Consider the following 57,671-nt stretch of genomic DNA (forward strand, 5'->3'; position numbering starts at 1 on the left):
AAAAATGAAATGGTATGTAATTTACACATTGCCTGTTTAGTTCTTCCATATCCGCGTTTAAACAAATTGGAAACTGGGTATATTTGAGTACCTCTGCCATATAAGCAACGAACAAAGTAAATACTATGATATAAGGAACTTTCCTTTTCTTATATTTAACATAATAAAACACAATCCCAATATATAAAAAACTTAGTGGCATCATAATTAACCAGTCAAAATCAATTTTCATTTTTGCTTTCCCCTCCCGTCTGCTATCATAACACAAAATACATCGCATAAAACATAAAAGTCATGAACGGTCGTTTTTGGGGTATGAACGGTCATTTTAACCCATATTTTCACAACACATGATATTACTTATACTGTTTTTTACCAGTTGTTTTCGTAATAGTTTCCTTTTTCCCACTCTTAGTGAATACAGCAGTGCATTTGCATCGATAAGTACCTTTTGCTGATAACTTATAACTATCTGCAAACAACAAATTTGATGCATTTTTTGTCTTTTTCCATGTTTTTACTGTTTTCCACTTTTTGGTGCTTGAAGTATATTTTTGCAAATTAAGTTCTACATCTATTTTTGATGTCGCACCTTTAGCCATTGCCCTCACTTCAACATTTGCCGTGCCACTTGAAGAAATTGAAAACGAAGGTTGCAAAATGGCAGCATTTTCACTTTGCAAAATTGGTCCAATCTCCAATGCCGGTTCACTAATCTCAGCAGCTTTTGCTTGCATATTTACTGCAAATAATGCACTCATTCCCAGCAAACATACCATTCTTTTTGTGTCTCTTTTGATTTTCGTAATCATAAAAAATCCTCCTTATATATCGTTATACTAATAATAACGATACAAAAGGAGGAAATCTGACAAAAAATTTTAATTTTTTTATTTCTGGTACAAACTATTTGCCATTTTCAATAATTCTGCCTTATAATTTCCTTTCTTAATAAGTAGAATCATATAGTTATATTCCTTATCATCCCACATAATCCATTCTTCATTTCCTTTTATATAATAATATGCCTCATAGCCCATAACACTTGTTTTAATTTTTTGCTCATATTCAGAATCTGTGTAAATTTGGTCTCCTTCCCTAACTTTACCACGGCTATACTGTAATGTATTCTCTTTTTCATCTCTCCATTCATCATAAAGTGCATTTCCCGACGAAAGTTCATCATGGGAATAATACCGAAATCCCTTCGGCACAAATGTAGGTTTCTCATGAATGACGTCCGGCAGGCTCTCCTTCGTTTTTTCATCCTGATTCTGACCAACATACTCCCTTACTTCCAATTTGTCCTTTGAATCATACGAAAGCAGATATTTCCATGCATTAAAACCAAACACCTTCGCACTGACTTGATTAGCAGCAGCTAAGGAAAGAATCACAATCACTACGGCTGCCGCTTTACGGACGGTATACGCCAGACGCAGATGGCTGCCAAAATATTTTTCGCTCCAATTTAAACGTTTCCATCGTTTCATGAATTTTTTTGAAAATTCATGATTATAATCTTCGTCTTGCGATGGATGAAATGAATTCATCTCCTGATATACACAGGTCGTCAAAAATTTCTTGATACTCTCCTCATTCATTACCGAGCCACTCCTTTCGAATGATTGCAATGCCTCTTGCAATTCTCTTAGACACCGTATTCTGCTTGATATTAAGAAGTTCAGCAATCTCACTTACCCCTAATTCGTTGACATAACGAAGAATCAGAACCTCCGCATACAGTTTTGGAATCTTATGAAACACTTCCATCATCTCGCTTTCGCCATAACCTCTTTCGTGCTTACAAAAAAACGGGCTGGTTTCAAACTCATCCATCTCCTGCACCTTTTGATTTTTCTTTTGATTCTTACGATAAAGGTCAATTGCCGTCCTCTCAACTATAATAACGAGGAAACTCTTCGTTTTCTGACAATCTATTTTATCAATTTTATCTAAATTTTTTATAACCTTTTCCCACGACGTCAAACAGGCGTCTTCTGCATCCTGCGGATGATGCAAAACACGCATTGCTACGACGTACATAAGCCGGTTGTATTTTTCATATAATAACTCCAGTTTTCTTTTATCCTGCGGTGAGTCAACCGAGGCTAGAAGTATACATAACATGTCTCTACCCATTCCTTTAAAAAAGGCAACAAACCGGCGCACCCGCTGATTTATTGCCTTTTCCTGCCCATGAAGTTTCCCTCCGGTAGATTTTCTCCACCAAAAATCAACTTACATGAAATTATTTACAAAATGCTTTTACTTTTTCATAAATGCTGTCTGCATCCAAACCATATTTCTTAACAAGCTCTACTGCCGGACCAGATTCACCAAATACATCATTAACACCGATTTTGCAAACCTTTGTCGGACATTTTTCAGCTAATGCATCGCATACAGCACTTCCCAGACCACCAATAACAGAATGTTCTTCTACCGTTACCACTTTGCCGGTTTCTTTGGCTGCTGCCACGATTAACTCCTCATCCAAAGGTTTAATTGTATGAATGTTAATCACTTTGGCATCAATGCCGTCTGCGGCCAGTTTCTCTGCTGCTTCCAGACAATTGGATACCGGAAGTCCGGTTGCAACAATCGTTACATCCTTACCTTCACGAAGTACAACACCTTTGCCAAGTTCAAATTTATAATCCGGTTTATCGTTAATTACCGGCACAGCCAGACGTCCAAAACGAAGATAACATGGACCGTCATGCTCATAGGCAGCACGAACGGCTGCTTTTGCTTCTACATCATCCGATGGAACAATTACTGTCATACCGGGAATCGTACGCATCAGTGCAATATCTTCATTACACTGATGTGTCGCACCATCTTCACCTACGGAAATACCGGCATGTGTTGCGCCGATTTTCACATTCAGATGCGGATAACCAATGGAGTTACGAACCTGCTCAAATGCACGTCCTGCAGCAAACATCGCAAAAGAACTTGCAAATGGAACTTTACCTGTCGTTGCCAGTCCTGCCGCAATTCCCATCATGTTACACTCAGCGATACCACAGTCAATATGGCGTTCCGGGAAAGCCTTTTTGAAAATACCGGTCTTTGTGGCAGCCGCAAGGTCTGCATCCAGTACAACAAGGTTATCAAATTCTGCGCCAAGTTCTGCTAATGCATTACCATAACTCTCACGAGTAGCAATCTTTTTTACTTCTGACATAAAGACTCACCTGCTTTCTCTAATTCTTCCATAGCCTGTGCATACTGCTCATCATTTGGTGCAGTACCATGCCAGCTACACTGATTTTCCATGAAGGAAACGCCTTTTCCTTTAACGGTTTTTGCAATAATAGCCGTAGGCTGTCCTTTGGTCTGTTTTGCTTCATCAAAAGCTGCCTTTAAGGCATCAAAATCATGACCATCCACTCCGATTACATGGAAACCAAATGCTTTGAATTTCTCATCAATCGGATATGGTGAACATACATCATCAACTGCACCGTCAATCTGTAAGCCGTTATTATCCACGATGGCAACAAAATTATCCAGTTTTCTGTGGTTGGCAAACATTGCTGCCTCCCAAACCTGTCCTTCCTGAATTTCACCATCACCAAGAAGTGTGTAAACACGATAATCATCATTACTTAATTTAGCGGACAACGCCATTCCGACTGCTGCCGAAATTCCCTGTCCCAAAGAACCGCTCGACATATCCACACCAGGAATATGCTTTTTATCCGGATGTCCCTGTAAATAGGAACCAACGTGGCGAAGTGTCGTCAAATCCTCAACCGGGAAAAATCCACGGTTTGCCAGTGCTGCATAGTAGCCGGGAGCCGTATGTCCTTTACTAAGCACGAAACGGTCGCGGTCTGCTTTGTCCGGATTTTTAGGGTCAATATTCAATTCTTCAAAGAAAAGATAAGTAAAAATGTCTGCTGCTGACAAGGAGCCGCCCGGGTGGCCTGATTTTGCACTATGAACCCCAGTTACAATCCCCTTACGAACTTCAACAGCCATTTTCTGAAGTTCTAACTTATTCATAATCAATCTCCTTTTTATTACTCACCAAATTATTCACCAAAAACAGCAATATAATCTTTCTGGAATTTCTCAATACCGATATCAGTCAACGGATGTTTTGTCATCTGCTCAATAACACCATATGGTACCGTAGCGATATCAGCACCTGCCAATGCACAATCCGTAACATGAATTGGATTTCTTACGCTTGCTGCGATGATTTCTGTCTCGATTCCATGTACAGAAAAGATTTCAGCGATGTCACGAATCAAATCGATACCAGGCTGGGAAATATCATCCAGACGTCCTAAGAATGGAGATACATAAGCAGCTCCTGCTCTTGCTGCCAAAAGTGCCTGATTCGCACTGAAGATTAATGTAACATTACATTTAATTCCCTCCGAAGCAAGTACCTTTGTTGCTTTCAATCCTTCTACTGTCATTGGGATTTTAACTACCATGTTCTCATGAAGTTTTGCAATTTCTCTACCTTCTGCAATCATACCCTCTGCATCTACGGTTGTTGCTTTTACCTCACCACTGATTGGACCATCAACAATGGATGCGATTTCTTTCAATACATCTTCCTGACTTCTTCCGCCCTCTTTGGCAATCAGGGATGGATTCGTAGTAACACCACAAATAACCCCCATCTCATTTGCTTTTTTGATGTCCTCAATTTTCGCTGTGTCAACAAAAAATTTCATTGCGTATACCCTCCTAAAAGTAATTTTATATCATATGCCCATTATACATCTTTTGCGCATATAATCTCAACCATTTTTTATTCCTATGGACAACTTTTTTAGATTCCATAGAAATACATACCGGAAAGCGTCAGTTTCTGCACCGAATCCAGTCCGCTTCCATAGTTATACCGGCGAATCGCTTTACCGTCGGACCCCATTTCCAAATAGGTTCCTGCCGTGCCGCAAACAATCACATAATTATTTCCACACTTTTGTAACAAGCTTCCGCTTTTTGCCTCAACTGCCGTGGCCGACGCTTTTTTCTGCACCGTCTTCTTTGCCACATCCGCCTGCCACTCAACGGCAAGATACTGATTTCCTTCCTGCACTAACATCGCAGGTATTGTTTCGTTTTCCTGCGATAAAAGCATAGATTCTTTTGTATTCCAACCGGTAAATTTCTTATTATCATTTATCTTTTTCTTTGCTGTTACCTTTTTCCATGCCGCCTTTTTTCCGACAACAAAAGAAATCTTAGGTTTTGCCGCCGTAATGGCATCCAAATAAATTACCCCGGAAGGATTCTTTGCCACCACGCCAATCGAACCACTTTGCGGCACAGTTAATGAACCGGTCTGAATATCTTTCTTAAACCGGTACACAACCCGTGTTTTCCCTGTCTGGAAAGATGTTGCCAGTAAATACTCATTTTTTTTCTTCTTTCCAAGCCAGTATACTTCATTATATCCGTCGTAAGAAAAATCACGGATTTTCCCATAGCCTTTCATCTGAACGACGCCCGTCACCCTGCCAAGAGCAGATACTTTCGCCACCTTATCTTCTGAAATCTGATAAAGAATGCAATCATCCGAAGCCGTTATGCGGTGACCATGAAATGACTCTGTCGGAATCAAATCACGCAGAATTCCTTTATTATCATAAGCTGCAATCCACGGTGTCCCGGATGGAAAAACATAATACATACCGTTTGCTAACGTAGATTTGGAATAGCCATCACTTACCGTAATCTTTTGTGGTATGCCGGACGGACTGCCTGCTGTTGTGTACTGATAGTTTTTTGTCTCTCTCGTATTTCCGGTTGAATCAACTAATTCCATCACAATAAAATTCGTTTTTCCCGGAAGCAGACCTTCCACCAGAAATTCATGTTCTTTGGCTAAATTATTTTCCTGTCCGTTATTGACATAACGGATATGGTCTGAAATCGTCTCATCTTCAACCGTGATGGTATACCGTACCATACAGCGGAATGAAGTGTGAAAATAAAAATAAAAACTATTTTCCATCGTACCAAATGGATTTTTCGCTATAATCGGATTATCAAAATCCGCATCGGTGCGCTTAATCAACCGGTCTAAACGTGCTCTTGCTTCATTGGAGTTTGAAACCTGATACACGGAATTTGACTCAAAATTAAGAACATTTTTGTCTTCGCCGTCCGTTGCTAAAACCGTAGCTTTATCCGGCATGTCATACTGAAAAGCGCGATCCGTCTGATTATCACTTTGCTCTTTTGCCATACGGTTTTTAAATTCGTTTGACGGACCTCCTTCGCGTCCTTTGAGAAAAAAATACGCTCCGGCCGTCAATCCGGACAAGATAAGCAACGTCACAATAATTAATTTTCCTGCCTTTTTCATCCGTATATCTCCTTATCCAGCAATTTTTCAAACTCTTCCATCGGCATTGGTTTTGCATACAAATATCCCTGCGCCATGTCACAGCGGATGCCTCGAAGATAATCTGCCTGATTTTCTGTTTCAACCCCTTCACAGACAACGGTTTTATCCAGTTCCTGTGTCAGTTCCACCGTTTTTCTAATAATAATTTTACTCGTCTCGGAACTCTCTGTCTCATCTAAAAACGACTTGTCAATTTTAATGATGTCAACCGGTAACTCCTTCAATAAATTAAGAGAAGAATACCCCGTTCCAAAATCATCAATGGACCAGCGGATGCCAAGATTCCGAAGCTCTCCCATCATCTTCGCCAAATCTGTCAAATCATCCCTAAAAATCCGTTCCGTCAACTCTAACTCAATATAACGAGGCGGCGTATCATATTTTTTCAAAATGTCCGCCACTCGCTTCACATAATCTTTTTCCTGTAATAAGACACGCGACTGGTTAATCGAAATCGGCACACAATGTCTTTTTTCCTGAAGCCGTCTCTGAATCATGCGACACACTTCACTAAGGATAAAAAAGTCCAATTCAACAATAAAACCATTTTTTTCAAAAATCGGAATAAAATCATCCGGGTAAATCATTGAGCCGTCTTCCCGAATCCATCGTACTAACGCCTCGGCACCTACAATCTGTCCGGTTTCCAAATTATATTTTGGCTGTATAAATGCCTTAAACTCATGTTGAGCCATCGCATTTTTCATGCTCTGCTCAATTTTTCCTGCACGAATCAATTGCGTGTACACTCTCTCGTCATACACAGCAATATGAGAAGTCGTATTCGTCCGCAAGCTCTTTCTGGCAAGATTGGCATACTCCACCATCTTCTGAATCGGCGGATGTTCCTTGTCAATGCGGTAAACACCAATACCAAGCCGCGGATAGGCATCCGAATATTCGTTTCCGATTTCCACTACAAAACGATTGCATAACTCATTGAGCATATTGCGGAATGTAGAAAAATCCTGATAACAGGCAAGTGCTACAAAATGGTCTGCCACACTGCGGCAGCAAAGCAATATACATTTGCCCGATGCCATAATCATCTTCGCCGTATCCGCCAAAAGTTTATCCGCCTTCTGCATACCATACAAATTATTTACCCGTTCAAAATTACAAATATCCGTACAAATAAGCGCATAGTTTTTTGCTTTTGAAATATCTTCTAACTGTCTGGCAGCCCGCTCTTTAAATGCTCCTAATTGAAGCACACCTGTTACCGGATCCTGTATATTCTCTCCGCCTTCTTCTGAAAATTGTTTCTGCCTCTCTTTTAGTACCTGTGTGTCATCCCACAAAGCAGTCTTTCTAATCGCGGATGTATGTATTGATACAATGGAAAACTTTCCATCCTCTTTGCAAATCATCATGGAAAAACGCAAATTCGTATAATAAACATTATCCTGCACCGGCAGACGCAGTTCCAATTCTCCGGTCACCTGATAACAATTTCCGGAAACCTGACTGACATCTGCCGATATCACTTTCATAACACATTGCTTTGGTACTTTTTTTATTTCTCTCTCCAGAAGGTTTTCAAACTCCTGACGGTTGTGTGCCACAAAATTAGATTGCGAGCCAAGCCACGTTACATCCTCACCAACATACGCCAGCATGTCTGACATATTATGTCTGACATAATAAGAATAAAAATGACATAAAGCAATCTGCTTTACCTTTTCTGCATTGAGCCGTTTAATCTCTTGTTCACGACTTTCCTGTGTGGTCACAACCTCACCTCCTCTTCTTCTTTTTCTAATTACGGACGGTCCCACTTATCACAAAGTGCCTGAATCTGGTCTGTGAACTTCGCCGTATCCTTATTACTCAATCCCTCATTCTTACGAATTACCGAAATCAGACGCTGTCCTGCCGTCAATAGACGCTGGAACATATCGCCGGAACGTTTCTTCGCTGCCGCTTTCTTCTTCACAGCAACCGGAAGTGCTTCTTTTACAAACTCGCCCTGTATCAAGTCAAAAACTGTACCACTGTACGGTGCCACAGCGTTATAACCGGAATCGGTAAGTGTTCTCGCAAATTCATCGCATACCTTATCCTCTCCATGAACGACAAATACACGTTTTGGCGGTTTATCCGTAAAACTGTTAATCCATTTTAATAATCCATTTTTATCTGCATGCCCGCTGATGCCGGCAATTTTCGTAATCTCTGCTTTGACCTCAATCACTTCACCAAACAGTTTTACTTCTTTTGCCCCCTCAAGCAGTGCACGTCCTAATGTACCTCTGGTCTGATAACCAACAAACACAATCGTACTCTCCGGACGCCATAAGTTATGTTTTAAATGATGGCGGATTCGACCTGCCTCACACATACCGGATGCCGACAAAATAACTTTTGGCTGCTGGTCAAAATTAATTGCCTTACTGTCATCGCTTGTTATAGACAATTTCAAGCCCGGAAATCCAATTGGGTTAATTCCCTTTTCTACAAGTGCTTTTGCTTCTTCATCAAAACACTGCTGAACATTTTTACCGAAAATATTCGTTGCTTCCACAGCGAGCGGACTATCCACATACACTTCAAAATCCGGATGCGTCTTCACTAACTGCTGCTCCTTAATCTGACGTAAGAAATATAACATCTCCTGTGTTCTGCCGACTGCAAAGGATGGCACTACCACATTACCGCCACGGCGGAAAGTGTTTTCAATAATTGCTGCCAGCTCTCCAACATAATCCGGTGCTTCTTCCCCATGCAGTCTGTCACCGTATGTAGATTCCATAACAACATAATCTGCCGCTTTTGTATAAATCGGGTCTCTGAGAATCGGCTTATGTGTGTTTCCAAGATCTCCGGAAAAGACAACCGTTCGTTCTTCTTCGCCCTCTTTTGCAAATACTTCAATGGAAGAAGAACCAAGCAAATGTCCCACATCGGTAAATCGAATGGTAACCTCATCGCAAATCGTAACTTTTTTATCATACTCACACGGAACCAGCAGTCGAATTGCACCTAAGGCATCTTCCATCGTATACAAAGGTTCATAAATTTCACCGCCGGAACGTCTTGCTTTCCGGTTCCGCCACTCTGCCTCAAACTGCTGGATATGAGCACTGTCACGAAGCATAATCTGGCTCAAATCCACTGTCGCTTTTGTTGCGTATACCTGACCGCGGAATCCTCTGGCAAACAACATGGGAAGAAGACCCGTGTGGTCTATGTGTGCGTGTGTCAGCAAAATAAAATCAATCTCTGATGGATTTACCGGAATCTCCTGATTTTCAAACAAATCCTGCCCCTGCTCCATACCAATATCCACGCAGAATTTTTTATCTCCAACTTCCATGTAATGACAGCTTCCCGTAACTTCATGGTCAGCCCCAATAAATACTAATTTCATAATATCACCCCGTCCTTTCCGACCATCTTAATAATGTATTTATTATAAATCATTTTGCCCTTTCCGTCAACAATCCATGAACGAATCGTTAATGCTTTACGAACCCTTATTTATGCGTTAAAATACTGCTTATGGAGGTAGAAAAATGAACGAATTACAGAAACAATTATTTACCCTGCAGGACCCTTCTTATTTAGATTTTCACAGTAAACTGATTCCAACGATTGAAAAAAACAGAATCATCGGCATCCGCACCCCTGCACTGCGCTCGTTTGCCAAAGATTTTAAAGGTACTAAAGAGGCAGAAAGCTTTCTAAAAGAACTGCCCCACCATTATTATGAAGAAAACAATCTTCATATGATGTTAATTTCAGCGGAAAAAGATTATGAAACCTGTGTGTGGGAAATCAACCGTTTTCTTCCCTATATCAACAACTGGGCAACGTGTGATTTACCGGCACCCGGCGTATTCAAAAAACATAAATCGGAACTGTATGGGGAAGTTCTAAAATGGATTTCTTCAAATGACACATACACCATTCGATACGGCATCGGAATTTTGCTGCGACTATATCTGGACGCCGATTTCTCAGAGAAGCATTTGGCACTTGTTGCGAAAATCCGCTCGGAAGAATATTACGTCAATATGATGATTGCGTGGTATTTTGCCACTGCTCTTGCCAAGCAGTGGGATGCTGCCATTCCTTATTTGGAAAAGAAAAAGCTTTCTGACTGGGTTCACAAAAAAACGATTCAGAAGGCTGTAGAAAGCTACCGCATTACAAAGGAGCAGAAAGAATATTTACGAACCATGAAAAAAATGGTATACTAGTTACATCTTTAATTGTGATAAAAAATACCGGATGGAGGTTACGATTCATGAAAGAAAAAAGAATTGTTGTTGCTCTCGGACGAAATGCCTTTGGTGAGACATTTCCGGAGCAGAAAAAAAACGTAAAAAAGGCAGCTCAGGCAATTGCCGATTTAGTAGAGCAGAAATATCAGATTGTAATTACCCACAGTAACGGGCCTCAGGTCGGCATGATTCAGACCGCTATGACTGAATTTGCCCGTTTGGATAACGATAAAAATTATACCGTTGCGCCAATGTCTCTCTGCGGTGCTATGAGCGAGGGTTATATCGGATACGATTTGCAGAACGCCATTCGTACCGAATTGTTAGACCGCGGTATTTTCAAACCGGTTTCTACGATTATTACACAGGTTCGTGTGGATCCGTTTGACAAAGCATTTAACCACCCGACCAAAGTAATTGGACGTGTTATGACGCGTGAGGAAGCTGATGCCGAAGAAGAAAAGGGAAATCATGTCGTACCGGAAGGAGACGGTTTCCGCCGTATCATCGCTTCTCCAAAACCGGTTGATATTTATGAAATTGATGCAATCGAAGCACTTTTAGATGCCGGACAGATTGTCATTGCAGCCGGCGGCGGTGGAATCCCGGTTATGGAGCAGGGAACCACATTAAAAGGCGCCAGTGCCGTCATTGAAAAAGACTATACTGCCGCAAAACTTGCTGATATGGTAGATGCTTCCCATCTTATGATTCTGACTTCCAAAGAACAGATGGAAACTGCTGACGGCCAGGCAATTGGTAAAATCAGCGTAAGCGATGCTATTTCCTTAATTGATGAAAATCACTTTGATGCCATCACTACCCTGCCAAAAGTTGATGCCAGCGTATCTTTCGTTTCCTCCGGTGAGGGACGAACCGCTATTATTACAAAGCTTGAGAACGCTTATCAGGGGATTAAGGAGAGAATCGGGACGATTATTAAGTAGTTTGAATGAAACAACATTAAGTTTTTTAGTTGCCATAAAACAACAGAAACATTTGCGTTTCGTGGGCACTTTCGTTTGTTGAGCTGCGTAGCAGCAGGGGTACTGAAACTACCAGTACCGCCTGCTGACGCGCTCAAACCCACTCACCGCAAATGTTTCTGTTGTTTTATTTGTATCTAAAAATTTTATTCTCTGTTTCACTCAAATTACTTAACCCGCACCACCACCAGCTCCCCACAACTTAATAATCTCAATATTTCGATTGATAAGGACACTAAAACTTTGTGCGATTGCGTAACATGAAATGTTTGTTAGTTTTCTATTTAAGATTCCAGTAATTCAACAAAAGAACTTTGTGACTCGTGGGTTTTGAGTACGTCGGTATGAGGCACTGGTAGTTTCAGTGCCCATACCACTACGCACTCAATGAGCGGAAGCGCCCACGAGACGCAAAGTTCTTTTGTTAAATTACGGAAACTAAAATACTAACAAACATTTCATCTACTTCATATAAAAGTGCTGGTAATCTTTACAGTCTTCCCAGTCACCGCCCCACAAAAAGCCATTTCTCTTAAAGATTTTATATGCCATATCTTTTTTGTGAATCATTTTATCTTTATGCTCTCCCTTACACAAGGTTATATCACGTTCGAGATACTCGGTTGCATTTTTCGGGAAATAGCCATCCTCTCTGACATAGGGATTCATCAGCGGATTGATATCAATTGCCATACCAAGAGCGTGTTTTGACAGTTCGTCGCGCCCCTCAACCGTGCGGTAATTGAATGCCGATGTGTTATTTTCCTCCATGGACGCTTCATCGTCTCCATCAAAATCATCCACAAGGCGCACCCGCTCAATCGGATATTCCCATTTGTAAAGCTGGTAAAATGCCCGCATGACAGGATATGCAATTTTCTGATTTACCACCAGTTCACCTTCCTGAATCTGTCCCTTGAAATCATAATGGATAATTCGCACATAACGAAGCTCATCCAGCGAAATATCGGGATTTTCACGGTACGAAACTCCTATCATTTTTTCCTTTACATATTCCGGCAAAACGGCACTGTTAAAGCCCTCTTTGTAGACTTTGTAAGTTCCCACATATTTACGGGTCTGCACTAATTGATACAGATAAAATACCGCAAACAATAAAACAACAGCCTCGTAAACATGGCGAACCGAGCCAATTCCGACAAAAGTCAAAAGGAAAATAAAAATTCTTGCAAATACGGTAACCCACCAGCCAAACTGCATTCTCCGGTTGGTACTTACATTTGCCATGTCATCCGAAACATTTACCGTCACGTAAATCATGATATATTCCATCCAGATTTCAAATACAAATGCTAAGAAATATAAACTGAGGGCAGATAAAATCAAGGCTCCACCATTCACATAAAACGGAATGATGCGAAGGGCAACGGAACACCCTCCTGCCAGAATGGCTAACAGTGCACCAAACCAGAATTTTTTGTTATGCTTCACGAACATAAATGCACCAATCAGCACAAGTAAACAACCAATAACGTCAGGCAGTATGTCCACCTGTAAATTATGTCCTAAAATATTCTGCGTTACATACTGCTGTATTCTTGGGTGGATATCAATTCCATGATAAAGCCCTGTCGGCTGTATAAAATCCGGATATGAAATACCGCTGCCCACCATAAAATCAACGCCGGTAAACAACAATCCAATTGCGATTAATACGATTGCCATAGTTACGCCTCCTAACAATTCATTTACCAATTAATTCTGCTTTCTCACTATTTTGTATTCATCATCCGTCTGATAATATGGACAGGATTGATACGATGAACCTAAAAATCTTGCCATTTCATCTTCGTCCAAATTGACATCACACTCTGCATAGCCATCATCGTCATAAACGTAAAAGGCACAAAACTCACAATTCGTAACCATAACAATCTCTCCTTCTTCTCCATATGTTAACTAAAAAAAGCAAGGTACCAACGAAAATCAATTCAAAAATCTGCCACACGCCACCAAACGCTGCATTCAAAAAGTAATACGGCAGACAAAAATATGACAATACATGCGCCCACGGAATCAGCACCGACAAATTCAAAAATACCGGTGTAAACAATACGCTGATACACAAGTAAAACAACGCAAAGAGCCAAATGACACCTTCTTTTACCCGAATTGCAGATAGTAAATTACAAAACAGTACCACTATTATATCATAAATCAGTAGAGAAGCAATTTCTTTTATTGTTAAAAACGAAACTCCGCATAAAATCTCGGACAAAATTCCTGATATTGTCATCAGAACCACCGGCACCGCAATCGAAAAAAGCGACATCTCTCTGCGCCATTTTCCAGTAACTGCAAAAGGAATCTGTCTCCCACAATCTTTTCGATAAAGAGCAAGCCCACAGAATCCGGCAAGCAAAATCAAAAAAGCCACACCACCATGTAACGGTGCCAAAAGATAGTCTCCCATCTGTTTTTTTGCAAAGTTCTGCTTGTTTATTTCCATCGTAAATGTTTGCTGCTTTTCCAAATTATCCTTATATTTTTGCGAAATCTCCCCTTTTTGAATCTCATGTGATTCAAAAAGCCCGGATTGTGCGATGTAATCCTCCAGCATCTGTCTACCGTACACACGGAATACACTACTTATCACCGCCTCTCTCGCAATCAAATAAAATGCATTTCCTCCACAGCGGTATTGCGTAATGCATTTTTCATACCGTCCATTTTCATATTGCTTTTTAAGTGTATCCGGAAACACATAACCACACGTCAAATCTCCCTTTCGGATTTTTTGAATCATGTCCTTTTCGGAAGATATTTCACAAAACGTAATCATACCGGTTTTACTAAGAAGTTCCTCCTGAATTTCCCGAACAAACACATTGTCTTTGTCTGCCACAATTCCCACTTTAACTTTTGTAGACTTTTGATGTACCGCATAGGAATATAAATAAGTAAAAAAAGGCAGGGCAATCAGCAGAAACAAAAAGAATTTCTGGCACAAAAAGCGTTTGGTATATTTTTTCATCCATATTCTCATGCGATGCCACCCCTCTTTCTCTTCATGCGCCACAAGGCAAGACAAAAGAAGCAGACTCCATACATAAGTACATAAATAAGCGATGATGAAAAAATCTGTCCTTTCATTTCTGCATGCAGCAAATCAACAAAAACTCCTCCCGGCAGTATTTTCCCAATGCTTACAAGAATTTTGGGCAGCATGTAGTCCGGAAATGCACCGCCAAGCAGCACAAACTGCACCACAGCAAATACAAAGAGAAACAGTATCTGTCCGGCATTTGCCCTGCCGCACGGAACGACACAGGCAAACAGACAAGCCGCGCAAAAACTACCAAAGACAATCCCGCACATATTAAGCATTGTCACCTTTACCCCTAAAAGGGCTGCAAATCCGTAAAATCCGGCAGTCATACAGATAAACAAAACACCGCCATTTAACAAAACATCAAAAAAAAGCGTATCCACCGGGTTTATTTTCTTTCCTTTCAATAAGCCAAGCAATAACGCTGTCGGACGCTCCCGCAGAGAAATCAAAATCGCCCCCATAAGAGTCAAAAGTGTCACCATAATTCCAAGAAAAATACGCGTAGTATCATTCATTCCGGAAGCTGATTTTATTGTTTTCTCGTGAAACAAAGTTTCCTGCCGCAGCACAAAACGAATATAATTGCGGTTCATATCCATCGCCACAGTCTTCATACTTCCCTGTCTGCCATACTTTGCGTATAACTGATATGCTGCATAGTCACCGGCTTTTGCTGTCAACACAAAAGAAACTGCCGAATCCATCAGTTCCTCCATCAATGCACTTTCAATTGTGGGTGTTTTAGCCGTTGTTATATGGACGGAGGTTTTTTCGTTCCGATATATTTTCTCCAATAAATTTTCCGGCAGCGTAACATAAGCCGCCACCTTTCCTTCATCCAACTGCTCTTTTGCCTCTGTCTCACTCAGCTCCCGGAACACACATAAGGCTTTCGTGTCTGCCATATTGCTGACATACTCAAGTAACCCTCGCTCCATAAACCCTTTTTCCGGCACAACAACTCCAATATGTATTTTACTGTTTTCCGAAATTGCAGACAAACAAACAAAAAATACAGTCAAAAGAACCGCCATAGACAAGAAAATGACAGGGAGGACCATAACGGTCCTCTTTGCCATTTTCTTAAGATAACATATTTTGTATGAATTACAAAGTGTCATTTTCATCCTCATAACTGTCTGTATAACTGTCATCATCGCTACCATCATAACTGTCGGTAGTTAAAGAAGTATCCGCATCACTCAATCCTAATGGATTTGATGAAGATGGACTGAACAAGGAACTGATATCACTAATTCCCCATTTACCTAAAATGTTCTGTAAATTAGTCATCACATCACTCTGATACTGAGTCAAAGTTGACTGTAGGGTGTCGGCTGTCACAACCTGTTCTTCACCGGCAGGCATTTTTACTTCACCGTCAAGAGCAGCAAATGAGTATTCCATTCCAAAGGTATTCGTGCCTGTTTCGCTCTGGTCAACCGATACATCTTTAAAATCAAGGGTAATACTCTTACCTTTTTCTAAGTTTTTCACACTTCCGCTGCATGACATTTTCACCTCATCGGAATTATACGATTTTACGGAAGCAGACATTGTAAGTGCATTATTATTCTTCGTGTCAAGGGATTCTTTTACTTCTGTTGAAGCAATTTCCGTACCCATGCTCGAAACAACCATTTTAATTGTATCTTCGCATACATCACCTTTTTTACCCTGAAGGTTATACGTAACTGTTCCAATAGAAGAACCATTCTGTGCCAAGGACAACTCAACATTTGCTGTATTCTGGGCATCGTTATCTACAAATGCACCACGAATATCTAATTTAACTCCGGCAACCGTCACAGAGGTTTTAAATCCTGTCAAGTTACCGTCCGTGCCCTCTACCGTCACAATAATATCCTGTGTGTAAGATGTAATCTGTGGAACAATCATACCAACGCCACTGGCAATCGTTCCTTTGGACATACCAAGTTTTTCTTCAATCTTACCGAGTGTCTCTGACTGGCTGCTTACATAATCACGGAATTTATTTACAAACTCATCCAGTGAAACTTTTGTAATCTTAATCTGATAACCATTATCTGCCTTTTCACATTCTGTGCTGTCATACAAGGCATCTCCCTGCTCTTCTAAGAAATCAGAAAATGTTTCCTGCAAATCCGGAAGCACTGCTAAAACAGCTGAAATACTATTCAGGGCTTCCTGACTCTCATTATCGGATGCTGTAATGCTGAATGTTTTGTTTGGAATCAGCTCCGGCAGAGAAAATGCTGCTTTCTTTTCCTCTAATGAGCCATAGGCTTCTGCTGATAACTGGCTTCCGTCTTTGGAAAGGGCAATCTTTGCGGATGCTTTTTTGTTATTTACATCCAGTGATAAACCGGCACCCATTTCCATACCGGACAAATCAACGGAAGAATCTGATGACTGGATATCTTTTATTTTGTAGTTGATATCCATTCCTTTTTCTAACATAGCCTTTGACAATTCATCAAGTCCAAGCTGCTTGCTCACTGCTGACTGTGTCATCTTTTCCGGCGCCTGTTTCAAAAGGTCAAATGCCTTCTCCTTTGTCGAACCAAATAGTGTACCGGTAGCTGCCAGCACAATTCCGGTTGTCACGACTCCGACAACAACAACGATTGCAATAATTAACGCAATCAGTTTCCCCTTACTCTTCTTCTTTTCCATTTTTTCCTCCATTTCCCTACATAGGTAGGCTCCTTTTTTGAATTGTTTCTATGATAATCAGCCTTGAATCCATTCCGTGAGTTCAAAACCGTTTATCTCTTTATCCAATGTGACAGTACAACCATCACGGATTCCATATAAAGAATCGCAAAACGTGATTTCAGACATCTCATGAGATGTTATTATAACACTTTTTCCTTTCCTTGTAAAATCCTTTATCAATCGAAGGATTTCGTTCTTCGCCATTAAATCCAATGCTGCTCCCGGCTCATCCATTACTAAAACATCCGGGTCACCAGCCAGTGCACAACAGATACTGAGTCTTTTTTTCATGCCTCCGGATAACTTTTTAACCGGTTTTTTATAGATTTTATGCATACCAAAATAAAATAACCACCCATCTTCCAAATCTTTCTGCAAACTTGCTTTATCATTTGCATACCATAATTCCAAATTGTCTTTTACTGTTAAATCTTCAAATAACGGATTTTCCTGTGGCACATAGCCGACATGCTCCGAAAGAAATGTTCCATCCACCGCTTTTCCATTCCACAAAATAGTCCCTGCATCCGGCTTCAGTGCACCAACTATAATTTTTAAAAGCGTCGATTTTCCGGCTCCATTGGCACCCACAAAGCATACACTCTCTCCGTCTTTTACAGTAATTGAAACATCTCGTAAAACTTCATTTTTTCGATAAGATTTTTGTAATTTTTCCAGTTCAAGCACGGCTTCTTTCCTCCCATTTTTTTCTGCCTTTTGTGGCAATCCAATAAGCAAAAAAACCAAGAATCAGACCAAAGAGCATCCCCGCCAGTACATCTGTTGGATAATGCACATAAAAATACAATCTTGTACAGCCCATAATAAAAGCGAACAAAAGAGCTGCCACACCCATTTTTCGATGATTCATAAAGATTGCCATTGCCGCTGCAAAGGAGGAAAGGGCATGTCCGGATGGAAATGAATAATCTTTTGGATTTTGAATCAGCAGATTAACCAACGAATTCCGCCAGCACGGTCTCGGTCTTGCCACCAATGGTTTTAAAGTCACATTTCCAACAAGAAGGGAAAATAACAACGCAAGTAAAACCGATATGCCAACCCATCGCGTCTTTTTATAAGCAATGAGACAAAGTCCCAAAGCAATCCAGATTAAACCGCCCTCTCCAAGGAATGTGATTGCCTTGAACAAAACAGTTAAAAACTCATTCTGTATTGACTGAAACCAATTAAGAATTACGCTGTCAAACCAAGCTACCAAAATGCTCTCCTTTACTTTCTTTTCTTCTTCACAATAATTTTACACGATTTTTTCATCGTGCCATAAGTCGCATAAATGCGGACTGTTCCTTTTTTCTTTGCCTTTACAATCCCCTTTTTCGATACACTGGCAATCTTTTTATTGGATGATTTCCACTTAATTTTACCATGTAGGTTTGCCGGCCAGAACGATGCCTTCAACCGATATTTTTTACCGGTGCGAAGGGTTTTCTTTTTCTTATTCAGCGTTATTTTACCGATTGCTTTATAATATTTTTTCAGTTCTTTCGCTGCCCCCGAACGAATCAAGTCCTTGTAAGCAAAAAATACATACCCTTCTGTATTACCACTTCGAATCAGGCGAATCTGTGAGGCAATGTTGCCGGATGATTTCTTCCAGCCCGGATCTTCTTTTAATGAATAGCCGGTCTTATAAAGGGCAAGCCCTACATACATTGGTACGTCACGTTTGTTAATTTCACGCCACTTTGCCAGACGCTCATTAAACAATGCTGTTTTTTTACCGCTCATAATATAGTTATTCGACCAATAAATCTGCGGAATTATATAATCCACATAACCGCTTTGAGAAAGCCACATCCTGACATCCGCCCCGATTTTTTCACAATATGTAATATCACCGGCAGGGCTGATACCAAACTTCAACGATTTCTTTTTCTGCTTTACCGTCTGATAAACTTTCCGAACCATCACATTTACATTTTGACGCCGTGTTGCAGCCGGCACCTTCTTGTATTTTTTTATATTGGTCGGATAAAAATAATCATCAAAGTGAATGCCATCCACTGCATACCGGTTAATAATTTCCTTTACCTGGTTGACAATTCGTGCTGTTGTCGTTTCACTTGCCGGGTCAAGAATTTTCGTCGACGAAACCCGGTACGGATTCATCCATGCATGAATTTTTAATTTGTGTGAATGCGCAAGAGAAACCAATATTTTCAAAGGATCATACTCCGGTGCTTTTCCATCCGAAGATATGTACTTACTAAATCCTGCCACAGAAGACGGATAGATTGCATCATCATAAGCCCTTACATGAAAATAAACGGTATTGCATCCGTTCGCCCGAATTGTTGCAAATATTTTATTGGCATTGGCACGAAACTGCGCCTCTGTTTTATCTTTCAAACCAAGTTCCTCGAACTCAAAGCAGGACACCCAGACACCTTTAGTCTGCAAAGAACCCGCCTGCGCTTTGTTTCCGTTTCCCAAACTTAAACAAAGTGCCATAAACAAAATAAGCAAAAAACTATAATGTTTCACGTTATTTTATCTCCTTTCCATTCTCTTTTTGCGCCTGTCTTTTGTAGTAAACAGGGGCAATTCCATAATATTTCTTGAATAATTTACTAAAATAATACACATCTTCATATCCCACAGCCAGCGATACATTGCGCACACTTCCGCAATTTTCTTTTTCTAATATTTCCTTTGCCTTTTCCAGCCGGATTTTTATCAAATACCGAATCGGCGACTCTCCCGTCTCTTCTTTGAAAATCTTTGAAATATATACCGGACTCAAATACATATTCGCCGCAATCTGGTCAAGTGAAATATGAGAAGCATAGTTCTCATTCATGTACGCAATAATTCGTTTTACCACGTAGCCCTTACTGCGGGATTCAAAAACAAATCCATGATTTTCCTGCTTTTCTTCACCATGTATCTGCCTGAGAATCAATACTAACATCTGCACCATATAGGCTTTTATCATGAAATACTGCCCATTCTGCTGGATTTTGGTTTCGGAAATCATTGTCTGCACCAACTGGTTTAAGTCCTGCTTCAACTCTGCCTTGCACCGCAGCACCGGTGCTCCATCCGGCAAAATTAACGACTGTGGCGGCATATCCTGGAAATGAAAATTACTTAATCCGATATACACTTCAATGGGCGGTTTTTCCCCTTTTCGCAGTTCAAAACGATGCACAAGCCCCGGATTTCCCACTAACAAATCCCCCGGCTGCAATAAATATTCTTTTCCTTCTATGTAGTATCTTGCCTTCCCCGACAAAATATAAGTCAGTTCCAAATAGTCATGGCTATGGTCCTCCCCACTGACCTCCGGCACCTTTTTCCCAATATATAAAAGATGGGGATTAAAATCTCCATACGACAGATGGTCAAACTGCATCTTAAATCTCCTTCTCTCCTAGAGTGCTTTTATGCAAAATATTTTACTATGTTTGCCTGGAAAAGTAAAGGGGAAGGAGGTGGTGTTAATTTTTTTGGTTCCATAAATAAGTAGAAAGGCTTTGCGTCTCGTGGGCACTCCCGTTCATTGAGTACGTAGCGGTATGGGCACTGAAACTACCAGTGCCACATACCGACGTACTCAAAACCCACGAGTCACAAAGTCTTTCTACTGATTTACTGGAATCCTAAAAGATTAGCAACTGTCCTCATCCCACCACACCTGACAAAAGTGTTCGATATTGACCAGTAAATGACCACTTTTTTATAAAATGACCAGTAAATGGTCACTTTTTGACCACTTTTTCACCGCAAATACTATATCGAACACTTGCTCCTTTTCCGTTTTTTACGATATAGCCCTTCTCTACCATCTCATCAATCACCTTTCTAGCGGAAGTTCTTGACTTATATCCACACACTTCTGCCGCCTTTCCTGTACTTATGCTGCCACGTTCAAAAATATAGTGCAGAATGGCTTCTTCTTTTTCACTCAACAATGACATTTTTTGTTCTAACGTTTGTTCTTCCACGCGCAAATCTGCTGCCCCCGGAATATATACAACCTGTCCAACTTCTAACTTTAAAGTGACACGGTCTGCGCGAACCGAAAAATCAAATTCAGGTTTTTTCCAGTTCTGCTCTTTCCATGCAGTCATAATCTTATCAACTCCACTGCCGGCACGCTCACCAACATTGACAAACCCAAACATCTTCAAAATATTCGGGTTTCTAGGATCGCTATTTCCTCCCGCATAAAATTCCTCTTTTGTGATTCGTATGGTTCCCGGATTTGAAATCGTTATCTCTTTTCCCTTCTTAACGACAACCACACCTCGTCTTTCGTAATAATTGGAATGTGCCAAAGCATTTGCCACAGCCTCTCCTAATGCCGCATGCACATCTACACGATCCACCCGGTATCCATCCTTGCGGTTTACAAAAGGTACTGCAATATCATCATCGATCCGATTAATTACTTTATAGTAAAAATCATAAAGATTACCGCTCCAATCTCCTTCATCAGAATGTGTCCGAAACAACCATCTAACAGATTTATCCTCACTTTCTTCGCGATAGTCTAAAAAATAATTTGGAAATACTTCTGTTATCCGATAAGCATCTCCAAAAAACAACAAGCCTGCGATAGTTGGAGACAGTTCCCCTTTATTATTTTTGGCAACGGCCCGCAGTTTCATTAAAAATTCATCGTTTTCAAGTAAATTCCACGGATGTCCTTGATGCAATTGTTCAAATACAATCCGATATCCCTTGATAGTATCTGTATTCAACGCATCCAACGCCATATTATCTAATACTTCGGTATCTGTTCCACCATCTGTATTTGCAAAAGAGGAATATGTCTCCCATATACTTACCGGAAGACCATTTGCAGCAAGTTTACACTCATACTCATGGTTTTCCTTCAGTTCCAACTGATTTAATATCTCCTGTTTCACAATGTCCGCCTCCAATCAACTACTATCCCCTTATATCTTTACCAACAAATCCGCTCATAAAACCAACTTAGTAATTCAAATAATAAATTTACAATATGATAATTATACTACCACATAACAAAATGTGAATCAACGACAAAAGCCCATCCGCAAGAGACAAACATTATCCTCTCTCAAGACGAATGGGCTTTTTCTATTTCCTTACTTTTTCCTTACTCTTCCGCTTTCAAATAATTTACATGCAGAAGTTCGTGGCTTCTTCCTTTCAAGACTCCATTTTCGTAGAGCTGGCTCACGACCGGATTTTCGCCGGAGCGTTTAATAATCGCAGATTTGTCTGCTTTATACATTCCGGTAGAGCGTTCCTGTTTGACGGACTGATAGCCAAATGGCTGACCGGCACCGCCGATACATCCATATGGACACGCCATAACCTCAACAAAATCAAAATGTTCTTCACCGGAACGAATCTTTTCAATCAGGTTATCCGCATTTCCAAGACCGTTTACAACGCCGATTCGCAGTGTTTTTTCGCCGATTTCAACCTCTGCCACTTTGACGCCTTCGAGGCCACGGATACCAGTATACTCTAACTGGCGCATCGTCTCATTGTCCTGTGCTGCCACATGACGGAGTGCTGCTTCTGTTACACCACCGGTTACGCCGAAAATAACGCCTGCTCCGGAGTAAATGCTAAACGGCATATCCGGCGCACTCGGCTCGATTTCATCAAACTGGATTCCCAACTCTTTAATCATAAGAATCAGTTCTTTGGTTGTGATTACATAATCCACATCCGGCACATCATTTCGCTTAAATTCGTCTCTGGCCGCCTCATATTTCTTTGCCACACATGGCATAACCGCAACCGATACTGTCTCTAGACCGGATTCTTTATCTGCCGGTTTATAGTATTCTTTAATTACCGCACCAAACATTTCCATTGGCGACTTGCATGTAGAAACGTAAGGAAGCATGTCACGGTGTTTTGTCTCCACAAAGCGGACCCAGCCCGGACAGCAGGAAGTAAATAATGGATATTTATTTCCGTTTGGATATGTATTTTCGCCATTTTCCAATTTGCGTACAAGCTCTGCTGCCTCTTCCACAATTGTTAAATCAGCTGCTACACTTGTGTCGAACACAGTATCAAATCCACACATACGAAGTGCGGTATAAATTTTACCAATTGAGTTTTTGCCTGGTTTTAAGCCAAACTCTTCGCCAATCGCAACACGAACCGCTGGTGCAACCTGTGCAACAACACGCTTATTCGGAGCATACAAAGCCTGCCAAACTTGTTTTAAATCTTTCTTTATGGTAATTGCCGCCGTCGGACAAACGGCTGCACACTGTCCGCAGTTGACACAATCTGTCTCAGCAATTTTTCGGTTAAATGCCGGTGTGACAACCATATTGGCACCACGGTTTGCAAAATCAATTGCTCCCACATGCTGCACTTCGTTACACATACGCACACAGTCACCACATAAAATACATTTGCTTGGGTCGCGCACAATTGAAAGCGAAGAATCGTCAATCATCCGCTCCGGATGCGTATTCGGAAATCTCACATCCGTCAGACGGAAGCGGGCAGCTAACATCTGCAAACGGCAGTTTCCATTTTTCTCACATACGGTACAATCTCTGCAATGAGATGCCAGTAAAAGTTCCAGAATCATCTTACGGTAATCATGCAGACGACCGGTATTTGTTTTAATTACCATTTTATTTTTCGGCGGCGTCGAACAGGAAGCAATAATACCTCCTCTCTCATCTTCTACCACACACATACGGCAGGCACCATAAATGGACATATCCGAATAATAACAAAAAGTCGGTACATGAATCCCCACTTTATGAATGACCTGCAAAATATTTTTTTCATCCGTAAACTCGGCACGAATGCCGTCAATTATCATATATTTTTTCTCAGCCATTGTTACACCTCCTTCACTGCACCAAAGTTACATCCATCTTTACATGCACCGCATTTAATACATTTTGTCGTGTCAATCACATGCGGCTCTTTTACGTTTCCGGAAATTGCACCTACCGGACACATTCTTGCACATTTGGTACAGCCCTTACAAAGTTCAGGGTCAATCTGAAGGCTTGTCAATGCTTTACACTGGCCTGCCGGACATTTTTTATCCACTACATGAGCAATGTATTCGTCACGGAAATACTTAAGCGTTGATACAACCGGTGAAGCGGCTGTTTTACCGAGACCACAAAGTGCCGTTGCCGAAACGGTCTCCGCCAATGTTTCCAACAACTCTATATGCTCCATCGTTCCGCGCCCCTCGGTGATATCCGTAAGCAGTTCAAGCATACGCTTTGTTCCCTCACGGCACGGCACACATTTACCACAAGATTCATTCTGGGTAAAATTCATAAAGAAACGTGCCACTTCAACCATGCAACTCTTATCATTCATAACAACAAGGCCGCCGGAACCAATCATGGCACCTACTTTTTTCAGCGAATCAAAATCCAGTTTCATATCCAAATGATCTTCTGTCGCACTGATACACAGACATCCGCCGGATGGTCCGCCAATCTGAACCGCTTTAAAAGCACCACCTTTGACACCGCCGCCAATATCAAAAATAACTTCACGCAGCGTCGTTCCCATTGGCACCTCAATCAACCCAGTATTCTGTACATTGCCGGTAAGGGCAAATGCTTTCGTGCCATGGTTGTTTGCCGGACCATAGCCCTGATACCATTTCGCACCATTTAACAGAATCGGCGGTACATTACAAAATGTTTCAACATTATTTAAAACTGTTGGCTTGTCAAACAAACCATGCTCTACCGTTCTTGGTGGTTTCACGCGCGGCATACCGCGGTTTCCTTCAATTGATGTTGTCAGCGCACTTCCCTCACCACAGACAAATGCACCGGCTCCCTGGCTGATATGTAAATCAAAATCAAAACCGGAACCCAAAATATCTTTTCCTAACAGTCCGCGGTCCATTGCCTTATCAATAGCTGTCTGAAGTCTCTCAACGGCAAGCGGATACTCTGCACGCACATAAATGTAGCCGTGATGCGCACCCGTCGCAATCGCAGCAATCAGCATACCTTCAATCACACGATGCGGCTCACCTTCCATCATGGAACGATCCATAAAGGCCCCCGGGTCACCCTCGTCACCGTTACAAACAATATATTTTTCTTCTTCCTTCTGGTCTAACACCTGCTGCCATTTTCTTCCTGCAGGGAATCCACCGCCTCCGCGTCCACGCAGGCAGGACTCCGTAATCTCATCGACAATGCCCTGAGGCGTCATATCAAATAAAGCTTTTGCCACGGCACTATAGCCGCCAAGAGCCAAATACTCAGCAATACTTTCCGCATTAATATGTCCGCAGTACTCAAGCGCAATACGAGTCTGCTGCTTGTAAAACGGAATATCCTCCTGTTTCACATATGGATTTCCCTCCTGGTCTTTGTACACCAAACGGTCAATAACTTCGTCTCCAATAATGGATTTTTCGATAATTTCTTCGCAATCATCAAGACTCACTTTTATGTACAGCCATCCCATCGGCTCGATACGAAGAAGCGGTCCCATCTCACAAAAACCGTGACAGCCGCTCTTTTTTAATCCAATGCTGTCTCCATGCGGATCTTTTTCCAGAACAAGAGCACATTTCAATCCTTTGCCCTCAATGATATCTTTCATTTTTGCGTAAATCTCTAATGAGCCTCCGGCTACGCAGCCGGTTCCGGCACAAATCAGGATTTGTTTTCTCTGACTGTTTAAAGAAGCACGATATTCCTCTTGCTTCGCAATCAGTTCCTCACGATTCTTAATTTTCATTCGCTGCCTCCTCCTTTAACTGCTTAATAAGTTCCCGCGCCTTTTCAGGTGTCATGGATGGATGCACATGGTCATTTACCGTACATACCGGTGCCAGACCACAGGCTCCCAGACAAGATACCGTTTCAACAGTAAAAAGCATATCATCAGAAGTTGGCTTTTCTTGTGTAACCCCAAGCGTTTTACGAAACTCTTCCAAAATCGGCACTGATTTTCGTACGTGGCATGCTGTACCGTCACATATTTTAATGACAAATTTACCCTTTGGTTCCAAAGAAAAGTTCTCATAAAATGTCGCTACCCCATAAATCTTCGCCTCACTCATCTTCAACTCTTTGGCAATATAACATAATGCCTCTTCCGGAAGATAGTGATACTCTTTCTGAACGTCCTGCATAATCGCAATCACAAGATTGCTTTTATACTCATGTTTTTTCAGAATTTCGTCCAGTTTTTGTTGCTGCTGTTCGTTCACATTCCTTCTCCTTTCGGCTAAAAAAAAATTGTTGGTATTCTCATTTCCCAATAATTATACCTACTGATAAATTTTATCATTCTTTAACAAAATAGTAAAGTTTTTTATCATAAAATAAAATCGATGCGATACAGAGAACTCATACAAAAATTCTATATCGCACCGATCCTACTTTTATTTCTACGCAAGCACTTTTTGTTTTCTGATTGTCATCAACCCTTTACAGAGCCAAGGGCAACACCACGAATAATAAATTTTGACAGACACAAGTATACAACAATCAACGGAATAATTGCGAAACCAAGTATCATATAAATCTCGCCCAAATCCGTCAGATAAGCTTCTGCCTGCAAACTTGCCACAACCAATGGAAGTGTAGCATTTTCACTACTGTTATCCATCAATAACTGTGGCAGGAAATAGTTATTCCAAGAAGCAACAAATTGAAAAATCATCTGCACCGCCAATGCCGGTTTCAAAATCGGCATAACGACAAAGTTAAAGATGTAAAATTCATGTCCACCGTCAATTCGACCGGCTTCCACAATTTCAAGTGGCAGTGAACTCTCCATATACTGTTTGATAAAGAAGAATACTGCCGGAGATGCCAAGGTAGGGAAAATCAAAGGAATAAATGAATCTTTAATTCCCCATGCATCCATCATTTCCACAAAACCGAGTGCAGAAACCTGTGTCGGCACCATAAGGATAACCATGATGAACACAAATGCTGCCTTTTTTAAGCGGAAATTGTAAGCATATAATCCGTAAGCAGTAAGTGTCGCAATATACACACTGGTAACACATGAAATCACTGCTACAATTAATGAGTTAAACATCGAATGCAGAACCGCTACTTTTGTCTCGTTAATTGCATTCGTAAAGTTTCTGACAAAATCACCGCCCGGAAGCAGGCTAAATGTCGTTTTTAATGTCGATGTATCTTTTGTTGTATTTACCAAGAGCATAACAAACGGAAAGATACAGATAATACATACCAATATCAAAACAATATAGGCAACCGTTCGACGAAAGACAAGCATACGGTGACCGCGGATTTCGTCCGCTGACAAATTTGCATATTTTGCCATTTACTGCACCCCCTTTGCCTGTTTTCTGGCTTTTCGTTCTGCTTTTTTACGAGCCTTTATTTCCTTATCCTCATCACTTTGCATGATACGGAACATAAAGATTCCAATCAGACCGGCAGCCAAGAACAATACAACGGATTCAGCACCGGCAACACCCATGTCACCCTGTGATGAGTTGATTCTCGTACTGATATCCATAACAACAGTCGAAGCCACGCCATTTGTACCACCACGGTTTACAATCAGGTTCGGAATATCGAACAACTGCAAACCACCAATCATGGAAGTAATCATAACGTACAACATAATTGGTTTCAGCATCGGCATGGTAATCCGTCGAAACTGCTGTTTCGCACTCGCACCATCAATTGCAGACGCTTCATAAAGAGCTGGGTCAATTCCCATAATACCTGCCATCAGAAGGATGGTCGTATTACCCGTCCACATCAGGAAGTTGATAAAGGCAATGATTAAACGAATGCCCCACTCATTTTCCAAAAAGTGAATGGACGTTCCTAATATATGATTGATTGGTCCGGTTACTGCAAATAGTTTACCAAACAATACTGCTATGGATGAGGCCATCAGCATATTCGGTAAATACAAAATAACCTTAACCGCACCAGTACCTTTCAATTTTAATCGAATGTCAGTAAACCAAGATGCAAAAAGCAATGATACAATAATCTGCGGAATAAATCCAAGCAGCCACAATAACATCGTATTACCAAAATATTTTACAATATCATATTTGGTAAAAAGGTCGATATAATTTTCAAACCCGGCAAACTCAAATACACTATTTAGGAAAATATCCGTTTTGTCATGAAAAAAGCTTCGATAAAATGTTGCAATCAACGGATATAACTGAAATATACCATAGCAAATGAAAAACGGAAGGATAAAAATCAGGCCCCATTTGCCATACTTTAATTTGTGCGGACGTTTATACGCCGTCACATCTTTCTTTCCAGCCATAAAATCCCCCTTACCTTTTGATAAAAATGGCGGGACAGGGGCACCCCGTCCCGCCAGAAAACTAATTCGTTTCTAAGCTGTTACCCATTATTTTTTCAAATCCGGATAACTCTTGATTACCTCGTTCTTGAAGTTGTCAATTGCTTTCTCTTTGCTTACTTTACCCTGATAGTAATCTTTCATCTTAGCCATCAAGCTTTCGATGTACATCTGGTCATAAGGAGATACGTTGCTGCAATTGATGTTGTCAGCTGCTGAACTTAAAGCTTTTACAAGAGACTGTCCACCAAGGAAGTCAGATGTTACATTTTCCTCTTCCAGCTTTTTGTTTGCTGCCTTGTTGTTTACGAAGTCTGAAGTGTCTTTGCTGATGTTGAACATGATGTCTTTGTCACAGCAGAGTTTCTTCATGATGTCTGCAACCAATTTTGCATTATCTGTTCCAGCTGCTCCACAGATGAAGGAACCGCCCCAGTTGAATGACTGTGGTCCGGTTACTACAGCCCAGTCACCGTAACTTCCGCCCGGTGTAAAGGTACCGTCATCATTTTTCTTAGCACCGGATCCTTCTGCCATGGAGAAGTTAATGCCCCATGCAGGCATGAAGTAACCAAATACTTTACTATCTTTGCCCATGTCAGCAGTCCACTCTTCAGCCCAAAGGCTTGTTCCGTTGTTGTAACCTTTGTCAGTATACTCTTTTGTTGTGTCAATCCATTTTTCGATGGATGGGTCAATCTGGATAACACCTTCATCATTTACACATTTCTGGCTTACGTTGTTTGAGTATACACGAAGTGCATCATCATAACCGGAAAGCATCTTGTATCCTTTGCCCTTCAAAGTCTCAGCTGCTGCTGCGAACTTATCCCAGTCAGATACCTGCTCCTGAATCTTTTCGATATCATCTGTTCCAAATACTTCTTTTGCGATAGAACGACGATAAACAAATCCACCAGGACATCCCTGCCATGAAACAGCACGAAGAGTACCATCACTCTTTGTAGCAGCCTGTTTTGTGTAATCATACATCTGGCTCAAATCATCATCGGTAAGTCCAAGTGATTTAATATCAAGAGCCATGTCTGTATTCGTGTACTTGTTTACATAATCCATCTCGCAGAGGAACATATCAATTTTGTCATCTGCACTTGCGCTGTCCTGTTTTTTCAAAGCAGCATCCAGTTTCTTCTGATAAACACCACCTTCGTTTGTGTTTGTCACGAATTTAACTTTTACATCACCGATACTCTGTGTATCTTTGTTGTAATCCGGATAATACTTTTCAAAACGCTCTTTGAACTCTGTGTTCCAAACATAAATGTTAAGAACTTTTCCGCCACCATCAGCTACGGTTTCCACTTTTGCTGAATCGTTGCTCTTTGATGAATTACTTGCATCCTTGTTGCTGTCACTTCCGCCACATCCGGTAATTGAACCAACTACCATAGCCATAGACAATGCCAGCGCTAACCATTTTTTCCTCATAAATCAATACCCTCCTAAAATAATAATTTTTTTAATTCTTCCACAAATTTCTTCATGAAAGTTGTGAACAGTTTCGTGTCATTCCTTTAAGGAATAACTTTTATTATTTCATCGAAAGAACTGAACATCCTCGTATTAATTCTCCTTGTACATCAAGTCTTTCAACAAGTGCCAGTTCCGGCTGTTCAATCAGCTCTACCAACTTTGCTGCTGCGACTTCCCCGATTTGTTCTGTATTCTGCCGGTAAGTCGTTATCTTCGGCTCAATCACGCGGGCAATTCTTTGTCCGTCATAACCGGCTACTGAGATATCATTAGGAATCGAAAGTCCTTTGCTTCGAATCACATTAATACCTCCGATACAGGAAAAATCATCCGGATAAATAATACAAGTAGGTCCATCTTCCAATGATAATAATTCTTGAGTAATTTTTGCCGATACATCCGGCGCATGGTAAATACCTTCCCGGATATACCTGTCTTCGGTTTCTATCCCATACTTTTTCATCGTCCGCAAAAAACTTCCGATACGGCTTCTTGTAACAAAAGAATCCGCGCCGTGGATATAAGCAATTTTCTTATGTCCACATTGTATAATGTAAGAAACCAATTGTTCCATTCCTCTAATGTTGTCCGACATAACACATGCCTTGTCATTAAATATATAATCGATTGTCACAACCGGTATACCACTTTGAAGCAATTCTTTTACTTCTTCCGCTTCAAAATCCACACAAGCAACAATCACACCATCGACTCCGCGATATTTGCTATGTTCACTATAGGACAATTCACTCTTTCCCACATGCCTTCCCAAAAAAGTTATATCATATCCCTTTTCTTCCACTCCCTGTCGGAAGCTGTCAAGCACCGGAGAAAAATAGGAATGGGTCAAACCACTTCGCGCTTCATCCGCAAATAACACTCCAATGTTATAAGTACGGTTTGTCTTCAGTGCACGAGCGGATGAGTTTGGTACATAGCCCATCTTCTTAGCCACCTCAAGCACCCGTTCTTTTGTCGAAGTACTTATATCAGTGCGTCCATTCAATGCTTTGCTTACTGTCGCAATCGATACACCGCATGTCTCTGAGATGTCTTTCATTGATACCATGAGCATTCCTCGTTTTCCGTAATCGTTTTCGTAAGTCTACTGTACCACACTTTTCACAAAGAGTCAATACTAATTTAATTTTTTTTGTTAGAATTGCACAAATATCTTGCTTGCATTTCCCTTCGACTTCCTATATAATGAAATTATCACGAAATCGTTTTCGTAACGCCCCAGATTACCAAAGTCAACGATTTTTCGTGCTTGCACGGAAAAGACGTTGACCTTGGTAACCGCCTAATATGAGGAAGAAGCGATTTGTGCAACAAATCTGCGGATTCCGAATATTTTCGGATTGCGAAAGCGGCTTTGCCGCGGAGCAATCCGCCTGGGGCGTTCGCCCCTAGCTTGCAAAGTCAACGATTTTTCGTGCTTGCACGAAAGAAACGTTGACCTTGATAACCGCAAAATATGAGGAAGAAGCGATTTGTGCAACAAAGCTGCGGAGCACTCCGTCTGGGGACATTATGCTAATACAATTATAAGGATGCTTTGCAAAGCATCGGAATGGAGGTTCTATGAAATTCGGAAAATTTGATGACGCCAATCGTGAATATGTGATTACAACCCCCAAAACACCACTGCCTTGGATTAACTATTTAGGCAGCACGGATTTCTTTTCTTTGATTTCCAACACCGGTGGCGGGTACAGTTTCTATAAAGATGCAAAGTTGTTGCGCTTGACACGTTACCGCTACAACAACATTCCAAACGATGAGGGTGGCCGTTACTTCTATATAAAAGACGGTGATACCGTATGGAATCCCGGTTGGATGCCGGTCAAAACAGATTTGGATTCCTATGAATGCCGCCACGGCATGGGTTACACCCGCTTTATATCTGAGAAAGATGGAATCAATGCAAATCTTTTGACTTTTGTTCCGGTTCACGACAATTGTGAAATCAATGAAATCACAATTACCAACACAACAGATTGCGAGCGCACCATAACTTTATTTTCCTATATTGAGTTCTGTCTCTGGAATGCAATGGATGATATGACAAACTTCCAGCGGAACTTAAATACCGGAGAAGTAGAGATTATCGGCTCCCGCATTTACCACAAAACAGAATACCGCGAGCGCCGCAACCATTATGCGGTCTTTGCCGTAAATCATGATATTGACGGATTTGATACAAGCCGCGACGCCTTTCTTGGTGCATACCGCAGTGCTGCAGACCCTCTTGCCATCGAACAGGGAAATGCTACCAATTCGATCGCAAGCGGCTGGTATCCGATTGGTTCACACCAGATTAATCTGACATTGAAACCGGGTGAATGTGAGACACTTGTATTCGTTCTCGGCTACTGCGAAAATGACCCGGATGATAAATTTGAAGCACCAAATGTAATTAACAAAAAACCGGCAGACGAACTGCTTAACAAATACCAAACGAAAGAGCAGGTAAGCGATGCCTTCCACGAATTGAATGAGCATTGGAACCGTCTCCTCTCCCACTATACGGTGAAGTCAGGGGATGAAAAATTAAACCGCATGGTAAATATCTGGAACCAGTATCAGTGCATGGTTACCTTTAATATGTCGCGTTCCGCTTCTTATTATGAGTCCGGAATCGGACGAGGTATGGGATTCCGTGATTCCTGTCAGGATTTGCTTGGCTTTGTCCACCTGATTCCGGACCGCGCCAGAGAGCGAATCATCGATATCGCATCCACACAGTTTGCTGACGGCAGTGCTTACCACCAGTATCAGCCATTAACAAAAAAAGGAAACAGTGATATCGGTAGCGGATTCAACGATGATCCATTGTGGCTGATTGCCGGAACTTCCGCTTACATCCGTGAAACCGGTGATTTCTCCATTTTGGACGAAACCGTTCCTTATGATAATGATTTTAGCGTGGCAACAAGTTTGTTTGAACATCTGACACGCTCCTTTAACTACACAGTCAACCACAAAGGACCGCACAATCTCCCATTGATTGGACGCGCCGACTGGAACGACTGCCTGAACTTGAACTGCTTCTCCAAAGAACCGGGCGAATCCTTCCAGACCTTTGGCCCAAGCGAAGGACCGGTTGCTGAATCGGTATTTATTGCCGGTATGTTTGTCAAATACGGTAAAGAATACGCTGACCTCTGCGACGCAACTAATAAACCGGAAGAAGCCAAAAGAGCCAGAGAAGAAGTTGAAAAAATGGTCGCAGCCATTGAAGAAAGCGGTTGGGACGGCGAATGGTTCTTACGTGCTTACGACGCAGACGGCAACAAAGTTGGTTCCAAAGAATGTGAAGAGGGACAGATTTATATTGAACCTCAGGGCTTCTGTGTATTAGCAGGTGTCGGCGTAGAAAACGGTCTTGCTAAAAAAGCATTGGATTCCGTAAAAGAAAAACTGGATACCAAATATGGTATTGTGCTTTTGCAGCCACCATATACAAGATACTATGTAAACCTTGGTGAGATTTCTTCTTATCCGCCGGGATACAAAGAAAATGCCGGTATCTTCTGTCACAATAACCCTTGGATTTCCGCTGCTGAAACACAGATTGGACGCGGTGACAGAGCTTTTGAAATTTACCGCAAAACCTGCCCGGCTTATTTAGAAGAAATCAGTGAAATCCATCGCACCGAACCGTATGTCTATTCCCAGATGATTGCCGGAAAAGATGCTAAGACATTTGGTGAGGCGAAAAACAGCTGGCTCACAGGAACTGCCGCCTGGACCTTCTTAAATGTATCCCAATTCATTTTAGGTGTTGAGCCAACATTAAAAGGATTGAGCGTGAATCCATGTATTCCGAAAAACTTTGGTGACTTTACAATTACCCGTACATTCCGCGGTGTTGAATACAACATTGAAGTAAAGAATCCGGATAATGTTGAAAAGGGTGTAAAGGAATTAATTGTTGACGGACAAAGTCTTGGACAGACAACCGTAATTCCGTATGACGCATCCAAAAAACAAGTTTCTGTAACCGTACAAATGGGTTAATAAAAAAGAAAAGACCTGCCGTGCAGTAAACCACACGGCAGGTCTTTTTTATTCTTTTAGCTCCACTGAGCATCAAACAAATTCTTATAAAATCCATTTGCAGCTAACAGTTCTTCATGATTTCCCTGCTCCACGATTTTTCCATCCCGCATCACAAGAATCACATCTGCTTCCTGAATGGTTGACAAACGATGCGCCACCAGAAAACTCGTTCTACCCTGCATCATCGTAGCAAACGCTTTCTGAATCCTCATCTCGGTGCGCGTATCAATGGATGAAGTTGCCTCATCCAAAATCAGCATTGGCGGCAGACAAAGCATTACTCTTGTAATACATAACAACTGTTTTTGTCCCGCCGACAAACTTCCGCCATCTTCACCAATCACGGTATCGTAACCGTTTGGAAGTCTCTTAATAAAACTGTGTGCATGACTTGCCTTTGCCGCTGCTAACACTTCATCGTCCGTCGCATTCTCACGCCCCATCACGATATTTTCCCGGATGGTTCCCTGCTTTAACCACGTTTCCTGAAGCACCATACCATAATTAGCACGAAGGCTCTCTCTCGTCACTTTCCGGATATCTTTTCCACTTACTTTAATTGCACCGGAATTTACATCATAAAACCGCATCAAGAGATTAATTAACGTCGTTTTACCACAGCCGGTAGGACCAACAATTGCTACACGCTGTCCGGGCTTTACCTGTAAATTAAAATGCTCAATCAATTTCTGATTCGGCTCATAAGAAAAATACACATCTTCAATTTCCACTTTTCCATCTGCTTTGCCAAGCTTTATGGCATCTTCTAAATCCGGAATCTCCGGTGTTTCTTCAATCAACTCAAGCACTCGTCCGGCACAGGCAATCGCATTTTGAAGTTCTGTCACGACACCTGAAATTTCGTTAAACGGTTTTGTATACTGGTTTGCGTAACTTAAGAAACAGGAAAGCTGCCCAACCGAAATACCGCCCTGAATCGCGAAAAAAGCACCAAACACACCAACTGCCGCATACACAAGCGCATTGACAAAACGAGTGGACGGATTGGTAATGGATGAGAAAAAGGTTCCCTGAAGCGAATACTTAGAAAGACGGTCATTAATTTCATCAAAACGGTCTCCTACTTCATTCTCCTGTCCAAATGCCTGAACTACTTTCTGGTTGCCTATCATTTCTTCAATCAGCGCCGTCTGCTCCCCTCTGGTCTCTGACTGCATACGAAACATCTGATATGTTCTTTTCGCAATAAACGCTGCCACAAACAGAGATACCGGTGTCAAAACCACAACGACTAATGCAATCGGAACACTGACACTAAGCATAAAGCCAAGCGTTCCTAAAATCGTAATTACACCGGTAAACAACTGGGTAAATCCCATCAACAATCCGTCGGCAAACTGGTCGGCATCCGCAATAACACGGCTCACAATTCCACCATAAGAATGACTGTCAATGTAACTAAGCGGAAGTATCTGAATTTTCTCAAAAGCATCCGTACGGATATCACGCACAACACTGTAAGTGATTTTGTTATTGGCAACATTCATCACCCACTGTGCCGCCATCGTAAGCAAAATAGCAATTCCGATTTTCACACAAATGTGATAAACACCGGCAAAATCAACTTGTCCTTTTCCTACAATCAAATCCACTGCTTGTCCGGTAAGAATCGGCACGTAAAGGGTAAGCACAACCGTAATCAGCGCCAGTACAAGAGAAACAATCAGGAAAAACCGGTAGCGGCGGATATAATGCAGCACCTTTTTTATCGTTTCCTTCTGCGTCATGACTATCTTGCCCCCTTTCCGTATTGGGATTCATAAATTTCCCGGTAGACCTCACAGGAATCAATCAGCGTATCATGCGTTCCCATTCCTACAATCACGCCATCATCAAGCACAACAATCTTATCCGCATTCCGCACCGAAGCCGCACGCTGGGAAACAATAAAAAGTGTCATATCTTTTAATTCTTCGCGAATTGCCTTTCTAAGAGCGGCATCCGTTGCATAATCAAGTGCCGAGGCACTATCATCCATAATCAATATTTCCGGTCTTCTCACCAATGCTCTGGCAATTGTCAGACGCTGTTTCTGTCCGCCGGAGAAATTTCGCCCTCCCTGCTCCACAACCGAATCCAGTCCATCCGGTTTTCCAAGAACAACTTCTTTTGCCTGAGCAATTTCAAGCGCCTTCCACATTTCCTCTTCCGTTGCATCTTTTTTGCCCCATTGCAGGTTGGAGCGGATGGTTCCTTCAAACAAAACGGCTTTCTGAAGCACAACACCAATCCGTTTTCTCAACAAGGCAAGTGACTGCTTATGAACCTCTACGCCATCAACGAGTAATTTACCGGATGTAATATCATAAAATCTCGGAATCAAATGAACTAACGATGTTTTTCCGGAACCGGTACCACCGATAACGCCAACGGTCTCTCCCTTTTTCACGGAAAAATGAATATCGGTAAGGGATTCCGTATGGGTTCCCGGATAGACAAGACCGACATGTTCAAATGAAACAGCAATGTCGCCATCCCCCGGCTTTGTCTCCTCATTCGGCGTAGAAAGTCCCGGTTCTCTCTCAAAGACTTCCTGCACACGGTCACCACAGGCAATCGCTTTATTTACCATAACAATCATGTTTGCCAGTTTGATTAATTCTACCAAAATCTGTGCCGTATAATTAACTAACGCAACTACCTGTCCCTGAGACAAATAACCGGCATCTACTTTCAGCGCACCAATCCAGATTAACGCAATTACTCCGACATTGATAATCAGATAGGTAATCGGGTTTGTAAGTGCGGAAACTCTTCCCACTACCATCTGGAACTTATTTAATGCCTGATTTTCTTCCGCAAATTTTTCCTTCTCCTGTTCCTGCTTATTAAAAGCACGCTGCACACGGACACCGGACAAATTCTCACGGGTTCTTCCTAACAGTTTATCAAGTGCCTCCTGCACACGGCGGTACATCGGAATACTGACAAACATCACACCGAAAATAACGATTGATAATAATGGAATGACAACTACAAAAACAAGCGCAGCCTTGACATCAATTGTAAACGCCATAACCATCGCACCGAGCACTACAAACGGCGAACGCAGAAACAAACGAAGTGCCATATTAACAGCTGCCTGTAACTGGTTCGTATCACTTGTCAAACGGGTAATCAATGTAGAACTTCCTACCTGGTCAACATCTCCAAACGATAAGGACTGAATATGACGGAACAACGCCTGTCTCAGTCCGGCGGCAAATCCCACAGCTGCTTTCGCCGCAAAATACTGCGCCACAAGAGCAGCGGTCAAACCAACCGCTGCCAAAAGAACCAATATACCTCCCATCCATCCAATAAAACCATAATCTCTGCTTCCGATTCCATGGTCAATAATTGCTGCCATAACAAGCGGCACAAATAATTCTAACGTCGCCTCAAACAATTTAAACAACGGGGCGAAAATACATTCTTTTTTGTATGAACTTAAAAACTTAAATAACTGCTTCACACTTTCCTCCTAGTGGTAAATTTTCGTCTCCCTGCATTGCTAACTGTGCTTTTACAAGTCGATAATAAATACCTCTCTTTGCAATCAATTCTTCATGAGACCCCACTTCCGCAACACGATGTCCGTCAATTACAACAAGTCTGTCTGCATGTTTTAACGTCGAAAGACGATGCGCAATCGCAAAGGTAGTACGCCCCTTGGTCAAACGCTCCAATGCTTGTTGTATCATAAATTCACTCTCCGTGTCAAGACTTGCCGTTGCTTCATCTAAAATTAACAGTCTAGGTTCATTCAAAATTGCTCTCGCAATCGCAATCCGCTGTCTCTCTCCACCGGACAAACTGTGTCCTTTTTCTCCCACATATGTATTATACCCATCCGGCGTCTGTGATATAAATTCATGTGCATTTGCCGTTTTTGCCGCCATTATCACTTCTTCTAATGAGGCATCCGGTCTGGCAAAACGGATATTTTCAAGAATTGTCCCAGAGAATAAAAATGTCTCCTGTAACACCACACCAATTTGTGAATGAAAATAATCCGACTGGATTTCCTTTATATTATGCCCATCGACCAACAATTTACCATCATCCACCTCATAAAGACGCATAATCAGATTGATAATCGTAGACTTTCCGGTTCCGGATGCGCCTACAATACCAATCATTTCCCCTTTCTTTATCGTAAGATTCAAATCTTCCAAAACCGGCTGATACGATTTGTAACCAAACGAGGCATGCTCAAACCGGATTTCTCCTTCCACATCAAGGCGAATCGGCTTTTGCACATCCTCAATAAAAGGTTCCTGTGTCAAAACATCATTGATTCTTTCCATACTGCTAATCAGATTCATCAGTTCCCTCGGCATATTTGTCATCCAATTTAGATACATATATAAAAGCTGTGTATATGTTACAAACTGTAGCAGTTCACCGGTCGTCATCCTGCCGCCTAATACATCCAATCCACCAAAATAAATCACAAGGAACACACCAGCTCCCATCAAAAGGCTTACCATCGGCATAAACACAGCCCAAAACACTTCATTTTTTGTCTGTACACGACAGAACTCATCCGTAAGCATATTGAATTTATCTCGCTCATTTTCTTCTTTTCCATAGGATTTCACCACGCGCATACCGGATATCACATCCTGCAAACTGCTGTTTACCTCATCGCTCTTCTTAAACTGCAAATGAAACCGTCTGTGAATATTCTTTCGGAACGCATACGTCACAAATACTGCCGCCGGAATGAAAACAAACGCAAGCAGTGCAAGTTTTACATTGAGTAACACCATAAAAATAATGTCACAGGCAAAAATAAAACAGACCGTAAACATATTACAGAAAGTTCGCTCCATAAATTCACGAATCTTTCCCGTATCAAAAACAATTCGGTTCATCAATTCGCCCGGCCTTCTGTCATTGATAAAATTCAGCGATAAAATCTGAATGTGGGAAAACATCCGCTGCCGCAAATCTTTTGAAATAGTTGCGCCTAAAACCGTACAGTAATACGTTTTTAAAATGTTAATCACAACAATTCCGACACTTAACAAAAACATGATGCCAAGGCAGATAAAAGCGGTTGAAATTCCACCCTCTCTGCGTTTCAAAACATCGTCCACCAAATGCTTTTGTATTTCCGGATTCAAGAGTGTCACAACGGCAGCCAGAATCATTAACACAATGATCCCCGCAAACTTTCTCTTATACGGTGCCGCCATTTTCAAAAAGCCTTTCCAGAATCCGCCCTCTTTGGAGCAGTGCGGACAATATTTCGTACCCGGTATCGCATGGTGGCATTTCGGACATATTTTCTCGTATTCCGTACTGACTACCTCTTCCTCTCTGCCGGATGCCAGAATATGGATTCCTCTGGCAATGTAAGCATAACGCGATAAATGTCTCGCCGAATAATGAACAATGTGCTTTGGAACACCGTCAAAATTGATTACTAAAAGTCCGCCACCGATTTTTGCCTCTGCTTTTACATCGATACATTTGGAAACATCGTATTCCTGTTTGATACTGCCCTTTTCCACAACAAAAAGTCTGCGGTTTGTGACAATAAAATAGGAGTCTTCCAAAAAATTTCCGGCATCATCAATATCGACCGGAACCGCATAGTAAATGCGTTCGTTGTCCGTAAGCGAAATAACCTGCTCTGCCTCTTTTGGCAGTTCATATCTTAAAATCATACTGCTACCTCAAACTTTCTATCCTACAAGAACAAATCCAGTTTTCTTTGTTCCTTCTGCGAAAGAGCAAATACATCCCGTATCTCAAACCGGTTTTCATCCAAATCAGTGATGAGAAGACGGCAGTCACTTAACCGCACCACCGCATTACTTCCCATGTTAATCGTAAAGCGACACTCCCCACGGTCGGTCATAACATGAAAATAGGCATAACCATACTCATCCTTGATATCCAGAATCTTCTGAATTATCGGGGTAAAATAATGAAGATTTAACTGCTCCAAAAGCATTTTTCTCGTTTTCTTATCTACCTCTTTGATATTTTTTATTACCCCAATTTCATGGGAGCGTTCTTCTACCGTCCGAATCGAAAGAAAAGAATCCGGCTCAGTAAATGGAAACAGACGAATCACCTGAATCCTGTCCCACTTCTTTTCCTCGTAAGAAAGAGATAAAAAGCCGCCCTCTGTTCTCTCAAAAACAGCATTGTCCTGATTCAGATAGTGAATTGCCGTCATTTCCTCGACTTCATTTTCCATATTTGTGATGACTTGATTTTCACTCATAACGATTCCCCTTTCAAAGCCAGTGATTTCGTCTGTAACTCCATCAGCTTATAATAAATTCCCTGTTTCTTTTCCAATTCCTTATGCGTACCCTCTTCGACGATTTTTCCACCATCAATTACAACTAAATGGTTTGCGTCCCGCAGTGTGGAAAGGCGGTGTGCAATGGACAATGTCGTCCTTCCCTTCACCAGATAATTAAGTGAATTTTGGATTGCTTTCTCGGTTTCCGTATCCACACTTGCCGTCGCTTCATCTAAAATCAAAATTTTCGGATTTGCTAAAATTGCTCTGGCAATCGAAATCCTCTGTTTTTCACCGCCCGACAAGTCTTTACCCGATGCTCCAATCACGGTATCATAACCATCCGGCATATTGGCGATAAATTCATGCGCACTTGCTAAAATTGCAGCCTGCACTACGTCTTCTCTCGTCGCCTCCGGATTCGCATAAGCGATGTTATCAGCCACCGTTCCCATAAAAATATAAGTGTCCTGTGATACCATCGCCACATTTTTCCGTAAATCATGAAAAGCTAATTCCTTTACCGGAATACCATCCAGATAAATTTCTCCCTCATCCACATCATAAAGACGCGAAATCAAATTTACAAGCGTCGTTTTTCCGGCACCGGAACGCCCCACAATACCAAGCATTTCACCGGGATTTACATGAAGGCTGATATCTTTCAAAACCGGATGATTTGTCTCGTAGCCAAAACTCACATGAGAAAGTGTAATTTCTCCCTTTGGATTTTTAATCTGCTTCGGATTTTCCACCTCTTCAATCTCTGGAATGGCATCCATAATTTCAAACATGCGCTGGGCAGCATTGATACTGTCCGACCACATCTGAAATACACGGGAGAAGAAATTCATCGGTCCGTTTAACTGCCCCACATAGCCAACAAACGTAATCAAAACACCAAGTTCCACGGTATGCGTATTCAGAAGCAGAATCACACCGACAATCCAAACCCAGATATTTGAAATCTCCTGCACTAAATTATATAAAATCGTAAATTTATTATTGTATTTTACAATGCGTATTTCCGCCTCTTTCAGACGCTCATTTGGCGCTTTGAAACGCTCTTTTTCCTGCTTTTGCTGTCCGAAAGCTTTTACCACACGAGAACCGGTCAAATTGTCATTGACACGGTTATTTACCGCACGCTCTGCCCGGTGGCGTCTGCCAAACAAACTCCACAATTTCGGCTTTAATTTCACGCTCATAAAAACTAACAGTGGCAGCAGAATACAGGCTACCAGTGCCATCTGCCAATTCAAACGGAACATAACCGTAAACGTAGCAAGAATGGTAAAGCCATGCACAAATATGTACGGAAATCCATCTAAGAAAAAGTCGGTCACACGGTTTGCATCACTTAACACACGTGTCATAAGTCCACCGGTCTGCTTGCTTGTAAAAAATCCAAGTGACAATCTTCCCATATTGGAAAATACATCCTGCTTCATGTCACGCACAGTCGCTGCAACCACCTGTGCCATCAAGGTTCCCTGTACAAGCTGGACGCCCTGCTGTACAAGTTTTGACAATACCATTACAAGCACAAGCATCAAAAGAGCAAAACCATACCGCCCGATTTCACTTTGTGAAACTTTTCCCGGCAGAATCTCATCATACAATACCGTACCGCTTAAATAAGGCCATACAAGATTCAATCCGGCCGCCAGAAAATAGCAGGCAAAAATAATAATAACCTTAAAACGGTACTGAAGAAAATATTTCATCGTTCTTCCAAAAATCGAACGTTTATTCATGCACTTCGGACAGATTTTTCTTTTTGGATCCGGGTACATCGTTCCACACTTTGGACAATACTGTGCTTTCTGCTCCTGAATATCCGCAGACGCTTCCACTTCTTCTGCTTCCTCTGGATATTTTTTTATCTTATTATAACTTTTACGAAACAAATTCATCTGTTCAAAATACAGATTTGTCAGCGCCGCTAATAAAAGTGGTTTGCCCTTATAATCAATTGTGACTAGATTTGTCGCGAGCTGCTTTTCCACTCTCATATGCGAAGTATCCGCCAAATCAAACCATTCCAGCATATATTCTTTTTCATCCTCTGCATACTGCATATCTGCCGTCTTCGTTCCACGGAAATAGCGAACCGTCATCTGTTCATGGCGGCTCTTGGCAACGCCGATTTTCGTACTTGTCAAGAACAAATATCCACTGATATATTCCGAATCAAAAGATAAATCAAACGGACAAACATCTAAAATATCATCGGATTTTATTTGATATGCCAAAAGCGTATTTAATACCTGCTTTGGCAGTTGATTTTTCTTCATGATAATTCCCCCTGCTTTCATTAACTACTCTTTTGGCTATTGTAAAGCAAGGAAACAATTCTTGCAATAGATTATTCTAAACAAACCATGTATCTTTTGCAAAATAAAACCGTGCCTGCCGGCTTACGAAACACCGACAGACACGGTCTGACTTTTTTATCGAATTTCCTGCCTATGAATGATATCACAAATCACACCGGCAAGCTCCGGTTTTAATTCTTCTAACGTCACCGGCTGTTGCTGCAAAATTACACTATGACAAGTTGAATTAACAAACTCCACAATCATATACAGCATCAAATCCGGATTACGAAACATCCTTCCTGACTGATCCAAAAGCAAATAATATCTTTGATAAAAACTGTCACCATCTTCATTATTCTCCAGCAAAAGTGCCTTCTGAAAAACTCCCCAGCTTAAATTTTTTGAAATAAATTTCAATAAATTTTTGTTCTGGTTCAATTGATTAATAACAGAATTAATCAAAAAGATTACATGGTCTTCCAATGAATCCAGCTGCACCCGGTTCATCTCCTCTAATGCACGGCAAAATACCTGTCTTGCCTTATCTGCAATCAATTTGTCGCGGATATCAAATTTATCTTTGAAATAAAGATAAAATGTTCCTTTTGCCATATTTGCCTTTTTAGCTATATCGGAAATGGATGTGTCATTTATTCCCTTCTGCGTAAATAGAGCAAATGCTGCCATCAGCAGAGAATCTCTCTTTTGCTTTTTCTTATCATCCAATTTTCCCATACAAAATCACCTAGTCCTCTTTTTCAATGGCTGCTGTCTCAATGACAAATTTCACTTCACCATTCATAGAGCCGTGAATGCCACTGAAGCTCTTATAATCTTTTCCAACTTCACAAACGGCTTTCAGACGGTCAATCAAACCTTTGACATCATCTTCATATGTGTCATTGATTTTTTCAATACCATCCTTATTAAACTCGCTCATTCCGTCGGCTAATTTCTTGCTTCCATCTTTCAGCTTACCACTCGCTGTATCTAGTTTACCAACACCTGTTGACAATTTTCCGGCAGCACTCTTTAAGGATTTGCTTCCCTTGTCTAACTTCTTCACACCGCTGCCTACCGTTTTAATGCTCTTTTTCAATGTCTTTCCGGATTTCACAAGTTTCTTTGACGCACTCTTTAACTTCTTATTGTTCTTCGCCAGTGTATCGCCGCCCTCTTTCAATGTCTTCACACTGGAAACTAATGTCGGCATACTGGTTTTTAATTTTGTAGAAGCTTCTGTCAAAGTTGAGGAGTTTGCAGATAATTTATCCAAGCTGTCCATTACTGTTGCTACGCTGCCGGATACTTTTTCAGCACCAACTTTCAAATCACCGGTTGTGGAAGTTGCCTGTTTCATTGCCTGAATTGCCTGTTTCTGTCCGGCAAGTACCTGCTCTAACGTTGCAACTGTTGTTGCATCTGCACCGGTCGCTTTCAATTTCTTTAACAGTAAATCCGTCGTCTCATACGTTTTTTCCAAACTTGCCAGATTGGTATTTAACGATGTCACACCATCACTAACCGCTTTTGCTCCGGATTTCAATGCCGTAACATTCTGTTTTGAACCAAGTTTGTCGACACTGCCGGTGTAGGTCTTCAGTCCGGTATCAAAACTCTGAATCTGAGTTGGAATATCCTTTACGGATTTGTAAAGTAAGGCACATCCATTTGTAATTTTTGCTGCACCATCTACATAACTTGCAGTTCCTTTTGCAAATGTTGTTACACCATTTGCATAATCGGTAACGCCTTTTACTAATGTCGGAGCACCTTTTGCCAGTGTGCTGATTCCATTTGCCAACTGGTTTACGCCCTCTTTCTGGAATTTCTTCACAGAAGTGTTAAGCTCGCCCATTTTGCTATCAAACAATTTCAAATTGTCATACAAATCATCAGAGCCATCAACTAATTTGTCAGAAGCATCGGTCAAATCATTCAGTTTTTCTTCCAAATCATCTAACTCATCCACATCGTCTAAATCCAAATCATTCAAAAGACTGGCACTTCCGTAGGTAAATGTATTACCAATTGTAAAATCTTTTGTATCAGCAGTTACCGTAAAATCCGAAGGGATTTTATCTGCCATATCATCACTCAAATCTAAGTTCTCAGCCATTCCCGGAACACCCATGCCGATAATCATCTGATTATCACCATCATTGACTACTCTTGCATTATCCACTTCGACATTTTCAAAATGGTCAGAAGAAAGAACCATTGCGGTCACCATAACAAATGGTGTATAAATTGTTGTTTCTTTACCATCAATTTTTTTCTTCCGGCTGGACTTATTCGTATAGGTAACATGGATTTCCACTTTTCCACTCTTGCCAAGCATATCTTTTGCTGCAATTTCTTTACCATCCAATTTGTAAGTAATCTTCATATCAACCGGAAGTTTTTCATCCGATTCACCCTGATAGTAAATATCTTTTCCGGCGCCGCTCCAGTCAACGTCCTTACCATTCTGTTTGAATGTCTCATCTCCTTTGACATTCGAGATGTTTTTCAAATCGGAAATATCATTAATGGTTCCGGTTGTTTCATTTGCACCCTTCAGCCAGTCCGATACAGTAATCTTGGATACTGAACCATCTGCTGCCGCGTTGACATAAACAGATTCCTGTTTTTTGATTTTTTTCGCTTCTACAAAGGAGCTGTTGCACACTACCATACCAAAACTAAGCACAGCACACATTGTACATTGTAAAGTTTTTTTCAATTTCTTATTCATAGTCATCGTCCCTCCAAACTAATAATCGATTTTCCGCATATCCCATGTGGTCTTGCAAATCCATTTATCAAACACTGTCAGCATCGCCGGCAGAACAAGAATAACAACGATTGTACTAATTACTGCCCCTCGGGACAACAACGTACAAATTGACTTAATCATATCAATACTTGACGACATCGTTACGCCAAATGTTGAAGCAAACAAACACATACCACTTATCATAATGGACTTAATTGAAGTTTTATGTGCAATATCGATTGCTTCCTTCTTACTCTTTCTTCGTACCACACGCTCTTTATGATAACGGCTCGTCATCAAAATTGCGTAATCTACAGTCGCACCGAGCTGAATCGTACCGATTACGATACTTGCCACAAACGGCAGCGACTCGTGTGTATAAAATGGCACTGACATATTTAAGAATATCGCAAACTCGATTACCATAACCAAAATGACCGGAATCAAAATGGACTTAAAGGTAATGAGAATTATAAGGAATATCGCAGCAACCGAAACATAGTTTACATTTACTAAGTCGATATCGGTTACATCCTGCAAATCCTTCGTCAATGGTGCCTCACCAATTACCATCGAATCTTTGCTGTATTTCTTAACAATCTTATTTATATCAGCAATCTGTGAATTTACCTCGTCTGTTGCTGCTTTATAGTCGGAGCAGACAAAGGCAATCTCATAGTTATCACTCTTTAGTTTAGATTCCAGTTTCTTCGGAATCATACTGCTTGGAATGCTGACCCCCTTAAAGGAATCAATTCCGAGTGCCCATTTAACACCTTTCACATCCTCAATTTTCTTTAACATTTCACTCTTTTCTTTGGATGCCATACCATTTTTCATCAATACGATATGGGTGCTGTTCATATTAAATTTCTCTTCGAGTTTTTTATTTGCAACGGCAGAATCCAGTGACTGTGGAAGTGCCCCCGCAATATCATAGTAAATTTCGTAATTGCTGTTTCCGTACATCGCAGGTCCCAGTAAAACTAAAAATAATACTAAGACAACCGGCCATCCCTTTACAATCTTTTTCGATAAACCATCCAGATTTGGAATTAGATTCTTATGGGTGGTTTTATCGATTGCTTTATCAAAGCATAGAATCAATGCCGGCAAAACAGTCAAACATACGATAACGCCGATGATAACACCTTTTGCCATAACAAGACCTAAGTCCATACCTAATTTAAAGGTCATGAAACAAAGTGCAGCAAATCCGGCAATCGTTGTTACCGAACTACTGGTAACGGAAGTAAATGTATTGGAAATCGCATGTGCCATTGCACGGTTTTTATCCCCGTCATACCTGACTTTATTGGCTTCATAACTTTCCAAAAGGAAAATGGAATAATCCATCGTTACACCAAGCTGTAAAATCGCTGTCAGCGCCTGAGTAATATAGGAAATTTCTCCAAATACCATATTCGTTCCCATGTTATAGACAATCGCCATACCGATACCAAGCAAAAAGATAAATGGTGTTACCAGGGAATCCATCGTCAGTAACAAAATGAGAAGCGAAAGCACCGCTGCTACAACAACATAAATCGGCATCTCTGCCATCGCCAGATTTTTAATATCGGTAACGACACCGCTCATACCACTGATAAATGCCTGTTTCTTTACAATACCACGCATTTCGGTAATCGCATCCATCGTTGAATCTGCCGATGTTGTATTGTCAAACAGGGCAATCATCATCGTTGCGTTCCCATTAAACAAGCCCTCTCTAAGTTTATCCGGGAGCATCTCTGTCGGAACTGTAATATCCATTGCGTCATCATACCAGATAACATCCTCCACATGATTCACTTTTTTCAATTTTTCTTTGAGAGCCACAATGTCCTTCTTCTCCATGTCTTCTACGACAATCATGGAAAAGGCTCCCATCCCGAATTCATCTACCATCGTATCCTGTCCGGATACTGTCTCAAGGGAATTCGGAAGATAACTTAACAAGTCATAGTTAATTCGCGTTGACACATAACCAATTGTCGCAGGTATTAACAATAAAAATGCAATAATCAGGACAACTGCTTTGTGTCTGGTAAGCCATTTACCAAACTTAATTACCATCGTGTACGCCTCCTACTTTTTGATAAATAATTTCAAAAATGACCATCAGTCACTTTAACTATATGCAGTGTAACACAAAAATGACCAACGGTCAACCATTAATTTGAAAAATTTTTGAATTGACACGATTCGTCACAAAATGCATATATTACCAATATACAGTTACGGGGGAAGTCAGCAGATGAATCGAGTTCGTAAAGCGGTTTTTTCAGAAGCAGTGCATAAACAAGGAATTTTAGGAAAGGGCATCGGGGTTGCGATTGTTGACACCGGGCTTTTTCCGCATCCGGATTACCGCTCACGCATCACCGGATGGTACGATGCTCTCTATCAAAAGCCTGCGCCTTATGACGACAACGGCCACGGAAGCCACGTTGCAGGGATTGCCGCCGGAGCAGGAACCTTTTCTCATGGAAAATACAAAGGCATCGCACCGCAGGCAAATCTAATTGGTGTTAAAGTGCTAAACAACAAAGGCAACGGCACCATTCATGACATCATGAATGGGCTTAAGTGGATTCTTAAAAATCAGGAGCGCTTAAAAATCCGCATTGTAAATATTTCCATTGGCACCAATGACCGGCATGCCTATCCCGAAGACAGTGCTTTTGTCCGCAAAGTTAATCAGCTTTGGGATGCCGGTATTATCGTGGTTGCTGCAGCCGGTAATCAGGGACCTGACCCACAGACTATTAGTGCACCCGGAAACTCCCGAAAAATTATCACCGTTGGCTCGTATGATTTTGCCGAAAGAACCGATGTAATTCCTTCCTCTCACTCCGGCGCAGGTCCTACGTTTTCCTGCATCAAAAAACCGGACGTCGTTGCGCCCGGTTCTCATATTATCAGTTGCTGCCCTCCCGACAAAACAAACGGCTCTCTCTACTCAAAGAAAAGCGGCACCTCCATGTCCACACCAATTGTAAGCGGTGCCATTGCCCTGCTTTTAAGTAAATATCCTTCCATGAGCCCAAGAGAGACAAAAATCCGGCTGAAAAACTCCAGCACGGATCTTTCTCTCCCCCACACACGCCAGGGATGGGGTTATTTAAATATTCCTTCCTTACTTAGTACCTTCTGACAGGTGCCAGATTTCATCATTGTATTGCGAAATCGTGCGGTCAGAGGAAAAGAAACCTGCTTTTGAAATGTTGACAAGCATTTTCTTTGCCCATTCTTCCCTGTTTTCATAATCCGCATAGGCTTTTTCTTTGGCTGCCACATACGCTCTGTAATCCGGGAATGTCATAAACCAGTCTTTATTCAATAACTCGTTATAAAGTCTTGTAAGCATCGTCTTGTCACCAAGTTTCTGCATTTTCTTGCTGACAATAAAATCAACGGCTTCTTTTAACTCCGAATCTTTTTCATAATAATCTTTTGAGCAGTAATCTCCACGCTCATAGCGGGCAATTACCGTATCACTGTCCTCTCCGAAAACATAAATATTATCATCTCCGACAAGCTCATGAATTTCCACATTGGCACCATCCTCGGTTCCCAAAGTAATTGCACCATTTAACATAAACTTCATGTTGCCGGTACCACTTGCTTCTTTCGAGGCAAGCGAAATCTGCTCCGAAATATCACATGCCGGAATCAGTTTTTCAGCCTTTGTGACGTTGTAGTTTTCTACCATAACAACCTGCAGGTGTTTTCTCACCTTACGGTCTTTTTCAATCAGACGCTGCAAGCACAATATCAAATGAATAATATCTTTGGCAATAACGTACGCCGGTGCTGCCTTTGCGCCAAATAGAAGAACAATCGGACGTTTCGGAATCTTACCTGCCTTAATTTCCAAATATTTGTGAATTGCATACAACGCATTTAACTGCTGTCTCTTGTACTCATGCAGTCTCTTAATCTGGATATCATAAATCGCATTGTCTAGCAATTTGATTCCCTGTGTCTGTTTCAAATAAGAAGCAAGTGCTTTTTTATTTGCATCTTTAATTTCTAATAATCTCCGGCAAACTGCTTTGTCATCGCGGTAATCCAAAAGTGCATTTAATTTTTCCGCATCTTTCTTATATCCATCTCCAATCGTTTCCGATAAGAAGGAAGAAAGCCGTGGATTTGCATGAAGCAGCCAGCGGCGGAATGTAATCCCGTTCGTTTTATTATTGAATTTTTCCGGATACAAGGTATAAAAATTATGCAGTTCCGTATTTTTCAAAATCTCCGTATGCAGATAGGCAACGCCGTTGACACTGTGTGAAAAATGAATATCCATATGTGCCATATGAACACGATTTTCACCATCAATAATTGCTACTTTTTCATCGTGATACTGTGCGTTTATCTTCTCATTTAATTTCTGAATAATCGGAACAATCGCCGGTGCCACTTCTTCGATAAACGACATTGGCCATTTTTCCAATGCCTCTGCCAAAATCGTATGATTCGTGTAGGCGCAGGTATTTGTTACAATTTCTGCTGCTTCATCAAATGGAATTCCCTCTTTCATCAAAAGACGAATCAATTCCGGAATCACCATGGATGGATGCGTGTCGTTAATCTGAATTGCCGCATAATCTGCAAGGTCATGCAGATTACAGCCTCTGTCCTTTGCTTCCGAAAGAATCAGCTGTGCACCGCAGCTTACCATAAAATACTGCTGGTACACGCGCAAAAGACGGCCTTTGTCATCAGAATCATCCGGATACAAAAATAAGGTCAGATTTTTTCGTATATCTTCCTTGTCAAATTCAATTCCATCATGAACAATCGTTTCATCCACAGAATCCAAATCAAACAAGTGAAGGCGGTTCGTCCGGCTCTCGTAGCCGGTCACCAAAATATCATACAACGATGCTTTCACATCGAAACCGCCAAAAGAAACCGTAAAAGATTTGTCACTGCGAATCAGCCAGCTGTCCTTATTCATCCATGGATTTGGCTCTTCCATCTGTTTTCTGTTCTTAAATTCCTGACGGAACAGACCGTAGTGATAATTTAATCCGACACCATCACCCGGCAGAGAAAGCGTCGCAATGGAATCTAAAAAGCAGGCTGCCAGTCTTCCTAAACCACCGTTGCCAAGTGATGGCTCCGGCTCGTATTCTTCTAAATCTGTAAGACTTTTACCGGCATCGGAAAGTTCTTTTTTTACTTCCTCGTAAATGCCAAGATTAATCAGGTTATTACTAAGCAGTTTTCCAATCAAAAACTCTGCTGATATGTAATACAGTTTCTTCTTTCCTGCATTCTCTTCCTTTTCCCCTGCCTTTTTCTGCACCAGCGTAAGCAGAGCATGATAAAGTTCTTCCTTCCCGCATTCACTGATTTCTTTGCCATAACATTCTCTTACGATTTTTGCAAGCATAAAATAATTCCTTTCTACTACAATTTATTATAATGTAAAATTAAGTTCTCTTCCGCCGGAACCAATTGTAAACCGGTATACGGCATCTTTTCTTTCGCCGAGCGAAGCTATAATCTGATAGGTTCCCTCGCCGACATTTACAACATAATTTCCTTTTTCATCCGTTGTCGAAGTAAAAATGCTGCCATCCGTCAAATTCTCGCAGACGATAGAAACACCTTCTACCGGCGCTCCTTTCTCATCTACTACAAGACCGGCAACTCTTCTTTGGTCAACCACCCGGATAAGGGCAGAAGTTTCAACCATGCGGTTTGTATTTTTCTCATCACTTACCGTAATCTGCACACGGTATTCGCCAACACCGGACACTTTACCACTAAGCGTTCCTGTTTCCGCATCCATCTTCAAACCTGCCGGCAGAGAAATTGCAGAATAGCTGTAAGAACCGCTGCCGCCAAGAACCTCAAGAAATGGAACTGCATCTAACTGGGTACCGGTCACAACCGTCATATCCTCTGCTTTCGCCACGATAACAGATTCGTTTCCAATATACACATGAATCACTTTTGTGAACTTCGTACCCATTTCATCGGTTGCCTTAATGGTAATATCCGTTCCCACGGTCACAGTTGTCAATGTCCCGAAAAATGTGATTTCATTATTTTTAATTTTACGGGTAATTCCCGGAATCTCACCCGTAATCTGATAGGAAAGATTTCCACAGCCGTACTCGCTTAAATCCACTGTTTTGTTCCACTCATCACCAACGACGCCAAGCCATTTTTCTTCTTTTGGCTCACTTAATTTGGTAAACAACGCCTGTGCTTCCATTGTTTTTACGCCATTACCCGGCAAATCCGAGATTGTGACGCGGACATAGGAATCTTTTTCTACATTATAATCATCCGTCAGCTTAATATCATAGGTACGATTATCATAGTTACGAATACTTGCCACGGAATAGGTGCGGTTATAAGTTCCATAAGAATAGCGCTTCCCTTCTATTTTAAATTGTTTGTTTGTCAATGCCTTTGCTTTGTCAAGAGATACCCGGACAACATCGTTGCTAAGCACCTCCACAGAGGCAATGCCGACACTGTTGGTTGCCATCACAGTCATTTTCAAACTTGCTGTTTTTTTACTTCCCTCCACAGAAGTTGCTTTGATTGTGACGTTTCCCGCTTTGATTCCTTTTACCACACCGGCTTTTGTAACTGTCGCAATCTTTTTGTCCGAAGATGACCAAGTTACCTTTTTATAGCTTCCACTTGCCGGTTTTACAGTCGCTTTCAGAGTCAGACTGTTTCCTACATATAACTGATTTTTCGGCTTTTCAATCGCAACGGATGTTACTTTCTTTACGACCGTTACCGTAATTTTTGCTTTCTTCTTTTTATTCTTTTTGGATGTCACGGTAATTTTACATTTTCCGGTTTTGATTCCTTTCACATATCCTGATGATGAAACCGTTGCAATCTTTTTATTGGAAGATTTATAGGAAACTTTTTTATTTGCCGACTTATTCGGTGATACTTTCACAGTCGTTGTAAGTTTCACTTTTTTTCCAACCGCAACATGGACACTACTTCCATAATTACTCTTTACCGTTACCTTTTTTACTTTTACCTTTGCCTGTGCCTGCGGTGCCTGCATAAGCATAAGTGCTGCTGCCGCAAAGACAATTCCCTTTACCAATTGTTTCATTTCTTTTTTTCCTCCATTCTATCTTATACTGCCCAGGGTCTAAAATTCAAAATTTGATTATCCCCCAACATTCTATTATAGTTTAATTCTTTGTTTTGTCAAAAAGTTGTAATATATCTTTTCAGCGTATCACTTGACATTAAAAAATGTTTTTTTAATGCCCGAAGCATCTTTCGCTCTAGTCCCTTTTTTACACGGATTTCAAACTCATCACCCAGGTTTATATCGCATTCTCCTGTAAATTCCGGAACTTTATCGCCAAGAAACACTACTCGTCCGGTTAAATCTGAGAAAATTCCTTCAACATTAACCTTCTTTAACGATTTCGGAAGAATTACCTTCTCATAAGTTGAAAGGTTTGCCATTCCCCAAATTTCCTTAACACCTTCCGGCACTTTCACTACAATACAATTCTTTTTATATTTCTCGTAATATTCATTAGGTAGTTTTTCAAAATCACCCGATGCCATCTCCATCTTTTTTAATCTCGAATTATATTGTATCACATTTGTTGTGCAAAGGACACTGCCATCTTTGGAACGAATCCACTGTCCAAATGTTTTTTCCTGTTTGAATTTATTTAATCCACTTTTATATACAAATTGCTGTACACTGCCTCCAAAAATTGCATCATCCTCTAAAATCTCCAAATCATCTGGCAGATACAGTTTATCCAAAGTATCCAACAGATAAATGGTATGAGATTTTAGTTTTTTCAACGAGACGGGCAGCGCAAGCTTACTATCGGAATCATAACCCGAACTATACAGCTGAACCGTATAATTAGTCCCCAGATAGGTTAGTCCTGGTGGAAGTCCATCCATATCAATTCCCCAAAACGCATTATCTCCTATATATGTAAGTGTAAATTCTCTCATTATCTTTAAGGTATTTATACGTACCGGTATTCTCTCAGAATCCCAGGAATATATCTGCCAGAATCTGCGCAGTTTGTCTGTGGACTCTCCCAAAGCAAACGCTCCCTCTTCCACCACTTCAAGGGAAGAAGGCAGATTTACCTCTACCCACTTAACTTTTTTCATCATGGACTCTTCTGAAACCATATGGGCAAACGCTTTTTTCGTTATTTTCGTCGTTCCCTCTGCAATCGTTATCGTAAGAGAACCACAATTTGCAAACGCATCCTCTTCAACAAATACTTTTTTGGGAATCGTAATGTTCCTTGTATATTTCCGCTTTTCATTGAGTGAATACCCATATTCTCCTGCATCAAAAGCATGCGAAGAAATCCGGTTACATTTTGCCGGTATCGTAATTTTTATTCCGCCAGTATAATCCCCGGCAAACCGGTACAAAGTATTTCCTTTCAGAATAAATTCCCCTTCTCTCTTTGCCCCGGGCAGGTTCTTAAGCTGACAATCCATTTCTATTATAACACCAAATTCATTGGTTACAATGGTGCTGACATACTTGTCATTTTCATACTGCCTCCGCATTCCTTTCCAGACAAGTGCCTGCTCAGATATCATCTTTCCAAGTGCCCTCTTACACTCAGACAATGTTGAATTCATGGTAATTCCCAATATATTCGTTTTAAAATATTCCCCTGTTTCGTCGAGCAGCGTATGCACCCGCCATATCGTGCCATCCTCTAACCGGCTAAACGAGCAATACCGATTCAATGCTCTCGCTGGCTCCTTTTTTGTTCCCAAATAACCGGAAAGTGAATAAGCCTTTTGATTCACCAATGACGTTTTTTTCGTCAGCATGCCATTAAATCTTGGCGGTTTCTGTTTTTTCATTCCTCCACCCGGGAAATTTAATCTGACCTTTTTGTCTAACAACTGAATTGTCAGCTTATTTTCCGTTCCCGGCCGGATTGACATCCGATACATGTTCCCCGTCGAATTATAAGTGAATTCATAGGTTTCATTCCCAACTGCTCTTCCAGAAAACAGTCGATTGTTTTTTTCATCTAAAGAAAAGAAAATAGCCTCACTTGTCACCCGCTGTATCTCAAGAGATATCGTCTTATCCTTATCTGTCCAAATCCCAGCGAATTCACTGCATCTTTCTGCGTATTCTTTTTTATTATCTGATATTGCCCCCTCCCCTATCAACACCGCAATAAGTGCACACAAACAGACGCCAAGCACCATGAAAAGCAATCGTTTCTTTTTCGCTGTCATTTTTTTACTCCCCCTTCTTTTGCTTTTACAGCATTGCTAAAATTTCGCTTTTCGAGGCAGCCCCAACAATTCGGTTTACCTCTTCTCCACCCTTCATAACAACCAATGTCGGAATCGACACGACACGAAACTGCATCGTAAGTTCACCCTGTTCATCCACATTCACTTTACCGACGCGGATCGAATCATTTTCCTCACCAATCTGCTCAATTACCGGTGATACCATCTGGCATGGTCCACACCAGGATGCCCAAAAATCTAACAGTACCGGTTTGTCCGACTGTAATACTTCTGCTTCATAATTTTCCTTCGTTATTTCAATTGCTGCCATTTGTCATTCCTCCAATTCTTATTGTTCTTTTAAAATTTCCCGTATCGCCTGCTCCGAGCGTTTCACATCCGATTCAAAATCTCTGGCAGACAAAAGCCTGCACCCGGCTCCGCGAATGATAATCTGCTCCAACCCATCGGATGTCGCAACGGTGATACGATATTTTTTACCATTTTCGTGAGCAAACTTTTCAATGTACTGGTCTGCGGTTTCCGCCTCTTTTGTGTATACCACATGAATGTTATGATAATCCAAAATTTCTGTTTTGTGGTTTGCCACACGGTACGCATCAAACACTAAAATCAACTCACATTTATGAAAACCCTGATAATTACACAGGATATCCATCAGTTTTCCTCTTGCCGCCGCAATGTCGGTTTGCGCCAGCACTTTCAATTCTTCCCATGCAAAGATAATATTATACCCATCAACCAGCAGGTAATTAACATCCGGTATCTGTTTTTTTCTTGGCTTTGACAAACCAACCGGCTTTTCTTTGACAGAACTTACCCGCTTTGCAGAAATTCCTTTGTGTGAAACAACCCCCTGCTTACGATTGGCAAAAGAACTTCTTTCCAAAATGGAATCAATCTCCGACACATCCAGCCATTCCTCTTCCTGCTTTTTCGTCTCTTTTTTCTCTGTCACGTCATTTTCCATTTCAGAAGAATCTCTGTTTGCCCGTTTTGACGTGTCAATATGCATATAGTCAAACACCTGATTCCATGGAACAAAAAATCCGGCACCATGTGCACAGAATACCGAACCACTCGGATTTTTCACATCATGGTCAGCATCGTATTGTTTTGCGGCAATTACTTCATCTGCATTGTGGCACGGACGATATCCTAAAAGCGAGCAGAACAACTGTCCATGTCCTTTTGTGTAGGCGGTGACTTCCTGCGTATAATCCCGCATGGTACTGACAGGAGCTTCTCCGGTAAGAACTGCCATCGGTTGTGCCCCTTCGCCATTTGTCTGCGGTAAATTCTGCTGCAGGGTAAAGCTTCCCGCCATGCGCTCAATATCTGTCATTGCCCGTCCAATTGACGTTTCCGGCACAATAAGTCGGTATTCATAATACGGCTCTAACAAAACCGATTTCGTCTGCATCAGTCCCTGGCGCACGGCACGATAAGTCGCCTCACGGAAATCTCCGCCCTCGGTATGTTTATTATGCGCTCTGCCGGCAATTAATGTAAGTTTTACATCGGTAAGTCCGGCTCCCGTAAGCACACCTTTATGTTCTTTTTCTGCCAAATGCGTCAAAATCAGCCGCTGCCAGTTTTTGTCCAGCTTATCTTCACTGCAGTCTGTCGCAATCTGCACACCGCTCCCCACGGCAAGCGGCTCCATCCACAAGTGAACTTCCGCATAGTGCCGTAACGGCTCATAATGCCCGACACCCTCAACCGGCTCGCAAATCGTCTCTTTGTAAACAATGTTGCCGGTTCCAAATGTGACACAAACACCATACCGCTCCAAAATCCACCGCTTAATAATTTCAATCTGCACTTCTCCCATCACCTGCGCATGAATTTCCTGTAATTCTTCATTCCAGACAATGTGAAGCGCCGGTTCCTCTTCCTCAATCTCACGAAGTTTTGGAAGCATTTTTGCCGGTTCTTCTCCATCCGGAAATAAAATGCGGTAAGTCAGTACCGGCTCCAATACCGGTGCACCGCTGTCAAACTCTGCACCAAGTCCCTCCCCGGGATACGTCTTTGTGAGCCCCGTCAGCGCACAAATCATACCCGGAACTGCTTGTGCCACAGTCTCAAAACGGCTTCCGGAGTACACACGGATTTGATTAATTTTTTCTGTCCACTCACCCTTTTTATCGGACAGTTCCATACGAGGTTTTAACTGCCCTCCGGTCACTTTAACATAAGTGAGTCTGGCTCCCTTATCATCACGCATTATTTTAAACACTTTTGCCCCAAACACCTCATCGTAAGATGGCTCCAAAAGGAGTGTCTGCATTACCTCCAGTAAATGCTTAACGCCTTCCATCCGCAGTGCCGACCCAAACACACAAGGAAAAATCTTTCTCTCGCTGATTTTTTCTGCTATCTGCGAAACTGACACTTCCCCCTCTTCTAAATACTGATTCAGCATTTCTTCTTCGCAAAGAGAAACCTGTTCATAAAATTCTTCACTTTGTAAATCTGAAAAATCTGTCACCGAAGAATTTAGTTTTGCCTGAAGTTCTCCTAAAATAAATTCTTTTTCCGTTCCCGGCTGGTCCATTTTATTTACAAAAATAAAAACCGGAATCTGATATTTTTCCAAAAGTTTCCACAGTGTCTGTGTGTGCCCCTGCACCCCATCCGGTCCGCTAATTACTAACACGGCATAATCAAGAACCTGTAATGTCCTCTCCATCTCCGCTGAAAAATCGATATGCCCCGGCGTATCCAACAACGTCACCTGCATATCCTCCCACGAAAAAACTGCCTGCTTGGAAAAAATCGTGATTCCTCTCTCTTT

The 57,671-nt window shown here is 41.4% G+C and carries 44 protein-coding genes (1 of these 44 running past the window's edge); 4 read left to right on the forward strand and 40 right to left on the reverse strand.

Features of this window, described 5'->3' with window-relative positions; all coding sequences use genetic code 11:
- The 10 genes from DW005_RS13995 to DW005_RS09565 form a co-directional block, all read right to left on the reverse strand.
- Window positions 1-232: hypothetical protein (locus tag DW005_RS13995; protein WP_207658736.1), on the reverse strand; the 232-nt coding region annotated here is incomplete at its 3' end.
- Window positions 233-356: 124 nt separating this feature from the next.
- A complete protein-coding gene (locus DW005_RS09525; RefSeq protein WP_022377165.1) occupies window positions 357-812 on the reverse strand; it encodes a hypothetical protein in 456 nt (151 codons plus the stop codon).
- A gap of 78 nt (window positions 813-890) precedes the next feature.
- Complete coding sequence (locus tag DW005_RS09530) at window positions 891-1,604, reverse strand: DUF4367 domain-containing protein (protein WP_117479118.1); 714 nt, start codon at window positions 1,602-1,604, stop codon at window positions 891-893.
- Entirely contained in the window at window positions 1,597-2,130 is a 534-nt protein-coding gene (locus DW005_RS09535; protein WP_181975013.1) for a sigma-70 family RNA polymerase sigma factor, read from the reverse strand. The genes DW005_RS09530 and DW005_RS09535 overlap by 8 nt, the downstream gene beginning before the upstream one ends.
- A gap of 121 nt (window positions 2,131-2,251) precedes the next feature.
- Window positions 2,252-3,193, reverse strand: a complete 942-nt coding sequence (locus DW005_RS09540) for a transketolase family protein (RefSeq protein WP_117479120.1) — start codon at window positions 3,191-3,193, stop codon at window positions 2,252-2,254.
- Window positions 3,181-4,017 (reverse strand): transketolase, encoded by an 837-nt coding sequence (locus DW005_RS09545; protein WP_117479121.1) that lies wholly within the window; start codon window positions 4,015-4,017, stop codon window positions 3,181-3,183. The genes DW005_RS09540 and DW005_RS09545 overlap by 13 nt, the downstream gene beginning before the upstream one ends.
- A 29-nt stretch (window positions 4,018-4,046) precedes the next feature.
- Window positions 4,047-4,703, reverse strand: coding sequence for a fructose-6-phosphate aldolase (gene fsa / locus DW005_RS09550; protein WP_022377160.1), 657 nt, complete (start codon window positions 4,701-4,703; stop codon window positions 4,047-4,049).
- A 98-nt stretch (window positions 4,704-4,801) separates the two neighbouring features.
- Window positions 4,802-6,346: an aryl-sulfate sulfotransferase N-terminal domain-containing protein gene (locus tag DW005_RS09555; RefSeq protein ID WP_117479122.1), complete on the reverse strand. Its 1,545-nt coding sequence runs from the start codon at window positions 6,344-6,346 to the stop codon at window positions 4,802-4,804.
- The gene (locus tag DW005_RS09560; protein WP_117479123.1) at window positions 6,343-8,121 is read right to left on the reverse strand and encodes an EAL domain-containing protein; all 1,779 of its coding nucleotides are present in this window, start codon (window positions 8,119-8,121) and stop codon (window positions 6,343-6,345) included. The genes DW005_RS09555 and DW005_RS09560 overlap by 4 nt, the downstream gene beginning before the upstream one ends.
- Window positions 8,122-8,150: 29 nt before the next feature.
- Window positions 8,151-9,758, reverse strand: coding sequence for an MBL fold metallo-hydrolase (locus tag DW005_RS09565; RefSeq protein ID WP_117479124.1), 1,608 nt, complete (start codon window positions 9,756-9,758; stop codon window positions 8,151-8,153).
- A 145-nt stretch (window positions 9,759-9,903) separates the two neighbouring features.
- On the opposite strand from DW005_RS09565, the gene DW005_RS09570 reads away from it, so the two are divergent.
- Window positions 9,904-10,590, forward strand: coding sequence for a DNA alkylation repair protein (locus tag DW005_RS09570; RefSeq protein WP_117479125.1), 687 nt, complete (start codon window positions 9,904-9,906; stop codon window positions 10,588-10,590).
- Window positions 10,591-10,637: 47 nt separating this feature from the next.
- Window positions 10,638-11,561: a carbamate kinase gene (arcC, locus tag DW005_RS09575; RefSeq protein WP_022377154.1), complete on the forward strand. Its 924-nt coding sequence runs from the start codon at window positions 10,638-10,640 to the stop codon at window positions 11,559-11,561.
- Window positions 11,562-12,062: 501 nt separating this feature from the next.
- On the opposite strand, the gene DW005_RS09580 is transcribed toward arcC, so the two are convergent.
- From DW005_RS09580 to DW005_RS09655, 17 genes are all read right to left on the reverse strand, one after another.
- Complete coding sequence (locus DW005_RS09580) at window positions 12,063-13,286, reverse strand: M15 family metallopeptidase (protein WP_117479126.1); 1,224 nt, start codon at window positions 13,284-13,286, stop codon at window positions 12,063-12,065.
- A gap of 30 nt (window positions 13,287-13,316) precedes the next feature.
- Complete coding sequence (locus tag DW005_RS13840) at window positions 13,317-13,490, reverse strand: DUF6472 family protein (protein WP_022377152.1); 174 nt, start codon at window positions 13,488-13,490, stop codon at window positions 13,317-13,319.
- Window positions 13,474-14,607, reverse strand: a complete 1,134-nt coding sequence (locus DW005_RS09585) for a hypothetical protein (protein WP_117479127.1) — start codon at window positions 14,605-14,607, stop codon at window positions 13,474-13,476. Before DW005_RS09585 ends, DW005_RS13840 begins: the two co-directional genes overlap by 17 nt.
- Entirely contained in the window at window positions 14,604-15,830 is a 1,227-nt protein-coding gene (locus tag DW005_RS09590) for an ABC transporter permease (protein WP_181975014.1), read from the reverse strand. The genes DW005_RS09585 and DW005_RS09590 overlap by 4 nt, the downstream gene beginning before the upstream one ends.
- Entirely contained in the window at window positions 15,781-17,331 is a 1,551-nt protein-coding gene (locus tag DW005_RS09595; protein WP_117479129.1) for a hypothetical protein, read from the reverse strand. Before DW005_RS09595 ends, DW005_RS09590 begins: the two co-directional genes overlap by 50 nt.
- Window positions 17,332-17,388: 57 nt before the next feature.
- Complete coding sequence (locus tag DW005_RS09600) at window positions 17,389-18,060, reverse strand: ATP-binding cassette domain-containing protein (RefSeq protein WP_181975015.1); 672 nt, start codon at window positions 18,058-18,060, stop codon at window positions 17,389-17,391.
- Window positions 18,053-18,595 carry a phosphatase PAP2 family protein gene (locus DW005_RS09605; RefSeq protein WP_181975016.1) on the reverse strand — a complete coding sequence of 181 codons (543 nt, stop codon included), beginning with the start codon at window positions 18,593-18,595 and terminating at the stop codon, window positions 18,053-18,055. The genes DW005_RS09600 and DW005_RS09605 overlap by 8 nt, the downstream gene beginning before the upstream one ends.
- Window positions 18,596-18,606: 11 nt before the next feature.
- The gene (locus tag DW005_RS09610) at window positions 18,607-19,881 is read right to left on the reverse strand and encodes a family 10 glycosylhydrolase (protein ID WP_117479132.1); all 1,275 of its coding nucleotides are present in this window, start codon (window positions 19,879-19,881) and stop codon (window positions 18,607-18,609) included.
- 1 nt (window position 19,882) lies between these two features.
- Window positions 19,883-20,752: an AraC family transcriptional regulator gene (locus DW005_RS09615; protein WP_117479133.1), complete on the reverse strand. Its 870-nt coding sequence runs from the start codon at window positions 20,750-20,752 to the stop codon at window positions 19,883-19,885.
- A gap of 346 nt (window positions 20,753-21,098) precedes the next feature.
- Entirely contained in the window at window positions 21,099-22,271 is a 1,173-nt protein-coding gene (locus tag DW005_RS09620) for an ATP-binding protein (protein ID WP_117479134.1), read from the reverse strand.
- Window positions 22,272-22,483: 212 nt separating this feature from the next.
- Window positions 22,484-24,211, reverse strand: a complete 1,728-nt coding sequence (locus tag DW005_RS09625) for a [FeFe] hydrogenase, group A (RefSeq protein ID WP_117479135.1) — start codon at window positions 24,209-24,211, stop codon at window positions 22,484-22,486.
- Between the two features lie 2 nt (window positions 24,212-24,213).
- Window positions 24,214-26,103 (reverse strand): NADH-quinone oxidoreductase subunit NuoF, encoded by a 1,890-nt coding sequence (locus DW005_RS09630; RefSeq protein ID WP_117479136.1) that lies wholly within the window; start codon window positions 26,101-26,103, stop codon window positions 24,214-24,216.
- On the reverse strand, window positions 26,093-26,578 hold the full coding sequence (locus DW005_RS09635; protein WP_022377116.1) for an NAD(P)H-dependent oxidoreductase subunit E: 486 nt from the start codon (window positions 26,576-26,578) through the stop codon (window positions 26,093-26,095). The genes DW005_RS09630 and DW005_RS09635 overlap by 11 nt, the downstream gene beginning before the upstream one ends.
- 212 nt (window positions 26,579-26,790) lie before the next feature.
- Window positions 26,791-27,669 carry a carbohydrate ABC transporter permease gene (locus DW005_RS09640; RefSeq protein ID WP_022377115.1) on the reverse strand — a complete coding sequence of 293 codons (879 nt, stop codon included), beginning with the start codon at window positions 27,667-27,669 and terminating at the stop codon, window positions 26,791-26,793.
- Entirely contained in the window at window positions 27,670-28,647 is a 978-nt protein-coding gene (locus tag DW005_RS09645) for a sugar ABC transporter permease (protein WP_117479137.1), read from the reverse strand.
- 87 nt (window positions 28,648-28,734) lie between these two features.
- Window positions 28,735-30,135, reverse strand: a complete 1,401-nt coding sequence (locus tag DW005_RS09650) for a carbohydrate ABC transporter substrate-binding protein (RefSeq protein WP_117479138.1) — start codon at window positions 30,133-30,135, stop codon at window positions 28,735-28,737.
- Between the two features lie 103 nt (window positions 30,136-30,238).
- Window positions 30,239-31,249: a LacI family DNA-binding transcriptional regulator gene (locus tag DW005_RS09655; protein ID WP_117479139.1), complete on the reverse strand. Its 1,011-nt coding sequence runs from the start codon at window positions 31,247-31,249 to the stop codon at window positions 30,239-30,241.
- Window positions 31,250-31,764: 515 nt separating this feature from the next.
- Between DW005_RS09655 and DW005_RS09660 the strand changes: the two genes are divergently transcribed.
- A complete protein-coding gene (locus DW005_RS09660; protein ID WP_117479140.1) occupies window positions 31,765-34,203 on the forward strand; it encodes a glycosyl transferase in 2,439 nt (812 codons plus the stop codon).
- Between the two features lie 56 nt (window positions 34,204-34,259).
- On the opposite strand, the gene DW005_RS09665 is transcribed toward DW005_RS09660, so the two are convergent.
- The 8 genes from DW005_RS09665 to DW005_RS09700 form a co-directional block, all read right to left on the reverse strand.
- The gene (locus DW005_RS09665) at window positions 34,260-35,993 is read right to left on the reverse strand and encodes an ABC transporter ATP-binding protein (protein WP_117479141.1); all 1,734 of its coding nucleotides are present in this window, start codon (window positions 35,991-35,993) and stop codon (window positions 34,260-34,262) included.
- A gap of 2 nt (window positions 35,994-35,995) precedes the next feature.
- Entirely contained in the window at window positions 35,996-37,720 is a 1,725-nt protein-coding gene (locus tag DW005_RS09670) for an ABC transporter ATP-binding protein (RefSeq protein WP_117479142.1), read from the reverse strand.
- On the reverse strand, window positions 37,704-39,923 hold the full coding sequence (locus DW005_RS09675) for an ABC transporter ATP-binding protein (protein ID WP_117479143.1): 2,220 nt from the start codon (window positions 39,921-39,923) through the stop codon (window positions 37,704-37,706). Before DW005_RS09675 ends, DW005_RS09670 begins: the two co-directional genes overlap by 17 nt.
- A 23-nt stretch (window positions 39,924-39,946) precedes the next feature.
- Complete coding sequence (locus DW005_RS09680; protein ID WP_117479144.1) at window positions 39,947-40,489, reverse strand: DUF1854 domain-containing protein; 543 nt, start codon at window positions 40,487-40,489, stop codon at window positions 39,947-39,949.
- Window positions 40,486-42,810 (reverse strand): ABC transporter transmembrane domain-containing protein, encoded by a 2,325-nt coding sequence (locus DW005_RS09685; protein WP_022377106.1) that lies wholly within the window; start codon window positions 42,808-42,810, stop codon window positions 40,486-40,488. Before DW005_RS09685 ends, DW005_RS09680 begins: the two co-directional genes overlap by 4 nt.
- A 156-nt stretch (window positions 42,811-42,966) precedes the next feature.
- Window positions 42,967-43,569: a TetR/AcrR family transcriptional regulator gene (locus tag DW005_RS09690; protein WP_022377105.1), complete on the reverse strand. Its 603-nt coding sequence runs from the start codon at window positions 43,567-43,569 to the stop codon at window positions 42,967-42,969.
- 10 nt (window positions 43,570-43,579) lie between these two features.
- A complete protein-coding gene (locus tag DW005_RS09695; RefSeq protein ID WP_181975017.1) occupies window positions 43,580-45,571 on the reverse strand; it encodes a hypothetical protein in 1,992 nt (663 codons plus the stop codon).
- Window positions 45,572-45,589: 18 nt separating this feature from the next.
- Window positions 45,590-47,668 (reverse strand): efflux RND transporter permease subunit, encoded by a 2,079-nt coding sequence (locus tag DW005_RS09700; RefSeq protein WP_117479147.1) that lies wholly within the window; start codon window positions 47,666-47,668, stop codon window positions 45,590-45,592.
- A 181-nt stretch (window positions 47,669-47,849) separates the two neighbouring features.
- Between DW005_RS09700 and DW005_RS09705 the strand changes: the two genes are divergently transcribed.
- Entirely contained in the window at window positions 47,850-48,749 is a 900-nt protein-coding gene (locus DW005_RS09705) for a S8 family peptidase (protein WP_117479148.1), read from the forward strand.
- Here DW005_RS09705 and DW005_RS09710 read toward each other — a convergent pair.
- From DW005_RS09710 to DW005_RS09730, 5 genes are all read right to left on the reverse strand, one after another.
- Window positions 48,732-50,996: a glycogen/starch/alpha-glucan phosphorylase gene (locus DW005_RS09710; RefSeq protein ID WP_117479149.1), complete on the reverse strand. Its 2,265-nt coding sequence runs from the start codon at window positions 50,994-50,996 to the stop codon at window positions 48,732-48,734. The two genes, DW005_RS09705 and DW005_RS09710, sit on opposite strands and share 18 nt — an antisense overlap.
- 27 nt (window positions 50,997-51,023) lie before the next feature.
- A complete protein-coding gene (locus DW005_RS09715) occupies window positions 51,024-52,700 on the reverse strand; it encodes an Ig-like domain-containing protein (RefSeq protein ID WP_117479150.1) in 1,677 nt (558 codons plus the stop codon).
- Between the two features lie 98 nt (window positions 52,701-52,798).
- On the reverse strand, window positions 52,799-54,850 hold the full coding sequence (locus DW005_RS09720; protein WP_117479151.1) for a leucine-rich repeat protein: 2,052 nt from the start codon (window positions 54,848-54,850) through the stop codon (window positions 52,799-52,801).
- Window positions 54,851-54,875: 25 nt separating this feature from the next.
- Window positions 54,876-55,181, reverse strand: a complete 306-nt coding sequence (gene trxA / locus DW005_RS09725) for a thioredoxin (RefSeq protein WP_022377098.1) — start codon at window positions 55,179-55,181, stop codon at window positions 54,876-54,878.
- A gap of 18 nt (window positions 55,182-55,199) precedes the next feature.
- On the reverse strand, window positions 55,200-57,671 hold the 3' portion of the coding sequence (locus DW005_RS09730) for a TetM/TetW/TetO/TetS family tetracycline resistance ribosomal protection protein (protein ID WP_117479152.1). 159 nt of this gene lie beyond the right edge of the window; 2,472 of the gene's 2,631 nt are visible here — the last part of the coding sequence; the start codon falls outside the window, past its right edge; the stop codon is at window positions 55,200-55,202.

This window comes from Clostridium sp. AF36-4 (genome assembly GCF_003435975.1).
In the GTDB taxonomy this organism is placed as follows: domain Bacteria; phylum Bacillota; class Clostridia; order Lachnospirales; family Lachnospiraceae; genus Eubacterium_F.

Coding starts and splice junctions, on each gene's coding strand:
- DW005_RS09525 (WP_022377165.1), bottom strand. CDS start 812: ATGATTACGAAAATCAAAAGAGACACAAAAAGAATGGTATGTTTGCTG.
- DW005_RS09530 (WP_117479118.1), bottom strand. CDS start 1,604: ATGAATGAGGAGAGTATCAAGAAATTTTTGACGACCTGTGTATATCAG.
- DW005_RS09535 (WP_181975013.1), bottom strand. CDS start 2,130: ATGTTATGTATACTTCTAGCCTCGGTTGACTCACCGCAGGATAAAAGA.
- DW005_RS09540 (WP_117479120.1), bottom strand. CDS start 3,193: ATGTCAGAAGTAAAAAAGATTGCTACTCGTGAGAGTTATGGTAATGCA.
- DW005_RS09545 (WP_117479121.1), bottom strand. CDS start 4,017: ATGAATAAGTTAGAACTTCAGAAAATGGCTGTTGAAGTTCGTAAGGGG.
- fsa (WP_022377160.1), bottom strand. CDS start 4,703: ATGAAATTTTTTGTTGACACAGCGAAAATTGAGGACATCAAAAAAGCA.
- DW005_RS09555 (WP_117479122.1), bottom strand. CDS start 6,346: ATGAAAAAGGCAGGAAAATTAATTATTGTGACGTTGCTTATCTTGTCC.
- DW005_RS09565 (WP_117479124.1), bottom strand. CDS start 9,758: ATGAAATTAGTATTTATTGGGGCTGACCATGAAGTTACGGGAAGCTGT.
- DW005_RS09570 (WP_117479125.1), top strand. CDS start 9,904: ATGAACGAATTACAGAAACAATTATTTACCCTGCAGGACCCTTCTTAT.
- arcC (WP_022377154.1), top strand. CDS start 10,638: ATGAAAGAAAAAAGAATTGTTGTTGCTCTCGGACGAAATGCCTTTGGT.
- DW005_RS09580 (WP_117479126.1), bottom strand. CDS start 13,286: ATGGCAATCGTATTAATCGCAATTGGATTGTTGTTTACCGGCGTTGAT.
- DW005_RS13840 (WP_022377152.1), bottom strand. CDS start 13,490: ATGGTTACGAATTGTGAGTTTTGTGCCTTTTACGTTTATGACGATGAT.
- DW005_RS09585 (WP_117479127.1), bottom strand. CDS start 14,607: ATGAGAATATGGATGAAAAAATATACCAAACGCTTTTTGTGCCAGAAA.
- DW005_RS09590 (WP_181975014.1), bottom strand. CDS start 15,830: ATGATGACAGTTATACAGACAGTTATGAGGATGAAAATGACACTTTGT.
- DW005_RS09595 (WP_117479129.1), bottom strand. CDS start 17,331: ATGGAAAAGAAGAAGAGTAAGGGGAAACTGATTGCGTTAATTATTGCA.
- DW005_RS09615 (WP_117479133.1), bottom strand. CDS start 20,752: ATGCAGTTTGACCATCTGTCGTATGGAGATTTTAATCCCCATCTTTTA.
- DW005_RS09625 (WP_117479135.1), bottom strand. CDS start 24,211: ATGGCTGAGAAAAAATATATGATAATTGACGGCATTCGTGCCGAGTTT.
- DW005_RS09630 (WP_117479136.1), bottom strand. CDS start 26,103: ATGAAAATTAAGAATCGTGAGGAACTGATTGCGAAGCAAGAGGAATAT.
- DW005_RS09640 (WP_022377115.1), bottom strand. CDS start 27,669: ATGGCAAAATATGCAAATTTGTCAGCGGACGAAATCCGCGGTCACCGT.
- DW005_RS09645 (WP_117479137.1), bottom strand. CDS start 28,647: ATGGCTGGAAAGAAAGATGTGACGGCGTATAAACGTCCGCACAAATTA.
- DW005_RS09650 (WP_117479138.1), bottom strand. CDS start 30,135: ATGAGGAAAAAATGGTTAGCGCTGGCATTGTCTATGGCTATGGTAGTT.
- DW005_RS09655 (WP_117479139.1), bottom strand. CDS start 31,249: ATGGTATCAATGAAAGACATCTCAGAGACATGCGGTGTATCGATTGCG.
- DW005_RS09660 (WP_117479140.1), top strand. CDS start 31,765: ATGAAATTCGGAAAATTTGATGACGCCAATCGTGAATATGTGATTACA.
- DW005_RS09665 (WP_117479141.1), bottom strand. CDS start 35,993: ATGACGCAGAAGGAAACGATAAAAAAGGTGCTGCATTATATCCGCCGC.
- DW005_RS09675 (WP_117479143.1), bottom strand. CDS start 39,923: ATGATTTTAAGATATGAACTGCCAAAAGAGGCAGAGCAGGTTATTTCG.
- DW005_RS09680 (WP_117479144.1), bottom strand. CDS start 40,489: ATGAGTGAAAATCAAGTCATCACAAATATGGAAAATGAAGTCGAGGAA.
- DW005_RS09685 (WP_022377106.1), bottom strand. CDS start 42,810: ATGAAGAAAAATCAACTGCCAAAGCAGGTATTAAATACGCTTTTGGCA.
- DW005_RS09690 (WP_022377105.1), bottom strand. CDS start 43,569: ATGGGAAAATTGGATGATAAGAAAAAGCAAAAGAGAGATTCTCTGCTG.
- DW005_RS09695 (WP_181975017.1), bottom strand. CDS start 45,571: ATGAATAAGAAATTGAAAAAAACTTTACAATGTACAATGTGTGCTGTG.
- DW005_RS09700 (WP_117479147.1), bottom strand. CDS start 47,668: ATGGTAATTAAGTTTGGTAAATGGCTTACCAGACACAAAGCAGTTGTC.
- DW005_RS09705 (WP_117479148.1), top strand. CDS start 47,850: ATGAATCGAGTTCGTAAAGCGGTTTTTTCAGAAGCAGTGCATAAACAA.
- DW005_RS09710 (WP_117479149.1), bottom strand. CDS start 50,996: ATGCTTGCAAAAATCGTAAGAGAATGTTATGGCAAAGAAATCAGTGAA.
- DW005_RS09715 (WP_117479150.1), bottom strand. CDS start 52,700: ATGAAACAATTGGTAAAGGGAATTGTCTTTGCGGCAGCAGCACTTATG.
- DW005_RS09720 (WP_117479151.1), bottom strand. CDS start 54,850: ATGACAGCGAAAAAGAAACGATTGCTTTTCATGGTGCTTGGCGTCTGT.
- trxA (WP_022377098.1), bottom strand. CDS start 55,181: ATGGCAGCAATTGAAATAACGAAGGAAAATTATGAAGCAGAAGTATTA.